Origin of the sequence: Streptomyces sp. NPDC053513 (assembly GCF_044544765.1) — a bacterium.
In the GTDB taxonomy this organism is placed as follows: Bacteria; Actinomycetota; Actinomycetes; order Streptomycetales; family Streptomycetaceae; genus Streptomyces; species Streptomyces litmocidini.
In genome coordinates this window covers 1-55,979 of record NZ_JBITXP010000009.1, presented here as the reverse complement: position 1 = coordinate 55,979, position 55,979 = coordinate 1, and the positions used below count along the sequence as shown (strand labels likewise).

51 protein-coding genes and 1 tRNA gene (1 of these 52 running past the window's edge) are annotated in these 55,979 nt (G+C 72.4%); 18 read left to right on the top strand and 34 right to left on the bottom strand.

Features of this window, described 5'->3' with window-relative positions:
- The 3 genes from ACIGW4_RS17470 to sigE form a co-directional block, all read right to left on the bottom strand.
- A protein-coding gene (locus ACIGW4_RS17470) for a trypsin-like peptidase domain-containing protein (RefSeq protein ID WP_399581348.1) crosses the window boundary here: on the bottom strand, nucleotides 1-1,111 show its 5' portion. 704 nt of this gene lie to the left of the window's left edge; the window shows 1,111 of its 1,815 coding nt (coding positions 1-1,111); it begins with the start codon at nucleotides 1,109-1,111; the stop codon falls past the left edge of the window.
- A 75-nt stretch (nucleotides 1,112-1,186) separates the two neighbouring features.
- Nucleotides 1,187-2,125 carry an anti-sigma factor gene (locus ACIGW4_RS17465; RefSeq protein WP_359588791.1) on the bottom strand — a complete coding sequence of 313 codons (939 nt, stop codon included), beginning with the start codon at nucleotides 2,123-2,125 and terminating at the stop codon, nucleotides 1,187-1,189.
- Nucleotides 2,122-2,880, bottom strand: a complete 759-nt coding sequence (sigE, locus tag ACIGW4_RS17460) for an RNA polymerase sigma factor SigE (RefSeq protein WP_093874217.1) — start codon at nucleotides 2,878-2,880, stop codon at nucleotides 2,122-2,124. The genes ACIGW4_RS17465 and sigE overlap by 4 nt, the downstream gene beginning before the upstream one ends.
- A 141-nt stretch (nucleotides 2,881-3,021) precedes the next feature.
- Here sigE and ACIGW4_RS17455 point away from each other — a divergent pair, with 141 nt between their 5' ends.
- A complete protein-coding gene (locus ACIGW4_RS17455; RefSeq protein WP_093874218.1) occupies nucleotides 3,022-3,687 on the top strand; it encodes an O-methyltransferase in 666 nt (221 codons plus the stop codon).
- 193 nt (nucleotides 3,688-3,880) lie between these two features.
- Here the strand turns inward: ACIGW4_RS17455 and ACIGW4_RS17450 are convergent, their stop codons facing one another.
- Nucleotides 3,881-4,048, bottom strand: coding sequence for a DUF3117 domain-containing protein (locus ACIGW4_RS17450; RefSeq protein WP_009997451.1), 168 nt, complete (start codon nucleotides 4,046-4,048; stop codon nucleotides 3,881-3,883).
- Nucleotides 4,049-4,360: 312 nt separating this feature from the next.
- On the opposite strand from ACIGW4_RS17450, the gene ACIGW4_RS17445 reads away from it, so the two are divergent.
- The 3 genes from ACIGW4_RS17445 to ACIGW4_RS17435 all read left to right on the top strand — a co-directional run bounded on the left by ACIGW4_RS17445 (nucleotide 4,361) and on the right by ACIGW4_RS17435 (nucleotide 7,767).
- Complete coding sequence (locus tag ACIGW4_RS17445) at nucleotides 4,361-5,164, top strand: enoyl-CoA hydratase/isomerase family protein (RefSeq protein ID WP_398707319.1); 804 nt, start codon at nucleotides 4,361-4,363, stop codon at nucleotides 5,162-5,164.
- A 159-nt stretch (nucleotides 5,165-5,323) separates the two neighbouring features.
- Nucleotides 5,324-6,511 carry an FG-GAP-like repeat-containing protein gene (locus ACIGW4_RS17440; RefSeq protein ID WP_260174483.1) on the top strand — a complete coding sequence of 396 codons (1,188 nt, stop codon included), beginning with the start codon at nucleotides 5,324-5,326 and terminating at the stop codon, nucleotides 6,509-6,511.
- 11 nt (nucleotides 6,512-6,522) lie between these two features.
- A complete protein-coding gene (locus ACIGW4_RS17435; protein ID WP_398707317.1) occupies nucleotides 6,523-7,767 on the top strand; it encodes an FG-GAP-like repeat-containing protein in 1,245 nt (414 codons plus the stop codon).
- Between the two features lie 22 nt (nucleotides 7,768-7,789).
- Here ACIGW4_RS17435 and ACIGW4_RS17430 read toward each other — a convergent pair whose 3' ends face one another.
- Nucleotides 7,790-8,374, bottom strand: a complete 585-nt coding sequence (locus tag ACIGW4_RS17430) for a DNA-3-methyladenine glycosylase I (RefSeq protein ID WP_399581345.1) — start codon at nucleotides 8,372-8,374, stop codon at nucleotides 7,790-7,792.
- Entirely contained in the window at nucleotides 8,371-8,703 is a 333-nt protein-coding gene (locus tag ACIGW4_RS17425; RefSeq protein ID WP_093874221.1) for a hypothetical protein, read from the bottom strand. The genes ACIGW4_RS17430 and ACIGW4_RS17425 overlap by 4 nt, the downstream gene beginning before the upstream one ends.
- A gap of 103 nt (nucleotides 8,704-8,806) precedes the next feature.
- Here ACIGW4_RS17425 and folP point away from each other — a divergent pair, with 103 nt between their 5' ends.
- Nucleotides 8,807-9,667: a dihydropteroate synthase gene (gene folP, locus ACIGW4_RS17420; RefSeq protein WP_398707313.1), complete on the top strand. Its 861-nt coding sequence runs from the start codon at nucleotides 8,807-8,809 to the stop codon at nucleotides 9,665-9,667.
- 132 nt (nucleotides 9,668-9,799) lie between these two features.
- Here the strand turns inward: folP and ACIGW4_RS17415 are convergent, their stop codons facing one another.
- The gene (locus ACIGW4_RS17415; protein WP_123455262.1) at nucleotides 9,800-10,549 is read right to left on the bottom strand and encodes a TIGR00730 family Rossman fold protein; all 750 of its coding nucleotides are present in this window, start codon (nucleotides 10,547-10,549) and stop codon (nucleotides 9,800-9,802) included.
- A gap of 75 nt (nucleotides 10,550-10,624) precedes the next feature.
- Nucleotides 10,625-11,728, bottom strand: a complete 1,104-nt coding sequence (gene dapE / locus ACIGW4_RS17410) for a succinyl-diaminopimelate desuccinylase (protein ID WP_123455261.1) — start codon at nucleotides 11,726-11,728, stop codon at nucleotides 10,625-10,627.
- Between the two features lie 37 nt (nucleotides 11,729-11,765).
- On the opposite strand from dapE, the gene ACIGW4_RS17405 reads away from it, so the two are divergent.
- Together ACIGW4_RS17405 and ACIGW4_RS17400 are read left to right on the top strand one after the other, a co-directional pair.
- Nucleotides 11,766-12,695 carry a hypothetical protein gene (locus tag ACIGW4_RS17405; protein ID WP_123455260.1) on the top strand — a complete coding sequence of 310 codons (930 nt, stop codon included), beginning with the start codon at nucleotides 11,766-11,768 and terminating at the stop codon, nucleotides 12,693-12,695.
- Between the two features lie 521 nt (nucleotides 12,696-13,216).
- Nucleotides 13,217-13,675, top strand: a complete 459-nt coding sequence (locus tag ACIGW4_RS17400) for an ATP-binding protein (RefSeq protein WP_123455259.1) — start codon at nucleotides 13,217-13,219, stop codon at nucleotides 13,673-13,675.
- A 74-nt stretch (nucleotides 13,676-13,749) separates the two neighbouring features.
- Here the strand turns inward: ACIGW4_RS17400 and dapC are convergent, their stop codons facing one another.
- Together dapC and fdxA are read right to left on the bottom strand one after the other, a co-directional pair.
- Nucleotides 13,750-14,847 carry a succinyldiaminopimelate transaminase gene (dapC, locus tag ACIGW4_RS17395; RefSeq protein ID WP_123455258.1) on the bottom strand — a complete coding sequence of 366 codons (1,098 nt, stop codon included), beginning with the start codon at nucleotides 14,845-14,847 and terminating at the stop codon, nucleotides 13,750-13,752.
- An 83-nt stretch (nucleotides 14,848-14,930) separates the two neighbouring features.
- Nucleotides 14,931-15,251, bottom strand: coding sequence for a ferredoxin (fdxA, locus tag ACIGW4_RS17390; protein WP_015035968.1), 321 nt, complete (start codon nucleotides 15,249-15,251; stop codon nucleotides 14,931-14,933).
- 112 nt (nucleotides 15,252-15,363) lie between these two features.
- Here fdxA and ACIGW4_RS17385 point away from each other — a divergent pair, with 112 nt between their 5' ends.
- Nucleotides 15,364-16,428 (top strand): GNAT family N-acetyltransferase, encoded by a 1,065-nt coding sequence (locus tag ACIGW4_RS17385; protein ID WP_123455257.1) that lies wholly within the window; start codon nucleotides 15,364-15,366, stop codon nucleotides 16,426-16,428.
- Nucleotides 16,413-17,270, top strand: a complete 858-nt coding sequence (locus tag ACIGW4_RS17380) for a transglutaminase-like domain-containing protein (RefSeq protein WP_123455256.1) — start codon at nucleotides 16,413-16,415, stop codon at nucleotides 17,268-17,270. Before ACIGW4_RS17385 ends, ACIGW4_RS17380 begins: the two co-directional genes overlap by 16 nt.
- A gap of 27 nt (nucleotides 17,271-17,297) precedes the next feature.
- Here ACIGW4_RS17380 and ACIGW4_RS17375 read toward each other — a convergent pair.
- From ACIGW4_RS17375 to ACIGW4_RS17355, 5 genes are all read right to left on the bottom strand, one after another.
- A tRNA-Leu gene (locus tag ACIGW4_RS17375) sits at nucleotides 17,298-17,372 on the bottom strand.
- Between the two features lie 139 nt (nucleotides 17,373-17,511).
- Nucleotides 17,512-19,713, bottom strand: a complete 2,202-nt coding sequence (locus ACIGW4_RS17370) for a hypothetical protein (protein WP_399581342.1) — start codon at nucleotides 19,711-19,713, stop codon at nucleotides 17,512-17,514.
- Between the two features lie 176 nt (nucleotides 19,714-19,889).
- Nucleotides 19,890-20,273: a DUF6113 family protein gene (locus tag ACIGW4_RS17365; protein ID WP_399581340.1), complete on the bottom strand. Its 384-nt coding sequence runs from the start codon at nucleotides 20,271-20,273 to the stop codon at nucleotides 19,890-19,892.
- The gene (gene mshB, locus ACIGW4_RS17360) at nucleotides 20,270-21,160 is read right to left on the bottom strand and encodes an N-acetyl-1-D-myo-inositol-2-amino-2-deoxy-alpha-D-glucopyranoside deacetylase (protein WP_398707305.1); all 891 of its coding nucleotides are present in this window, start codon (nucleotides 21,158-21,160) and stop codon (nucleotides 20,270-20,272) included. The genes ACIGW4_RS17365 and mshB overlap by 4 nt, the downstream gene beginning before the upstream one ends.
- 34 nt (nucleotides 21,161-21,194) lie before the next feature.
- The gene (locus ACIGW4_RS17355; protein WP_015035959.1) at nucleotides 21,195-21,389 is read right to left on the bottom strand and encodes a hypothetical protein; all 195 of its coding nucleotides are present in this window, start codon (nucleotides 21,387-21,389) and stop codon (nucleotides 21,195-21,197) included.
- A 177-nt stretch (nucleotides 21,390-21,566) separates the two neighbouring features.
- Between ACIGW4_RS17355 and ACIGW4_RS17350 the strand changes: the two genes are divergently transcribed.
- The gene (locus ACIGW4_RS17350) at nucleotides 21,567-23,735 is read left to right on the top strand and encodes an alpha/beta fold hydrolase (protein ID WP_399581338.1); all 2,169 of its coding nucleotides are present in this window, start codon (nucleotides 21,567-21,569) and stop codon (nucleotides 23,733-23,735) included.
- A gap of 1 nt (nucleotide 23,736) precedes the next feature.
- On the opposite strand, the gene ACIGW4_RS17345 is transcribed toward ACIGW4_RS17350, so the two are convergent.
- The 11 genes from ACIGW4_RS17345 to ACIGW4_RS17295 form a co-directional block, all read right to left on the bottom strand.
- Nucleotides 23,737-24,672, bottom strand: a complete 936-nt coding sequence (locus tag ACIGW4_RS17345; protein ID WP_399581336.1) for a hypothetical protein — start codon at nucleotides 24,670-24,672, stop codon at nucleotides 23,737-23,739.
- Nucleotides 24,673-24,965: 293 nt separating this feature from the next.
- Nucleotides 24,966-26,027, bottom strand: coding sequence for an ABC transporter ATP-binding protein (locus ACIGW4_RS17340; RefSeq protein ID WP_398707299.1), 1,062 nt, complete (start codon nucleotides 26,025-26,027; stop codon nucleotides 24,966-24,968).
- Nucleotides 26,020-27,003, bottom strand: a complete 984-nt coding sequence (locus ACIGW4_RS17335; RefSeq protein ID WP_123455250.1) for an ABC transporter ATP-binding protein — start codon at nucleotides 27,001-27,003, stop codon at nucleotides 26,020-26,022. The genes ACIGW4_RS17340 and ACIGW4_RS17335 overlap by 8 nt, the downstream gene beginning before the upstream one ends.
- Nucleotides 27,004-27,009: 6 nt before the next feature.
- Entirely contained in the window at nucleotides 27,010-28,005 is a 996-nt protein-coding gene (locus ACIGW4_RS17330; protein WP_123455249.1) for an ABC transporter permease, read from the bottom strand.
- Nucleotides 27,998-28,921 (bottom strand): ABC transporter permease, encoded by a 924-nt coding sequence (locus ACIGW4_RS17325; protein WP_359588807.1) that lies wholly within the window; start codon nucleotides 28,919-28,921, stop codon nucleotides 27,998-28,000. The genes ACIGW4_RS17330 and ACIGW4_RS17325 overlap by 8 nt, the downstream gene beginning before the upstream one ends.
- A 92-nt stretch (nucleotides 28,922-29,013) precedes the next feature.
- Nucleotides 29,014-30,645, bottom strand: coding sequence for an ABC transporter substrate-binding protein (locus tag ACIGW4_RS17320; RefSeq protein ID WP_398707296.1), 1,632 nt, complete (start codon nucleotides 30,643-30,645; stop codon nucleotides 29,014-29,016).
- A 266-nt stretch (nucleotides 30,646-30,911) separates the two neighbouring features.
- The gene (locus ACIGW4_RS17315) at nucleotides 30,912-32,030 is read right to left on the bottom strand and encodes an ABC transporter ATP-binding protein (protein WP_123455246.1); all 1,119 of its coding nucleotides are present in this window, start codon (nucleotides 32,028-32,030) and stop codon (nucleotides 30,912-30,914) included.
- Nucleotides 32,023-33,078: an ABC transporter ATP-binding protein gene (locus ACIGW4_RS17310; RefSeq protein ID WP_123455245.1), complete on the bottom strand. Its 1,056-nt coding sequence runs from the start codon at nucleotides 33,076-33,078 to the stop codon at nucleotides 32,023-32,025. Before ACIGW4_RS17310 ends, ACIGW4_RS17315 begins: the two co-directional genes overlap by 8 nt.
- Before the next feature lie 17 nt (nucleotides 33,079-33,095).
- Entirely contained in the window at nucleotides 33,096-34,019 is a 924-nt protein-coding gene (locus tag ACIGW4_RS17305; protein WP_123455244.1) for an ABC transporter permease, read from the bottom strand.
- A 31-nt stretch (nucleotides 34,020-34,050) separates the two neighbouring features.
- On the bottom strand, nucleotides 34,051-34,974 hold the full coding sequence (locus tag ACIGW4_RS17300; RefSeq protein WP_260174481.1) for an ABC transporter permease: 924 nt from the start codon (nucleotides 34,972-34,974) through the stop codon (nucleotides 34,051-34,053).
- A 182-nt stretch (nucleotides 34,975-35,156) separates the two neighbouring features.
- Nucleotides 35,157-36,803: a peptide ABC transporter substrate-binding protein gene (locus tag ACIGW4_RS17295; protein WP_359588837.1), complete on the bottom strand. Its 1,647-nt coding sequence runs from the start codon at nucleotides 36,801-36,803 to the stop codon at nucleotides 35,157-35,159.
- A 534-nt stretch (nucleotides 36,804-37,337) separates the two neighbouring features.
- Between ACIGW4_RS17295 and ACIGW4_RS17290 the strand changes: the two genes are divergently transcribed.
- Entirely contained in the window at nucleotides 37,338-37,922 is a 585-nt protein-coding gene (locus ACIGW4_RS17290) for a hypothetical protein (protein WP_359588838.1), read from the top strand.
- Nucleotides 37,923-38,010: 88 nt separating this feature from the next.
- On the opposite strand, the gene typA is transcribed toward ACIGW4_RS17290, so the two are convergent.
- Together typA and ACIGW4_RS17280 are read right to left on the bottom strand one after the other, a co-directional pair.
- The gene (gene typA, locus ACIGW4_RS17285; protein ID WP_123455241.1) at nucleotides 38,011-39,912 is read right to left on the bottom strand and encodes a translational GTPase TypA; all 1,902 of its coding nucleotides are present in this window, start codon (nucleotides 39,910-39,912) and stop codon (nucleotides 38,011-38,013) included.
- Nucleotides 39,913-40,193: 281 nt separating this feature from the next.
- Nucleotides 40,194-42,560 (bottom strand): ABC transporter family substrate-binding protein, encoded by a 2,367-nt coding sequence (locus ACIGW4_RS17280; RefSeq protein ID WP_399581328.1) that lies wholly within the window; start codon nucleotides 42,558-42,560, stop codon nucleotides 40,194-40,196.
- Nucleotides 42,561-42,760: 200 nt separating this feature from the next.
- Here ACIGW4_RS17280 and ACIGW4_RS17275 point away from each other — a divergent pair, with 200 nt between their 5' ends.
- The 4 genes from ACIGW4_RS17275 to ACIGW4_RS17260 are packed head-to-tail and all read left to right on the top strand — an operon-like array spanning nucleotide 42,761 to nucleotide 46,496.
- A complete protein-coding gene (locus ACIGW4_RS17275) occupies nucleotides 42,761-42,988 on the top strand; it encodes a hypothetical protein (protein WP_123455239.1) in 228 nt (75 codons plus the stop codon).
- A gap of 16 nt (nucleotides 42,989-43,004) precedes the next feature.
- The gene (locus tag ACIGW4_RS17270) at nucleotides 43,005-43,835 is read left to right on the top strand and encodes a hypothetical protein (protein WP_123455238.1); all 831 of its coding nucleotides are present in this window, start codon (nucleotides 43,005-43,007) and stop codon (nucleotides 43,833-43,835) included.
- Between the two features lie 10 nt (nucleotides 43,836-43,845).
- Entirely contained in the window at nucleotides 43,846-45,723 is a 1,878-nt protein-coding gene (locus tag ACIGW4_RS17265; RefSeq protein WP_399581629.1) for a fumarate reductase/succinate dehydrogenase flavoprotein subunit, read from the top strand.
- The gene (locus ACIGW4_RS17260; RefSeq protein ID WP_359588841.1) at nucleotides 45,720-46,496 is read left to right on the top strand and encodes a succinate dehydrogenase/fumarate reductase iron-sulfur subunit; all 777 of its coding nucleotides are present in this window, start codon (nucleotides 45,720-45,722) and stop codon (nucleotides 46,494-46,496) included. Before ACIGW4_RS17265 ends, ACIGW4_RS17260 begins: the two co-directional genes overlap by 4 nt.
- Here ACIGW4_RS17260 and ACIGW4_RS17255 read toward each other — a convergent pair.
- Complete coding sequence (locus ACIGW4_RS17255; protein ID WP_359588843.1) at nucleotides 46,493-47,254, bottom strand: transglutaminase domain-containing protein; 762 nt, start codon at nucleotides 47,252-47,254, stop codon at nucleotides 46,493-46,495. The genes ACIGW4_RS17260 and ACIGW4_RS17255 overlap by 4 nt on opposite strands.
- 91 nt (nucleotides 47,255-47,345) lie before the next feature.
- Nucleotides 47,346-48,365, bottom strand: a complete 1,020-nt coding sequence (locus ACIGW4_RS17250) for a hypothetical protein (RefSeq protein WP_399581325.1) — start codon at nucleotides 48,363-48,365, stop codon at nucleotides 47,346-47,348.
- Nucleotides 48,366-48,485: 120 nt separating this feature from the next.
- Here ACIGW4_RS17250 and ACIGW4_RS17245 point away from each other — a divergent pair, with 120 nt between their 5' ends.
- Nucleotides 48,486-50,585 (top strand): TPM domain-containing protein, encoded by a 2,100-nt coding sequence (locus ACIGW4_RS17245; RefSeq protein ID WP_399581322.1) that lies wholly within the window; start codon nucleotides 48,486-48,488, stop codon nucleotides 50,583-50,585.
- 29 nt (nucleotides 50,586-50,614) lie between these two features.
- Nucleotides 50,615-51,325: a PspA/IM30 family protein gene (locus ACIGW4_RS17240; RefSeq protein WP_399581320.1), complete on the top strand. Its 711-nt coding sequence runs from the start codon at nucleotides 50,615-50,617 to the stop codon at nucleotides 51,323-51,325.
- Nucleotides 51,326-51,464: 139 nt separating this feature from the next.
- Here the strand turns inward: ACIGW4_RS17240 and ACIGW4_RS17235 are convergent, their stop codons facing one another.
- The 4 genes from ACIGW4_RS17235 to ACIGW4_RS17220 form a co-directional block, all read right to left on the bottom strand.
- A complete protein-coding gene (locus ACIGW4_RS17235; protein WP_398707285.1) occupies nucleotides 51,465-54,032 on the bottom strand; it encodes a SpoIIE family protein phosphatase in 2,568 nt (855 codons plus the stop codon).
- 144 nt (nucleotides 54,033-54,176) lie between these two features.
- Nucleotides 54,177-54,599, bottom strand: coding sequence for an ATP-binding protein (locus ACIGW4_RS17230; protein WP_399581318.1), 423 nt, complete (start codon nucleotides 54,597-54,599; stop codon nucleotides 54,177-54,179).
- Between the two features lie 143 nt (nucleotides 54,600-54,742).
- A complete protein-coding gene (locus tag ACIGW4_RS17225; RefSeq protein ID WP_398707283.1) occupies nucleotides 54,743-55,228 on the bottom strand; it encodes a (deoxy)nucleoside triphosphate pyrophosphohydrolase in 486 nt (161 codons plus the stop codon).
- A 40-nt stretch (nucleotides 55,229-55,268) separates the two neighbouring features.
- Complete coding sequence (locus ACIGW4_RS17220) at nucleotides 55,269-55,448, bottom strand: SPOR domain-containing protein (protein WP_093874257.1); 180 nt, start codon at nucleotides 55,446-55,448, stop codon at nucleotides 55,269-55,271.
- A 331-nt stretch (nucleotides 55,449-55,779) separates the two neighbouring features.
- Between ACIGW4_RS17220 and ACIGW4_RS17215 the strand changes: the two genes are divergently transcribed.
- Nucleotides 55,780-55,979, top strand: a 200-nt coding sequence (locus ACIGW4_RS17215; RefSeq protein ID WP_399581314.1) for an ankyrin repeat domain-containing protein, incomplete at its 3' end; no start/stop codon positions are given.

Sequence of the window (55,979 nt, the reverse complement as noted above, 5' to 3'; positions counted from 1 at the left end):
CGGAGACGCCGGTGACCTGGACGACGGCGAGGTCGTAGCCGGTGTCCTTGCCGATGAGCTTGGCGCGGGCCGTCTCGCCGCTGGAGAAGGTCACCGAGATGTCCTCGGAGGACGCGGCCCCATCGACGACGTGGTTGTTGGTGAGGATGTGGCCCTTGGTGTCCAGGACGAATCCGGTGCCGGTGCCGGAGGAGCCGTTGCCCCGGACGTGCAGGGTGACCACGCCGGGCAGGGCGCTGGCGGCGATCCCGGCGACGCTGTCGGGGGCGCGGCCGGTGTCCCCGGCCTCGGCCTGCGGCAGCTCGACGGTGGTGATTCCGCCGTTCCGCTCGACGTACGCGCCGATTCCGCCGCCGATGACGCCGGTGACCAGGGCGAAGGCGAGCGCGGCCGCGATCGCGAGCCCCTTCCGGGACTTCTTCCGGGGCAGCGGCGGGGCGCCGGTGCCGGGGGCGCTCCAGGGGTCGTACTGCACCCAGGGCGCGGCCCCGCCCTGCGGCTGGGGCTGCGGGTGGGCGTGCGCCTGCGGCTGGGAATGGGGCTGGGGGTGCGGGTGGGCCTGCGGCGGTACGGCGGCGGGCGGGCGCTGTACGGGCGGCGCGGGCGCCCACGGGCCCGGCTCGCCGTAGGGCGGCGTGCGGTACTCGTCGGGCGTGTGCAGGGGCTGCCGCGCCTGCGGCGCGGGGGCGTACGCCTCGGCGTCGGCGGGCGCGGGAGGCGTCGGCTCCGCCGGGGGTGCGGCGGCGGGCTCGGTCGCGGGCCCGGTCTTCGTCGGCTCGGTCGCGGGCCCGGTCTTCGTCAGCTCGACGGCGGGCTCCGGCGCGGCCTTCGTCAGCTCGACCGCCGGCGCGGCCTCCGGTGCCGGGGGCTCCGCCGCCGGACCGGCATCGGCCGCCACGGGCTCCAGGGGCTCCGCGGGCGGTTCGGCCGCCGGGGGCCCGGGGGCGGGCGCCGGGTCCGTCAGGTCGGCCGGCTCCTGCCCGGGAGCGGGCCGGGGCGCGGGCAGGGGGAAGTCACCGTCGCCCTCGTCGGCCGGGGACGGCGTGGGTATCCGCGCCGCCTCCGGTGTGCTCGAAGGGCGGCTCCACCAGTTCGGCTTCCCGTTGTTCATGCTCTCCCCGCAACAGCTGACCCGACCGCGCCCTGGGTCGGGCGCCCCTGTCCCTGGATTCAACCAGGTCGCGGGTCAGCGGTGGGAGCCGAGCGGTCCGGTGGTCGGGCTCGCCATCGGGCTGGGGCCGGGGGCGAAGGCCAGCTGGAGGGCCGGGGTCGTCGGCCGTACGAAGGGCGAGAGGGCGAGGAGAGACTGCGGGACCGCGCTCTGGGCCACGGCCACGACCGGCCCCTGGGAGGCCGTCCCCCGGGCCGGCGCCACGACCGGCTCCGGCGGGACCGCGGCCATCGCGGCGCGCGGCTCGGCAGCACCGATGGACGAGTCGCCCGGGCGCTCGCCGGAGCGCGTGCCGCGCCCGACGCCGGTCCCGGTGCTCGCGCCGCCGATGGCGGTGGTGCTCGTGCCGCCGGTGGCGGTCCCGGTGCTCGGGCCGCCCGTGGCGGTGGCGCGCAGCGGGGTGACGGCGCTGCCGGTGCCCTGGCCGCCGCGTGCGCTCGCGCTCACCGAGGCTTCGAGGGGCAGGGTGCCGCCGAGGGCGATCGCGGCGAACGAGACGGCGCTGGCCGCCGCGAAGGCGAAGCGCCGGCCCCGTCCGGAGGTCCCGGAGGGCCGGTGGCCGACGGCGTGGATGCGGAAGCCCGCGCCGGGGGCGCCGGGGTGCGGGGTGACGACGGCGGTGGCGAAGCCGTCCGACTTCACTCCGCCCGCGTCGAGGAACCCTTCGAGGGGGCCGCGCGGTCCGCCGGGCCCTCCCGGCTCGCCGGGTCCCCCGGGGAGCCCCTGGAGGCGGGCGAGGAAGCCCTCCGAGGGCGGCGGAGGGGCCGCCGAGGCGAAGACGCTCTTCACCGTGCGCTGGGCGTCCGCCTCGGCCTTGCAGCGGGCGCAGGTCGCGAGGTGGGCGAGGACCCGCTCGCGGGCGTCGTGGCCGAGCTCGCCGTCGACGAGCGCGGCCAGCCGGTCCCCGAGGTGGTGCTCCGCGGGGGTCGGCGACGTGGGACGTGTGCCGCTCACGCTGTCGCTGCCTCCCATCCGACGGAGGCGAGCGCACGCTCCGCCCGGGCCTCGGGCGAGCGGTGCTTGAGCGCCTTGCGGAGGTGGGAGCGGCCGCGGTGGATGCGGCTGCGGACGGTGCCGAGCTTCACGCCGAGGGTCGCGGCGATCTCCTCGTACGAGAGTCCCTCGATGTCGCAGAGGACGACGGCCGCGCGGAACTCGGGCGCGAGGGTGTCGAGGGCCTGCTGCACGTCGGCGTCGAAGTGCGTGTCGTTGAACGCCTGCTGCGGCGAGGGCTCGCGGCTGGGCAGCCGCTCGGCCGCGTCGTCGGCGAGCGCGTCGAAACGGATGCGCTGCTTGCGGCGGACCATGTCGAGGAAGAGGTTGGTGGTGATGCGGTGCAGCCAGCCCTCGAAGGTGCCCGGGGTGTACGTCGACAGCGAGCGGAAGACGCGGACGAAGACCTCCTGGGTCAGGTCCTCGGCGTCGTGCTGGTTGCCCGTCAGGCGGTAGGCGAGGCGGTAGACCCGGCCACTGTGGGTGCTGACGATCTCCTCCCAGGTGGGAGGGGTCCACGCCTGCGATTCCGCATCCGATGCGAAGGTCGCGGTGGTGGGAGCGGAGTCGGTGGTGCGGAAACGGTCAGCGGTGTCGGTCACGGATTTCGGCTCACCCGCCGACCTGAGAAGACGCCGAAGCACTCCTCCCCGATCCACAGGCGCAGCCGCACCTCCCCTGTCGGCTCTGGTGGTGTCCAGTGGAGCCCCTACCATAGCCACCTCGCCCGTTAGCTCCGGATAAGAATCTTTACGCGAATTTGGAACCGGCTCGCCCGGCTGCCTCGTTCGCGTCCTTACCCAGGTGAACGCACGGTCCCATCTGCGGGTTCCCGCTGACAGCGGATACAGTCACCGTTGCGTCAACTACGGGGACAGGAGAGGGCCATTACCGCCAACCGGCAGACGAGCTGGTCGTTCGCCGACGCCTTCGTCGCCGAGGACGAAGCTCTGCGCTGGGCCCGTGAGCGGGCCCGGGAGGCAGGGCTGCCCTCGGTGTCGCCGGGCACCGGCGGGGCGCTGCGCCTGCTCGCCGCGACGGCGGACGCCAAGGCGGTGGCGGAGATCGGGACCGGCACGGGCGTGTCCGGAATCTATCTGCTGCTCGGGATGCGGCCGGACGGCGTCCTGACGACGGTGGACCTCCAGCCGGAGCGGCAGCAGCTCGCCAAGACGGCGTTCCGGGCGGCCGGCTTCGCGGGCAACCGGGCCCGTTTCATCCCCGGCCGCGCCCTGGACGTGCTGCCCCGGCTCGCGGACGGCGGGTACGACCTCGTGTTCTGCGACGGCGACCGGCTGGAGTACCTGGACTATCTCGCTGAATCGTTGCGCCTGCTGCGACCGGGGGGTCTCGTCTGCTTCGAGGGAGTCTTCGCCGACGGCCGCACGGTCGATTCGGGGGCCCAGCCGGCGGAGGTCCAGCGGGTCCGCGAGCTGCTGCGCGCGGTGCGGGAGAGCCAGGAGCTCGTCCCCTCCCTGCTGCCGGTGGGCGACGGCCTGCTCTGCGCGGTGCGGCGCGGCTGACCGCCCGCCCGGGGCCCTGACCGCCCGCCCGGACCCGGCAGCTCGCCCGGCCCTGACCGCCCGCCCGTCCGGCCCCGGCAGCCCGTCCGGCCCCGGCCGCTCGCCCGGTCGAAACGCCCAGCCGCCGGAGACGCCGCTGCCCCGGCACGGCGGACCGTACCGGGGCAGCGCTCAGGAATCGTGGAGAAGAGGGTCAGCCGACGACCTTCTTGAGGGCGTCGCCCAGCGCCTCGGCCTCGTCCGGGGTCAGCTCGACGACAAGCCGACCGCCGCCTTCGAGCGGAACGCGCATGACGATGCCCCGCCCCTCCTTGGTCACCTCGAGCGGGCCATCACCCGTCCGCGGCTTCATGGCCGCCATGCTTGTTCCCCTTCCTGAAACCAGCTCATCGTCAGCCGGGCAGCTCCTTGGTGCGGAGCACGCGTCACCGGCTTCGAACACATTGCTTCCAGGTCATTATCCCGCATGGCAGGACCCGATGACCAACATCGCTCGGCATCGCTTGCGCAACGCGCTCTCTCAAAACCCCACATTTCGGGGATCGGCCTGCGATACTTCGCCGCTCGGCGTCGGAGCGGCTCCTTCCCGTCTTTGACGCACCTCACATGGGCGACACGGGTGATCTCCGCCATGCTGTGCTGGTCAACCACGCAATGAGGCGAAGGGATCCCTATGGCCGACACGGTGCTGTACGAGGTGAGCGACGGGCTCGCCACCATCACGCTCAACCGGCCCGAGGCCATGAACGCGATGAACGTGGCGACCAAGGTCGCCCTCCGGGACGCCGCGGAGACGGCCGCGACCGACCCCGCCGTACGGGCGGTGCTGCTCACGGCGGCCGGCGACCGAGCGTTCTGCGTGGGCCAGGACCTGAAGGAGCACGTCGGGCTGCTCATGGCGGACCAGGAGTCCGGCACGAGCGAGACCATGAACACGGTCCGTGACCACTACAACCCGATCGTGCGGGCGCTCACCGGCATGCGCAAGCCGGTCGTCGCCGGCGTGAACGGCGTCGCGGCCGGGGCGGGCTTCGGCTTCGCGCTCGCGGCGGACTACCGGGTGGTCGCGGACACGGCCTCCTTCAACACCTCCTTCGCGGGCGTGGCCCTCACCGCCGACTCGGGCGTGTCGTGGACGCTGCCCCGGCTGATCGGTGCGAGCCGGGCCTCCGACCTGCTGCTCTTCCCGCGCTCGATCAGCGCCCGGGAGGCGTACGAGCTGGGCATCGTGAACCGGCTGGTCCCGGCCGCCGACCTGGCCGCCGAGGCGGAGAAGGTCGCCCGCACCCTCGCGGAGGGCCCGACGGTGGCGTACGCGGCCCTGAAGGAGTCCCTCGCCTTCGGCGCCGACCACTCCCTCACGGAGGCCCTCGACAAGGAGGAGGAGCTCCAGACCCTGGCGGGCGCCTCGGAGGACCACACGATCGCGGTCCGCGCGTTCATCGCCAAGGAGAAGCCGAAGTACCTGGGCCGCTGAGCGGTGCCGGACCGCTGAGCAGCGGCGGAACCCGTTCGTACGGGGGGTGGGCGGATCTATAGGATCCGCTCACCACTCGTACGCACACACCTGGGGGGTTCCGTGCGTCCTTCTCCTTCCGCGCGCCTTCTTCGCGGCGCGCTCACGGCGGGCACGGCCTTGGGCCTGTCCGCCACCGTCCTGTCATCGCCGGCCCTGGCGGCGGACGGCTGGGACAGGTGTCCCGACAACGCCGTCTGCGGCTTCAGCCAGCCGCAGTACCAGGGCGACATGATCGTGATCCGGAAGCCCATGGCGTCCCTCGGCGCCTGGGACAACCGCATCCGGTCCTTCATCGTGCGGCTTCCCGGGTTCTCCGACGCGGCCTGCTTCTTCCCGCGGCCGGGGCTCGACCCCGAGGGCTCCACGCACTTCTACACGTCGGAGTCCTTCGACGAGAGCGCCTTCCCGGAGCTCGACCGGGCGGTCAGCTCCGTGGACGTCGGCCCCGAGGCGGACGACTTCTGCGGCTCCGAGAGCCGCTTCCCGGTCCTCTACGACAACCCGCGTCCGCGTCCCGCCGCGCTCCCGGCCTCCGGCGCCTTCGGCGACCTGAACCACGACGGGTACGCCGACGTCGCCGCGCGCAACCTGATCGGCCAGCTGTGGACGTCCCACGCCTACACGAGCCCCGGGCGGAACCTGCTCGTCGGCGGCGGCTGGGACGGCATGACCAAGCTGACCCGGCACGGCGACTACGACGGCGACGGCAACGAGGACGTCCTCGCCCGCGACAGGGCCGGCGCCCTCTGGCTCTACCCCGGCAACGGCCAGGGCTGGTTCAAGCCCCGCGTCAGGATCGGCGGCGGCTGGAACGCCATGCGGGACCTCGCCGCGGCCGGTGACCTCACCGGCGACGGCAAGGCCGACCTGCTCGCCTCCGACGGCGACGGCGTCCTGTGGACGTACCCGGGCAACGGGCGCGGCTGGTTCGGCGCCCGCAAGAAGGTCGGCGGCGGCTGGAAGGCGGTCAACGAGCTGGTCGGCGCGGGGGACATGAACTCCGACAGGAAGGCCGACCTGGTCGCCCGCGACACCGCGGGCAGGCTCTGGCTCTACCCGGGCAACGGCCGCGGCTGGTTCACCACGCGCAAGCTCATCGGCACCGGCGGCTGGAACGGCCACGCCGAGCTGGCCGGCCTCGGCGACGTCACCGGCGACGGCCGCCCCGACGTGGTGGCGCACGCCCGCGGCAGGGAGTCCTACGAGGGCCGGGTCCGGCTCCTCGTCTACCCCGGCACCGCCGACGGACGCCTCCTGGCGCCCCGGGACCTCGGCACCATCCGGACCGCCGGCTTCGCCTTCTGACCCTCCTCTTCGTGAACGGACTCCGATCCATGATCCGCAGCAACCGGGGCCGTCGCGCCCTGGCCGCCGCCGTCACCACGGCGGCGTCCCTCGCGACCCTGATGACCACCGCTCCCCCGGCCTCCGCCGGCGAGGAGCGCTGCCCGTCCGGGCGGCTGTGCGTCTTCCAGTACCGCGACTACAAGGGCGAGATGAAGATCGTCTCGTCCAGCCAGGCCACTCTCGGCACCTGGGACAACACGATCTCGAGCGTCGTCAACAACTCCGCGCTGCACGCCGTGCTCAGCGTCGACGCGAACTACCGGGGCGGCGACTCCCTGGTCATGGACCCGCACAACGGCGGGGTCAGCTTCGACGGCTCGATCATGGGCCAGCTCGACAACCGGATCAGCTCGATCCGCGTGGCGACCACCGCCTGGGAGGCCGGCAGCGGCGTCGCGTGGATGGACTGGTGGCCGCAGGAGAAGCGCCCCGCCGGCCTTCCCGCCGCCGCGCAGTTCGGCGACCTGAACAACGACTCCCGGCCCGACCTCCTGGAGCGGGCCGACGACGGCCGGCTGTGGTACCTCCACGGCTACTCGGCCCGCTGGGACGTCGCGCCCAAGGGCGTGCTGATCGGCGGCGGCTGGAACGCCATGACGCAGATCGTCCGGCACGGCGACTACGACGGCGACCGCAACGAGGACGTCTTCGCGCGCGACCGGTCCGGCGTCCTGTGGTTCTACCCGGGCAACGGCCGCGGCTACTTCAAGCCCCGCGTGAAGATCGGTGGCGGCTGGAACGCCATGAAGGAGCTCAAGGCGGTCGGCGACATCACCGGTGACGGCCGCCGCGACCTGGTCGCCCGGGACACCGCCGGTGTCCTGTGGACGTACCCGGGCAACGGCCACGGCTGGTTCGGCGCCCGCAAGAGGGTCGGCGGCGGCTGGAACGCCATGAACCGGCTCGTGGCGCCCGGCGACATGACCGGCGACGGCAAGTCCGACCTGGTCGCCCGGGACGGCTCGCGCGGGCTGTGGCTCTACCCGGGCAACGGCCGCGGCGCGTTCGGCGCCCGCACCAAGCTGCCGTACGCCTGGCCGTCGGACGCCCCCGTCTTCTCGGTCGGCGACGTGACGGGCGACGGCACGTCGGACCTGATGCGGCCGATCGACTGGAACCAGCTCTACGTCTACCCCGGCAACGGCCGCGGCGGCATCGGAGGCCCCCAGGCCGACATGGGCTGGGACACCGCCGAGCGCGTCCACGTCTTCTGACGGACGCGCGCCCGGGGCGGCCCTACTCCCCGCCCCGGGCCACACAGCCCTTCAGGTGGTCGTCGACCAGCCCGCACGCCTGCATCAGGGCGTAGGCCGTGGTGGGGCCGATGAAGCGGAGGCCGCGCTTCTTGAGGGCCTTGGAGAGGGCCGTCGACTCGTCGGTGACCGCCGGGACCTCGGCGAGCGTGCGCGGGGCGGAGCGGGTCGCCCGGTCGGGGGCGTGGGACCAGATCAGCGCGTCGAGCTCGCCCGTGGACCACGTGGCGAGCAGCTTGGCGTTGGCCAGGGTCGCGTCGACCTTGGCGCGGTTGCGGATGATGCCCTCGTCGGCGAGGAGCCGCTCGCGGTCGGCCTCGGTGAAGCGGGCCACGTCGGCGATCCGGAAGCCGGAGAAGGCCTTCCGGAAGCCCTCGCGGCGGCGCAGGATCGTGATCCACGACAGGCCCGATTGGAAGGCCTCCAGGCAGAGCCGCTCGAAGAGCGCGTCGTCGCCGTGGACCGGGCGCCCCCACTCCTCGTCGTGGTACGCGACGTAGTCCTCGGTCGACAGGCCCCAGGGGCAGCGCAGCAGCCCGTCGGACCCGGGGATCGCCTCGCCCGTCACTTCTCGCCGCCCTCCGCCCCGGCGTCACCGGCGCCGCCCGCGCCCGCGAGCGCCTCCTCCAGCTCGGCGATCCGGGCGTCGCGCTCGGCGAGTTCGGCGCCGAGGCGCACGAGGACGTCGTCCACGTCGGCCATCCGGTAGCCGCGGGGGGCGACGGGGAGGCGGAGCGCCTCGACGTCGGCGCGGTCCACCGGTCGGGCGACCGGAAGCGGGTCGACGAGCTGCTCGGGCGCCACCTCGGGCAGCACCTCGCTGTCGCCTCCGCCGACCACGGCGAGGGTCACCGCGGCCACGACCACGACCATCGTGATGAGCAGAAACCAGAACACCTGCGCGCCTCTCCCCGGAGTGGAAAACGTCCCGTGCCGATCGTGCCATGCGCCACCGACGGTTAGGGTCACAGGCGAACGGACGCGAGGGAGGACAAAAGGGATGCTGCGCTTGGGACGGCGTGAATTCGGGCCGCACGAGCCGGTGATCATGGCGATCGTGAACCGGACCCCGGACTCCTTCTACGACCAGGGCGCGACCTTCCGGGACGAGCCCGCACTCGCCCGGGTCGAGCAGGCCGTGGCGGAGGGGGCGGCGATCATCGACATCGGCGGGGTGAAGGCGGGCCCCGGCGAGGAGGTGACGGCCGAGGAGGAGGCGCGGCGCACGGTCGGTTTCGTCGCCGAGGTCCGCAGGCGCCATCCCGACGTGGTGATCAGCGTCGACACCTGGCGGGCGGACGTCGGCGAGGCGGTCTGCGAGGCCGGGGCGGACGTCCTCAACGACGCGTGGGGCGGGGTCGACCCGCGGCTCGCGGAGGTCGCCGCGAAGTACGGGGCGGGGCTCGTCTGCACGCACGCGGGCGGCGCGGAACCGCGGACCCGGCCGCACCGGGTGGAGTACGAGGACGTGATGGCCGACATCCTGCGGGTCACGGTGGGCCTCGCGGAGCGCGCGGTCTCGCTCGGCGTGCGGCGGGACGGGATCATGATCGACCCCGGTCACGACTTCGGGAAGAACACCCGGCACAGCCTGGAGGCGACGCGCCGGCTCGGCGAGATGACCGGGACGGGGTGGCCGGTGCTGGTGTCCCTGTCCAACAAGGACTTCGTGGGCGAGACGCTCGACCGGCCGGTCAAGGAGCGGGTCCTCGGGACGCTGGCGACGACGGCGGTCTCGGCGTGGCTCGGGGCGCAGGTGTACCGCGTGCACGAGGTCGCGGAGACGCGGCAGGTACTGGACATGGTGGCGTCCATCGCCGGTCACCGTCCGCCGGCGGTCGCCCGGCGCGGGCTGGCGTAGGCCCGCGCCGGCGGTCCGGCGGCCGGTTGTGCCCGCCCTCCCTGACGGGGTACGGCCCGCAACCGGCCGGCGCCGGCCGAGCGGGCCGGACCTGACGGGAAGCGGAGCCAGGCGGGACTTTCCGGACAGGCCCTAGCGGCCGACCTCCTTCGTCACCAGGGTCACCGCCTCCTCCACGTCGTCCGTGACGTGGAAGAGGAGGAGGTCGTGCTCCGAGGCCTTGCCGCCGGCGACGACCGAGTCGCGCAGCCAGTCGACGAGGCCCTTCCAGTACTCCGTGCCGAAGAGCACGATCGGGAAGCGGGTGACCTTCCGGGTCTGGACCAGGGTCAGCGCCTCGAAGAGCTCGTCGAGGGTGCCGAGGCCGCCGGGCAGGACGACGAACCCCTGCGCGTACTTCACGAACATCGTCTTTCTGACGAAGAAGTAGCGGAAGTTCACGCCGATGTCGACGTGCGGGTTGAGCCCCTGCTCGAAGGGGAGCTCGATGCCGAGGCCCACCGAGACTCCCCTGGCCTCCCTGGCCCCCTTGTTGGCCGCCTCCATGGCGCCCGGCCCGCCGCCGGTGATGACGGCGAACCCGGCCTCGACGAGCGCCCGGCCGATCCGTACGCCCGCCTCGTACTCCGGCGAGTCCGGCCTCGTGCGGGCCGAGCCGAAGACGCTGATCGCGCTCGGCAGTTCGGCGAGGGCGCCGAAGCCCTCGACGAACTCGGACTGGATGCGCATGACCCGCCAGGGGTCGGTGTGCACCCACTCCGAGTCGCCCTCGGTGTCGAGCAGCCGCTGGTCCGTGGTGCCCGGCTGGACCTGGTCCCTGCGCCTGAGCACCGGCCCGAGCCGCTGCTCCTCCGGCTTCGTCTCCCCCTCGGGGACACCCATGGCCTGCTCCCTCCGTCGAACCGACGATCTTCTGGTGGGGTCAGCGTAGGACCACAGAGGTGACGAAATGCGAAATTAGGGGAGACGGGCGGTCAGCCAGTCGCGGAGCCGGGCCTCGCAGTGGTGGATCCTGTCGACGTGGATGTGCTCGTCGCGCTTGTGCGCGTACAGCGCGTCACCGGGGCCGTAGTTGACGGCGGGCACGCCGAGGGCGCTGAAGCGGGCGACGTCGGTCCAGCCGAACTTGGGCTGGGCGCTGCCGCCGACGGCCTTCATGAAGGCCTCGGCCGCGGGGTGGGAGAGGCCGGGCAGGGCGCCGGGGCTCTCGTCGTCGACGACGAACTCGGCGATGTCGCAGCCCTCGAAGAACTCGCGGACGTACGCCAGGGCCTCGGCCGGGGAGCGGTCGGGGGCGTACCGGTAGTTGACGGTGACGGCGCAGGCGTCGGGGATGACGTTGGTGGCGACGCCGCCCTCGATCCGGACGGCGTTGAGGCCCTCGTGGTACTGGAGGCCGTCGATGACCGGCTTGCGCGGTTCGTAGGCGGCGAGGCGGGCGAGGATCGGCGCGGCGGTGTGGATGGCGTTGGAGCCCATCCACGCGCGCGCGGAGTGGGCGCGCTCGCCGGCGGTGCGCAGGATGACGCGCAGGGTGCCCTGGCAGCCGCCCTCGACCTGGCCGTCGGAGGGCTCCAGGAGGACGGCGAAGTCGCCTTCCAGCCAGTCGGGGTGCGCGGCGGCGACCTTGCCGAGGCCGTTGAGGTCGGCGGCGACCTCCTCGTTGTCGTAGAAGACGAAGGTGAGGTCGCGGTTGGGCTCGGGGACGGTGGCGGCGACGCGCAGCTGGACCGCGACCCCGGACTTCATGTCGGAGGTGCCGCAGCCCCACAGGATGCCGTCCTCGTCGAGCCGCGAGGGCACGTTGTCGGCGATCGGCACGGTGTCGATGTGGCCGGCGAGGACGACGCGCTCGGCGCGGCCGAGGTTCGTCCGGGCGACGACGTTGTTGCCGTACCGGTCGACGGTGAGGTGCGGCAGGAGGCGCAGGGCTCCCTCGATCGCGTCGGCGAGCGGCTTCTCGGTCCCGCTGACGGAGGGGAAGTCGACGAGGGCGGCGGTGAGCGCCGCCCCGTCCAGGGAGAGGTCGAGGGGGGTGCCGGGCGGGGTGATGTCAGCCATGTGCCGACCCTAACGCGGCCTCCAGTACGGTGGGCCCGTGTCCGAGTCCACCCGCCCCCGCCGTCGCGGCCGCCGCGCCCGTCACGCGGCCGCCTTCACCGTGCTCCTCGGCCTCTCCGCCTACGTGGCCGTCCACCAGATGACGGGGAGCACGGGGGCGCCCCGGTGCAGTGTGGGCAGCGGGGACAACCGCTACGAGTTCACCCCGGAGCAGGCGTCCAACGCGGCGATGATCGCGGCGGTGGGCACCACCCGGGGGCTGCCGGAGCGGGCCGTGACGATCGCGCTCGCGACCTCGCTGCAGGAGTCCGCGCTGCGGAACATCGAGCACGGTGACCGGGACTCGCTGGGGCTCTTCCAGCAGCGGCCCTCGCAGGGCTGGGGGACGCCGGAGCAGATCATGGACCCGGTGTACTCGGCGGGGAAGTTCTACGAGGGCCTGGAGAAGGTCCCGGGGTACTCGCGGCTGCCGCTGACGGTGGCGGCGCAGAAGGTGCAGCGGAGCGGTTTCCCGCAGGCGTACGCGAAGCACGAGCCGGACGCCGCGCTGCTGTCGGCGGCGCTCACGGGCCGGTCGCCTGCGGCGCTGATCTGTACGGCGAGCGCGGCGAAGGGGCGGCCGGGCGACCCGGAGCAGGTGCGCCGGGAGCTGGTGCGGTCGTTCGGCGAGAAGGCGGCGCCGCGGGCGGTGACGGGCGGCCCGAGCGCGGGCCGCTCGGCCTCGGAGCCGCCGGTGCTCGTGGTGCCGGTCCGGGGGGCGACGGGCGCGGGGAGCGCGCCGGGGGCCGGCTCGGACGAGCGGCGCGGCTGGGAGCTGGCGCAGTGGGCGGTGGCGAGGGCGGACGCGCTGCGCATCACGGAGGTCTCGTTCGGCGACCGCGTCTGGCGCGCGGGCGAGGCGGCCGGCGGCTGGACGAAGTCCTCACCCGCCACCGACACGTCGGTCCGCATGCGCCTGGCGCAGTAGCCCGGGGCGGCGCGCCGACCGCCGTCAGGGCGGTGGTACGCGTACGGGCGCACGCGGCAGGCGCGGGGCGGCACGCCCGTCCGCGCGCGGCGGCGGAGCCGGCCGTGTGCGATCCGCCCGGTGGCCGTGCGGCGCGCGTGTACGGGCGGCGGCGCGGGGGCCGTGCGGCAGCGTCGCGTCCAGCCCGCCCGCGCCGGAGGCGTCCACGGGAGCGGCCCGTCGTCCCCGGTTCGTCTCGTGTCGCGCACCCGTGCGGGAGGTCGCTCGGGCGTGGCACGGGGCGGGGAGCGGGCGGGAGGGATTCCCGGGGGTTTCCCAGGCGTCACCCCTTCCCCTCGTACCCCTTGGCGCACAAGGGAAGTGACGGTTCGGCAGGGGTCTGCGCAATGACACGTTCGTCCGTTTTCCTCCCCACCCGACAATACGACGCATTGCCAACTCTTTACCTTCGACCTCCGCAACCTCCCCCGCCCCAGAGCCGGTTGTCACCGCGTAATCGTCCTCTTCGTCGAAGGAGCACCATGTCCCTCTCCCTGACCCGCCGGATCGCCCGCGCCGCCCTCATCGTCGCGGCCGGAGCAGCCCCCGTGGTCGGTGCGGCCGGCTCCGCGAGCGCTCTGGACAACAGCCTCGCGCCGGCCGGCGCCCTCGGCGGCGTGACCGCCCTGGACGCCGCCGGGGCGGGCAGCGCCGTCGACAGCGCCTCGCAGACCGCGACCGGCGTGGTCGGCGAGACCGGCAGCAAGGCCGTCGGCACGGCCGTCCCGGCCGCGGGCAAGACCCTCGGCACGGCCGGCAAGACCGCCACCCCCGCCGCCCAGGAGGTCGTCGGCAAGACGGCCGGCAGCACGGGCGAGGTCGTCGGCCAGACCGCCGGCGCCGCCGCCGAGAGCGCCGAGGGCCCCACCGGTGGCGCCCTGGGCGGTGGCCTCGGCGGCCTGCCGACCGGCCAGACCCTCGGCGGCCTGCCGATCGGCTGACCCGGCCGGCCCGCGCCGGAACGCACGGAGGGCCCGGGGAGCACCTGCTCCCCGGGCCCTCCGGCGCGTGTCCGTCAGCCCAGGCGCTTGACCGCGGCCTCGACCCGCTCGTCCGTCGCCGTGAACGCCACCCGCACGAACCGCTCCCCGGCCTCGCCGTAGAAGTCGCCGGGCGCCACCAGGATGCCCTTCTCCGCCAGGTACGCCACCGTCTCCCAGCACGGCTCGTCCCGGGTCGCCCACAGGTACAGGCTCGCCTCGCTGTGCTCGATCCGGAAGCCGTGCGCCTCCAGGGCTCCCTTGAGGGCCGCGCGGCGGGCCGCGTACCGCTCCCGCTGCTCGGCCACGTGCGCGTCGTCGCCGAGCGCCGCGACCGTCGCCGCCTGCACCGGGGCGGCGGTCATCATGCCGCCGTGCTTGCGGATCTGGAGCAGCTCGCCCAGGACCGCCGCGTCGCCCGCGATGAACGCCGCCCGGTAGCCCGCCAGGTTGGAGCGCTTGGAGAGCGAGTGGACCGCGACGATCCCCTCGTACGAACCGCCGCAGACGTCCGGGTGCAGGACCGAGACCGGGTCGGCCTCCCAGCCCAGCTCCAGGTAGCACTCGTCGGAGAAGACGAGGATCCCGTGCTCGCGCGCCCAGGCCACGATCCGGGTCAGCTCGTCCTCGGCGAGGACCTTGCCGGTCGGGTTGGACGGGGAGTTGAGCCAGAGCAGCCTCACCGCGGCCGGGTCGAGGTCGGCGACGGGGTCGTCGTAGACGACGGGCGTCGCGCCGCAGAGCCGCGCCCCCACCTCGTACGTCGGGTACGCGAGCCGCGGGTAGGCGACCACGTCGCCCGCGCCGAGCCCCAGCTGCGTCGGCAGCCAGGCCACGAGTTCCTTGGAGCCGACCACCGGGAGCACGTTCTCGTGGGCGAAGCCCACCGCGCCCAGGCGCCGCTCGCACCAGCCGGTGAGCGCGTCCCGCAGTTCCTTCGTGCCCCACACCGTGGGATAGCCCGGCGAGTCCGCGGCCGCGACCAGGGCCTCCTGGATCAGCGCGGGGACCGGGTCCACGGGCGTGCCGACGGACAGGTCCACGATTCCGTCCGGGTGGGTCAGGGCCGTCTTCTTGTACGGCTCCAGCTTGTCCCAGGGGAAGACGGGAAGGCGCGAAGAGACTGCGCTCACGGGTTGGCTCACTTCCTCGTACGTACGCGATACGCGTCGGTCCCGTACAGCGCAGACGCCGTACGGGACCGAGAGCGGAATGATCAGCCGTTCTGCGGCGGCAGGGCGGCGATGAAGGGGTGGTCGCGCTCGATCTCGCCGAGCTTGGAGGCACCACCGGGCGAACCGAGCTCGTCGAAGAACTCGACGTTCGCCTTGTAGTAGTCCTTCCACTCCTCCGGGGTGTCGTCCTCGTAGAAGATCGCCTCGACCGGGCAGACCGGCTCACAGGCCCCGCAGTCGACGCATTCGTCCGGGTGGATGTACAAGGAGCGCTTGCCCTCGTAGATGCAGTCGACGGGGCACTCCTCGATGCACGCCTTGTCCTTGACGTCGACACAAGGCTGCGCGATGACGTAGGTCACGCTGTCGTTCCTCCTCGATAGGGCTGGTCTGCGCGGGAGCGCGGCGTCGTCGATGCCCGCACCTAGTATCTCCGTTCTTGAGGGCGATCCGAACAGGAGGGGCGGAGAAGCTGTGGAAATCACCGGAGGCGGACGTCTTGAGGTGCGAATTACCAGCGCTGACGTGGGAAAACGTGTCTCCGTTCGGTACGTGACGGACCCGGCGGAACCGGGTGAGAAGTTCACCGACGCGGTCGGCGTTCTCACATCGTGGGAATCCGGTGTGCTGCTGATCACACAAAAGAGCGGCGAGAGCGTCCGCATCCCGGAATCCGCGCTGGCCGCGGGCAAGGTCGTCCCGGCCGCCCCGGCCCGCCGCCGCGGCCCCTCCGCCACCTTCGCGGAGCTCGCCCGCGCCACCGCGCGCGCGTGGCAGCCCGTCGAGAGCGAGCCCCTGGGCGAGTGGGTCTTGCGGGCCTCGTTCTACGAGGTGCCGCCCGAAGGGCGTCCCGGAGGGGCGGCGGCCGGGCGACGGGTGGGCTTCACCCGCCGCGCCAACTCCGTCCTCGCGCTCGGCGATCCGGGGGTGCCGGTCGCCGACGCGCTGACGCACGCGCGCGCGTGGTACGCGGCCCGGGGGCTTCCCGCGTACGTCCAGGCCGCCACCGGTGCCGAGGGCACCCAGGAGCTGCTGTGCGCCGCCCTCGACCGGCACGGCTGGCGGCGCGAGGTCTCCGCCGAGGTGCGGATCGGGGCGCTGGCCCCGATCGGCGACCTGGACGCCGACGTCTCCGCCGTACGCCTCTCCCGGACGCTCGACGAGGCCTGGCTGCGCCGCTACCGGCGCTCCCCCGGTGACGAGGAGGCGAGCCCGGCCGTCCGGTCCGTCCTCGCGTCCGGTCCGAGCGTGTGGTTCGCCTCCGTGCCGGGCACGGGAGGGGTACCGGCGGCGATCGGACGCTGTGTGGTCGACGGCCGCTGGGCCGGCTTCATGGCGGTCGAGGTCGACCCCGACCGGCGCCGCCTCGGCCTGGCGACGTCGGTCATGACGGCGCTCGCCCGGCAGGCGCTCGACGAGGGCGCGTCGGCGGCCTGGCTCCAGGTGGAGGCGGACAACGACGCCGCGCGGGCGCTGTACGACGGGATGGGCTTCGCGCCCCACCACCACTACCACCACTACCGATGGGCCGAGGCGTGACGGAGGACGTACCACCGGTCGACGCGGCCGACTGGCGGCGGGAGTTCGCCGAGGAGGCCCGCGCCGAGCGGCCCGACCTCGCCCGGCTCTGCCTGCTGATCGGCGCGGTGGCCGACCCCTCCGTGACCCGGCGCGTCCTCGACGAGGCCGAGATCGAACTCGACCGGCTCGCCGGGCTCGTCCCATACGCGACCCGGCTCACCGGCGACTGGGCCGCCGAGCTCGCCGCGCTCCTCGGCCGCCACGAGGGCTTCGAGGGCGTGCCGGCCGACTACCAGCGCCTGGAGTCCTCGCTGCTGCACGAGGTGCTCCGGCGCCGCCGGGGCCTTCCCATCCTGCTCTCCGTGGTCTGGATGGAGGTGGCCCGCCGGGCCGGTGCCCCGGTGTACGGGCTCGGGCTGCCCGGCCACTTCGTCGTCGGCTTCGGCGACCCGGCCGACCTGGACCTCGCCGATCCGTTCGCGGGCGGCCGGGCGATGACGGGCGCGGACGCCGAGCTCCTGGTGGCGAGCGCGACGGGCGAGCCGCTCGACCGCTCGATGCTGCGTCCCGCCGAGCCCGGCGCGATCGTCCTGCGGATCCTCAACAACATCCGCGCCTGGGCGGCCCCCCGCCCCGAGCGCTCCGACGTGGCCCTGTGGGCCGTGGAACTCGCCTTGCTGCTCCCCTCCCACCCGGCGAGGCTCCGCTACGAGCGGGCCGAGCTGCTCGTCCAGCGCGGGGAGTTCCTCACGGGGGCGGCGGAGATGGAGGCGTACGCCCAGGTGATGGACGCGGTGGACCCGGAGTCCGCGACGACGATCCGCCGCCGGGCCCAGGCGGCGCGGGCGCTGCTCAACTAGGGGATGTTCGCCGGAGGGCGAGAAGGGGGCGGGGCGGCCGGATTCGAACCGGCGTCCTCCGAGATGCTGTCGCGGCGCACTACCTCTGTGCTACGGCCCCGCCCTTGCGCGGGACCCTACGCGAGGGTGGGCGGGGGTGGCGACCCCTTTTCGGCGCCCCGGCGCGGCCGCGCCCCGGCACGGCCGCGAGCCCCCGTCCCTGGGCGGGGCGGGGGCTCGCGGGCGGCGGAGAGGAGGTCGGTCAGCCCTCGCCGCTGAGGTCGATCGTCTTCGTGCGCTCCGCGAGGGTCTTGCCCCTCAGCGCGTCGCGCATCGCGAAGGCCACGTCGTCGGCGGAGACCTGGTGCTTGCTGCCGTCGCCCTTGGTGATCATGACGCCGTCGAAGGCTCCGTCGAGGAGCCGCTCGATCGCCTTCTTGTCGTAGACCTCGACCAGATGGCCGTCGACGGCCTTCATCGAGAGGATCTGCGGCAGCGACCGCGCCGGGCCGAAGTCGATGTGCCTGCCGCCCGCCTGGATCCTGATCAGGCCGGACATGGCGGGCGTCGCGAACTCCTTCATCGCCCGGTCCAGCTCGGCCTTGGTGATGGTCGGACGGCGGGTGGTGACCGGCAGCTCGACCAGCTTGTTCTGGCCGGTCTCGACCTGGGCGCGGAAGGCGTCCTGGACGGAGATCATCGAGCGCTGGACGTCCAGGCCCTGGCCGGGCCTGCCCTCGACCGGGGTCACCTTGTTCGGGGCGAAGAGGATCGTGCCCTCGGTCGCCGACGCGGAGGTGCCTGCCAGGTCCGTCAGGGCGACGGCGAGCTTCTCCTTGTCGACGGGGAACACCGGCTGCGCGTCCCGCTCCCCGCCGAAGAGGGAGCCGATCACCGAGACCGGGTTGTAGTCGCTGCCGGCCGCCGCGCGGACGGTCTCCTGGCTGTCGAGCGCCAGGCCCGCCTTGTCCGGGGCCAGCTGGACCCTCTTGCCGCCGACGCCGAGCTGGAGCGGGGTGGTGGCCCGCTTGCCGAAGACCGCGTCCAGCTTGTCGACGGCCTCCTCCTTCGTGCCGCCGCCGATGTCCACGCCGAGCACCGTGGTGCCCTTGGGGACGTCGGAGTGGTTGAGGAGCAGTCCGGCGCCGTAGGCGACGCCGGCGATGCCCAGGACTCCGGCGGCGGCGAGGACCAGCTTGGAGCGGCCCTTCTTCGCCGGGGCGCGGTCGGCCGCCGGTGCCTGGCGCGGTGCGGGGGCCGGGGTCGCGTGCTCCTCGATGCGCGGGGTCAGGTTCGGGCGGGCCGCCGTCGGCGGGACCACGGGGATGCCGCTGGTGAGCGTGTCCCCGGAGATGTGGGCGCCGTTGTCGCCCGGCGCGCCCGGTCCGGACCTGGGCGCCGGGGCGGGCTGCTGGGGCGTCAGGATCGCGGTGTCGTCGGACATGCGGGGCGCGCCGCCGGCGAACGGGGAGCCCGCGCCCTGGCCGCCGCCGAAGGGGCGGGGGCCGGTGGCGGTGCCGCCGAGGGAGGCGGTGCCGGTGACCGGTCCCGTGGTGGGGCCGGTGGGCGCCGCCGGGGCGCCGTGACCGCCCGGGCGGCCCGGCCCGCGGTGGGCGGGCGTGCCGGCGGGCGGGGTGCCGTCGTACAGGGGCGTGCCCGCGGCGGGCGTGCCGTCGTACATCGGGGTGCCGCCCGCCGGGGTCCCGTCGTACATCGGGGTGCCGTCGGCTGGGGTCCCGTCGTACATCGGGGTGCCGTCGGCGGGGGTGCCGTCGTACAGGGGCGTGCCCGCGGCGGGCGTGCCGTCGTACATCGGGGTGCCGCCCGCCGGGGTGCCGCTCTCGTACAGCGGGTTGCCCGGCGGAGTCGGGGCGGGCGCGGTGACCGGGCGGCTCGACGGGGTGGTGCCGACCGTCGGGACGCCGGAGGTCGCCGAGCCCGCGAAGCCCGTGCCCGGGGCGTCCGGTCCGGCCGGCGCCGGGGCGGGCTTGGCCATCGGCGCGGGCGCGGGCGCGGGGGCGGGAGCGGGAGCCGGGCTGGGGGCCGCCGCCTTGCGGGGGGCGAACCAGTCGCTCGTCTCCTTCGCCTTCGGTGCCTGCGGGGCCTCCTCGGCCGCCCGCGGGGGCTCCGGGGCGGGGGCCGCCGGCTCGGGCTCCGGTTCCGGCTGCGCGACGGGCTCGGAGTCCGGGGCGGACGTCTCGTTGACCGTCTTGCGGACCACGACCGGCGGGATCGGACGCGAACCCGGGATGTTGATCCGGATCCGGGTCGTCAGCGTCGTCTCGGTCTTGGGCTCCTCCGGCGGTGCGGACGCGGCGGTCTCCTCCGGCGCGTCCTGCGTGGGGTGGAGCGACGGATACTGGCGGGATCCGTACGGCGGGGTACCCGAGGGGTACGCGGCTCCCCCGCGCGCCTGGGCGCCGGAGGACGAACTGTCAGTCTCTCGACCAGTTTCACGACTCAAAGCAGGATCTCCCGGTTGGCTCCACCGCCCGCTCTTGCTGATGCTCGTGTTGACCCGGGCGGTTCGGCGGCGCGCACCACCATACTGAACGCCGCCGACTCATACCCGACCCCTGGGCGGATGACGACGGGCAATCCGGCCGAAGTCAGGGCGACCCCGACCTCAAGTCGTCCTGCTCACGGGGCCGGTCGCGGCAACCGGGGCAGAGTGGCGCACATCACAGCGAGCGCCATGCCTCCGAAGAGGAAGATCAGCTCGCCGGCGCCTCCGCCGAACGCGCCGTCGCCCTCGGGGCGTCCGAGGCTGAGCAGGATGACGGCGACGAGCCAGCCGGCGGCGGCGGCGGCGACACCGACCTGGGTGCCGGTGGCGCGGAGCCCCCCGTAGAAGAGGCCGGCGGTCGCGAGGAGCGCGAGGAGCAAGCCGCCGGGGAACCAGGCGGCTTGGACGAGGGATCCGGCTGCCCCGACGAGGGCGCCGAGGACGAGCAGGACGCCGTACGAGGCGTACCGGACGCCCGGGGAGGGCAGCGGGGAGGGCGCGGGGGCGGTGGGGCTCACGTGGTCACTCCCGCGAAGAGGTCCGTCTCGCGCTCGCCCTCGGGGGCGCCCGACGTGCCCTGGACCAGTTCGTAGTACTCGGTGGTGAAGATCGGCTGGGCGAGGTCGTTGGAGAGGGCGAAGAAGGGGCCGTCGACGGCGACTTGGGTGGCGTGGGCGGCCATCGCGGCGGTCTTGCGGGCGGTGTACGCGGGGTCGGCGGCGATCTCGGCGGTGATCCGGTCCTCGTCGACGACGCCGGGGACGTCGTCGACGGCGGCGACGGCCGGGAAGACGGAGCCCTCGGCGCGGAGCCGGGCGAAGGCGGCCTCGGCGACGGGGCGCGGGACGCGGTTCCAGTAGATCTTGGCGATCGTGTGGGCCGGTCCGAGTTCGGGGCGGTAGTCCGGGTCGGCGGCGAGTTCGGCGGCGCGGGTGGCGACCCGGTGGGCCTGGATGTGGTCGGGGTGGCCGTAGCCGCCGTCGGGGTCGTAGGTGACGAGGACCTGCGGGCGGGTCTCGCGGATCACCTCGACGAGGTGGGGCGCGGCGGTGTCGACGTCGGTGTTCCAGAAGGCGTTGGCACGCTTGTTCTGCTCGGCGCCCATCATCCCGGAGTCGCGGAAGCGGCCGGGACCGCCGAGGAAGCGGTGGTCGGTGACGCCCAGCTCGGTCATCGCGGCGGCGAGTTCGCCCACGCGGTGCGGGCCGAGCCGGTCCTCCCGGTCGGGGGCCAGGTGGGCGAGGTCGGGCGGGATGACCTCGCCCTCCTCTCCGAGCGTGCAGGTGACGAGGGTGACGAGGGCGCCCTCGGCCGCGTACCTGGCCATGGTGGCGCCGTTGTTGATCGACTCGTCGTCCGGGTGCGCGTGCACGAGCAGCAGACGGCGGGCGGGGAGATCGGACATGCCCCCACCCTACGAGGTCGGGCAGGTCACCAGGTCAGAACTTGAGGCCGCCGATCATGCCCGCCACGTTGGTGGTGAGGGTGCTGATGGACGGGGCGATGGAGGAGCTCGCCAGGTAGAAGCCCAGGAGCGCGCAGACCGCCGCATGTCCAGCCTTCAGCCCGGATTTCCGGATCAGCAGGAAGACGACGATCGCCAGCAGCACCACCACGGAGATCGAGAGTGCCACGGCGGTTCACCTCCACCTTCGGTCGGATATTCGAGCGGTTCGGTCGATCAGCATGTGCCAGAGGGCATGCCGGTCCGATGCATACCCACCTAGCGCTACGGATCATAACTATCCGTGCGGCCGCATCGATCGGCGGACGGAGGCACGAGGGGGGCGCACGGCGCTAGTTTCAGCCGCATGACCTTGTCTTCGCAGCAGCCGGCCACACCCTCGGCCGGTCTCTCCTTCCCCCGCCAGCACGCCCGGACCCAGCGGTTCACCCTGGGGGTCCCGCGCGGCTTCTCGGTCTCCCCGGACGGGGAGCGCGTGGTGTTCGTCAGATCCGGTTCCGGGACGGACCGTTCGCACCGGCTCTGGGTGCTGGACCTGCCCCGGGACGGCGCGCCCGGGGAGCGGGTCGCCGCCGACCCGGTGACGCTGCTCGCGGGCGCGGAGGAGGAGTTGTCGCCGCAGGAGCGGGCGCGCCGGGAGCGGAGCCGGGAGGGCTCGGCGGGGATCGTGGCGTACGCGGTGGACGCGGCCGTGGAGTTGGCGGCGTTCGCGCTGTCGGGGCGGCTGTTCACGGCGGAGCTGCGGGCGGGGACGGCGCGGGAGCTGCCGGTGCCGGGGCCGGTGATCGACCCCCGTCCCTCGCCGGACGGGCGGTTCGTGGCGTACGTGGCGGAGGGCGCGCTGCGGGTGGTGGGCGCGGACGGTGCGGGCGACCGGGCGCTGGCCGTCCCGGAGGGCGAGCACGCCTCCTACGGATTGGCCGAATTCATCGCCTCGGAGGAGATGGGGCGGGAGCGCGGCCACTGGTGGTCGCCCGCCTCGGACCGGCTGCTCGTGGCGCGGGCGGACGACCGGGCGGTGCGCCGCTGGTGGATCGCGGACCCGGCGCACCCGGAGCGGGAGCCGCAGCGGGTGGGGTACCCGGCGGCGGGGACGGCCAACGCGGAGGTGCGGCTGTTCCTGATCGGCCTCGACGGGTCCCGTACGGAGGTGGTGTGGGACCGGGAGCGGTATCCGTACCTGGCGCGGGTGCACTGGTCGGCGGCCGGGGCGCCGCTGCTGCTCGTGCAGACGCGGGACCAGCGGGAGCAGCTGTTCCTGACGGTGGGCCCGGAGTCGGGCAGGACGGCGACCGTGCGGACGGAGACGGACCCGGCGTGGCTGGAGCTGCACCACGGGGTGCCGGCGTGGGGTCCGGGCGGAGGGCTCGTCCGGGTCACCGACGAGGGCGGGGCGAGGGCCCTGGCCGTCGGGGAGGAGACGTGGACGGACGCGGGGCTGCACGTCCGGGCGGTGCTCGACGTGGGGGCGGACGACGTCCTCGTGTCGGCCTCCGCGGGTGAGGCGGCGGCGGAGCCGGAGACCGGCGAGATCCATGTGTACCGGGTGACCGGGCGGGGTGCGGAGTGCCTGACGCGACTGTCGGAGGGCACCGGCGTGCACGGGGCGGTGCGTTCGGGGGCCGTGACCGTCCTGGTGTCGGCGCGGCCGGAGGAGCCGGGGAGCACGGCCCGGGTGCTGCGGGACGGCGAGCAGGTCGCGGTGGTGGCCTCGTACGCCCAGCGGCCGGTGATCTCCGCCCGGGTGCGGCTGACGGAGGCGGGGGCGCGGCGGATCCCGTGCGCGGTGCTGCTGCCCTCGGGGTACGCGGAGGGGGACGGGCCGCTGCCGGTCCTGATGGACCCGTACGGCGGTCCGCACGGGCAGCGGGTGCTCGCGGCGCACAATCCGCACCTGACCTCGCAGTGGTTCGCCGACCAGGGCTTCGCGGTGGTCGTGGCGGACGGGCGGGGCGTGCCGGGCCGCTCCCCGGCCTGGGAGAAGTCGATCGTGCGGGACTTCGGGGCGACGCTCGACGACCAGGTGGAGGCGCTGCGGGCGCTGGCCGGGAGCCTCCCGCTCGATCTGGACCGGGTGGCGATCCGCGGCTGGTCGTACGGCGGCTATCTGGCGGCCCGGGCGGTGCTGCAGAGGCCCGACGTCTTCCACGCGGCCGTGGTCGGGGCGCCGGTGACGGACTGGCGGCTGTACGACACGCACTACACGGAGCGGTACCTCGGCACCCCGCAGGACGATCCGGAGGTGTACGCGGCGCAGTCGCTGCTGACCGACGACGGTCTGACGGCGCCGGAGGAGCCGGCCCGGCCGATGATGGTCGTGCACGGTCTCGCCGACGACAACGTGGTGGTGGGGCACGCGCTGCGGCTGTCGTCGGCGCTGCTCGCGGCGGGCCGGCCGCACGAGGTGCTGCCGCTGTCCGGGGTGACGCACATGACGCCGCAGGAGCAGGTGGCGGAGAACCTGCTGCTGCTCCAGGTCGACTTCCTGAAGCGGTCGCTGGGCATCACGGGCTGAGTCACCAGCCGGGCGGCGTCGGGTGGGGCGGGGCCGGGGGCCGCGCCCCGGCCGCCGGGTGCGGTCCGGGCGCGACGGCGGGGGCGTCGCGCCCGGCCAGGAGGAGGAGCACCGCGAGGCCGGCGAGGAGCTCGAAGACGGAGGTGAGGACGTCCGCCGCGTCCGGGGCGGCGAGGTCGCCGAGGCGGGTGAGGGTCTCGTACCGGACGGCGCGGGCGACCCCGCCGAGGCCGTCCGCCGTCAGGAGCGCGGCGGCGAGGAGCCCGAAGGCCCGGGCGTGGCGGGCCCGTAAGAGGCAGGAGACGGCGGCCGTGCCGTACAGCCCGGCGGCGATCGCCGACAGCCAGCCGGGCGGGGGCGCGAGGGCGGGGGCGACGACGGAGCGGCCGCCGGTGAACCGGTCGACGGTGGCTTCGAGGGGCAGGGCGCCGGCCCGGTACAGCTCCCCCAGAGCGAGGAGGAGCGCGGCGGCCGCGAGGAGGATCCCGGCGGTGACGGCGGGGCCGGTCCGGGGCCGGGCGGGCCGCGGCTCGTGCGGGGCGTCCGCCGGGCGGCCGACGGCGGCGGTGAGGAGGAGTCCGGCGGCGAGGGCCAGTTCGAGGAGGGCGGTGACGAGGGTGCCGTTCCCGGCCGCCCAGAGGCCGGGGAGGCGCAGGGCGAGGGTGGCCGTCCCGGCGGCGGCGAGGGCGGAGGCCGCGTGCGGGGAGCGGAGCGCGGCGACGGCGGTGGCGGCGTAGGCGGCGAGGAGCACGGGGTCGAGCGGGGAGGTGGCGGACCGTCCCCGGGTCGGGAAGCGGTGGTCCCCGGCCCAGTACCGGGCGAGGTCGACGGGCGAGCCGAGCACGGCGAGGTCCTGGAGGATCCACACGGCGACGGTGAGGGCGAGCGCGGCGCAGAGCGCGGCGCCGGTGAGACGTGCCGGTCGTGTCACAGTCACGGTCCCGATACTCACCGTCGCGACCGACCGGGACAAGCGGTTCGGCATGAACGGCGGATGGCGGCCGGGCGGGCGGGCGTGGACCGCGGGCGCTGGCCGGGACGGGCGGGCCGGCGTGGACCGGCGTGAAAGGGGGGCGCGACTGGGACGGGCGGGCCGGCGTGGACCGTGGATGGCGGCCGGCCGGGGCGGCATGGTGCGCCCCGGCCGGCTCACGGCACCCGCACGGGCCGTACGCAGACGACCCTGCCCTGTCCGTATATCGGATCCGTTTCCGTGGAGTTGCCTGCCGGTCAAGGCATTTCGGGCGGCCCCGGCGTCTCCGGCGTCTCCGGCGGGACGACCTGCTTCTCCTCGGCGAAGTGGCAGGCGGAGTCGTGTCGCGCGGGGCTGTCCGTGAGGCGGAAGGCGGCCGGGACGGCGAGGAGCGGGACCTCCAGGGCGCAGCGCTCCTGGGCCTTCCAGCAGCGGGTGCGGAAGCGGCAGCCGGAGGGGATGTTGGCCGGGGAGGGCACGTCGCCGGTGAGGAGGATGCGCTCACGGTGCTCGCGCGCCTCCGGGTCCGGCACGGGCACGGCGGAGAGCAGCGCCTGGGTGTAGGGGTGGGTGGGGTGGTCGTAGATCTCGGCGTCGGTGCCGATCTCGACGATCCGGCCGAGGTACATCACGCCGACGCGGTCGGAGATGTGCCGGACGATCGAGAGGTCGTGGGCGATGAAGACGTACGACAGGGAGAACTCGGTCTGCAGGTTGTCGAGGAGGTTGACGACCTGCGCCTGGACGGAGACGTCGAGCGCGGAGACGGGCTCGTCCGCGACGATGATCTCGGGCTGGAGGGCGAGGCCGCGGGCGATGCCGATGCGCTGGCGCTGGCCGCCGGAGAACTGGTGCGGATAGCGGTTGATGTACTCGGGGTTGAGGCCGACGACGTCCAGGAGGTCCTGGACCTTGCGGCGCCGGTCGCCCTTGGGGGCGACCTCGGGGTGGATCTCGTACGGCTCGCCGATGATGTCGCCGACGGTCATGCGCGGGTTGAGCGAGGTGTACGGGTCCTGGAAGACCATCTGGATGTTGCGGCGGACGGCCTTCAGGGCGCGCGGGGAGAGCTTGGTGATGTCCTCGCCCTTGTAGCGGATGGTTCCCGAGGTCGGTTTCTCCAGGTTGACCAGCATCTTCGCGACGGTGGACTTGCCGCAGCCGGATTCGCCGACGATGCCGAGGGTCTCGCCGGCGACGAGGTCGAAGTCGACCCCGTCGACGGCCTTGACGGCGCCGACCTGCTTCTTGAAGAGGACGCCCCGGGTCAGCGGGTAGTGCTTGTGGAGGTCCCGGACTTCGAGAATCGCCTCAGCCATGGAGGCACTCCTTCCAGAAGTGGCAGGCGCTGGAGCGCGGCACCGGGGACTCGGTCACGTCGTACAGCGGGGGCACGTCGGTGCGGCAGCGGTCCCGGGCGAGCGGGCAGCGCGGGTTGAAGGAGCAGCCGGGCGGGATGGCGAGGAGGTTGGGCGGGAGGCCCTTGATCGCGTAGAGCTGCTGGCCCTTCTGGTCGAGGCGCGGGATGGAGTCGAGGAGGCCCCGGGTGTAGGGGTGGGCGGGGGCCTTGTAGATCTCGTGGACGGGTGCCTGTTCGACGATCTTCCCCGCGTACATGACGGCGATCTTGTCGGCGACGTCGGCGACGACGCCGAGGTCGTGGGTGATGAGGATGAGGCCCATGTTGAGCTCGCGCTGGAGCTCGGCGAGGAGGTCCATGACCTGGGCCTGGACGGTGACGTCGAGGGCGGTGGTGGGCTCGTCGGCGATGATCAGTTCGGGTTCGAGGGCGAGCGCCATCGCGATCATGATGCGCTGACGCATGCCGCCGGAGAACTGGTGGGGGTACTGGCCGACGCGTTCCTTGGCGGCGGGGATGCGGACCCGGTCCATCAGCTCGACGGCCTTGGCCCGGGAGTCCTTGCGGGACATCCCCCGGTGGACCCGGAACATCTCGCCGAGCTGGTCGCCGACGCTGATGACGGGGTTGAGGGAGGACAGCGCGTCCTGGAAGATCATCGCCATCTTGGCGCCGCGGACCTTGCGCCGCTCCTCCTCCTTGAGCTTCAGCAGGTCCTGGCCCTGGAAGAGGATCTCGCCGCCGCTGATCTTCCCCGGCGGGATGTCGAGGATGCCCATGACGGCCTGGGCGGTGACGGACTTGCCGGAGCCGGACTCGCCGAGGACGGCGAGGGTCTCCCCCGCGTCGACCGAGTAGTTGACGCCGTTGACCGCCTTCGCCACCCCGTCCCGGGTGTGGAACTCCACGTGCAGGTCGCGCACTTCGAGCAGCATGGGTCCCTACCTCAGCTTCGGGTCGAGGGCGTCGCGCACCGCGTCGCCGAGCATGATGAACGCGAGCACGGTGATGGCGAGCGCGCCGGCGGGCCAGAGCAGCATGTGGGGCGCGTTGCGGATGTACTGCGACGCCGAGGAGATGTCGATGCCCCAGGAGACGGTCGGCGGCTTCAGGCCGACGCCGAGGTACGACAGGGTCGCCTCGAGCGCGATGTACGTGCCGAGGGCGATGGTGGCGACGACGATCACGGGGGCGATGGCGTTCGGTGTGATGTGCCGGAGCATCATCCGGGAGTTGGAGGCTCCGAGCGCGCGGGCGGCCTGGACGTAGTCGTTCTGTTTGGCGGTGATGACGGAGCCGCGTGCGATGCGGGAGATCTGCGGCCAGCCGAGCAGCACCATGAAGCCGATGACGGGCCAGACGGTGGAGCTGGTCACGACCGAGAGGAGCACCAGGCCGCCGAGGACGACGGGGATGGCGAAGAAGACGTCGGTGATCCGGGAGAGGAAGCCGTCCCAGGCGCCGCCGAAGAAGCCGGCGAGGCCGCCGAGGATGCCGCCGAGGATCGCGACGCCGAGGGTGGCGCAGACGCCGACGGTGACGGAGGTGCGGGCGCCGTAGACGACCCGGGTGTAGACGTCGCAGCCCTGGCCGTTGAAGCCGAAGGGGTGGCCGGGCTGGGAGCCCTCCTGGGCCTTGGACAGGTCGCAGTCGAGGGGGTCCCCGGAGGCGATCAGCGAGGGCCAGATGGAGATGACGACCAGGAAGAGGATGACGAGCGCGGAGATGATGAAGATGGGGTTGCGGCGCAGGTCGTGCCAGGCGTCGGACCAGAGGGAGCGGGGCTTCTTGTCGGCACCGGTGCCCTCGGGGCCGCCCGGTGTCCTCTCCAGCGTCTCCGCCTCCGCCGTGCCGAGGTCGGAGGCGCCGCCGGCGCCGGTGGAGGCGATGGCACGCCCTTCGTCGTAGGACTCAAGGGGTTCGAGCGGCTCAGGCATAGCGGATCCTCGGGTCAAGGACGGCGTACAGGAGGTCGACCAGGAGGTTGGCCAGCAGGAACACCAGGACGAGGATGGTCACGAAGCCGACGACCGTCTGGGTGTTCTGGCGGACGATGCCCTGGTAGAGCTGGTAGCCGACGCCGTGGATGTTGAAGATCCGTTCGGTGACGATGGCGCCGCCCATGAGGGCGCCGATGTCGGCGCCGATGAAGGTCACCACGGGGATGAGGCTGTTGCGCAGCAGGTGCCGGGTGACGACCCGGCGGCGCGGAAGGCCCTTGGCGACGGCCGTGCGGACGTAGTCGGCGCGCTTGTTCTCGGCGATGGAGGTCCGGGTGAGACGCGTGACGTACGCGAGCGAGACGGACGCGAGGACGAGGCCGGGGACGATCAGCTCGTTGAAGGGCGCCTCGGGTGAGACGGCGGGTTTGATCCAGCCCCATTCGACGCCGAGGAGCAGCTGGAGCAGCAGACCGGTGACGAAGGTCGGGACGGAGAGGACGACCAGGGTCAGCAGCAGCACCGAGGTGTCGACGGGGTGGCCGCGCTTGAGTCCGGTGACGACGCCGAGGGTAATGCCGATGACGATCTCGAAGAGGATCGCGACGATGGTGAGCCGGATGGTGACCGGGAAGGCGTTGGCCATCAGCTCGGTGACCTCCTGGCCGTTGAAGGCGGTGCCGAAGTCCCCGGTGAAGACGTTGCCCATGTAGGTCAGGTATTGCTGCCAGACCGGCTTGTCGAGGCCGAACTCCTTCTCCAGCTGGGCGGCGGTGGCCGGGTCGCAGGCGCGGTCGCCGCACAGCCCGGCGACGGGGTCGCCCATCACGTTCACCATCAGGAAGATCAGCAGCGTGGCGCCGAAGAAGACCGGGATCATCTGCAGCAGCCGCCGGATCACGTATCGACCCACGGAGGCCTCCAGGAAGGGCGGGTTGCGGGACGGCGTACGGCCCGGTGCGGAGGTCCGCGGTCCGGGCCGTACGCCGTCTGACTGCTACGGCGTCACTTGACCTTGATCTGGTCGTAGACCGGGACGCTGAAGGGGTTCAGGGACACGTTCTCGACGCGGTCCGAGTAGCCGGCGCTGCCGTTCTGGTACCAGAGCGGGATGGCCCCCATGTCGTTCTTCAGGACCCCTTCCGCCTGCTGGAAGATCCCGACGGCCTTGGAGGCGTCGGTCTCGGCGTTGGCCTGGTTGACCAGCTTGTCGAACTGGGGGTTCGAGTACTTGCCGTCATTGGAGGAGGCGTTGGTGTAGTACAGCGGCTGGAGGAAGTTCTGGATGAGCGGGTAGTCCATCTGCCAGCCGGCGCGGAACGGGCCCTTCATCTTCTGGGTGCTGACCTGGCTGCGGAAGTCGGCGAAGGTGCCGATCGGGTTGCCGACGCAGGCCTTGTTGTTGCCGAGCGCGTTGTTGATGGAGTTGCAGACCGCGTCCACCCACTCCTTGTGGGAGCCGGTGTCGGCGTTGTACGAGATCGTCATCGTGCCGCCGGGGATGCCGCCGCCCTCGGCGACCAGCTTCTTGGCCTCGGTGGGGTTGTACTTGCAGGCGTCGCCGCAGATGTCCTTGAAGCCGCCGGCCTCGCCGAGGACCGGGGAGGTCCAGTCCTTGGCGGGGGTGCGGGTCTTCTGGAAGATCGTCTGGGTGATCTGGTCCCGGTCGATCGCCATGGAGAGGCCCGTGCGGAGCTTCTCCTGACCGGGCTTGTTCCAGGCCGGGTCGTAGAACGGGAAGGAGAGCGTCTGGATGATGCCGGCGGGGGTGTTGATGTACCGGTCGCCGAGGTCGGCGGAGACGTTCTTGAGCTGCGCGGCGGGGACGTCGTCGACGAGGTCGAGGTTGCCGGCCGTCAGGTCCGTGTAGGCGGTGTTGTTGTCGGTGTAGACCTTGAGGGTGATGCCGCCGTTCTGGGCCTTGTCGGGACCGGGGTAGGCGTCCCACTTCTTGAGGGCCATCTGGGAGCCCTTGGAGTAGGAGTCGACCGTGTACGGGCCGTTGCCGATCGGCTTGCTGAGCCAACCGGTGTGATCGGTGAAGAAGGCCTGGGGCAGCGGGGCGAAGGCCGCGTAGCCGAGGGTGTCGGGGAAGGTCGAGAACTTCTGGGTCAGCTTGACCGTGAAGGTCCGCTCCCCGGTGACCTTGAGCCCGGACAGGGTCGTGGCCGTCGGCGCGCCCTTGTCGGGGTGGACCTTGTCGTACCCCTCGATGTAGCCGAAGAAGTAGGCGCCCTTCTGGTTGTTCTTCAGGTTCGCGCCGTAGTTCCAGGCGTCGACGAAGGACTTCGCGGTGACCTTCTCGCCGTTGGAGAAGGTCCAGCCGTCCTTGACCGTGATGGTGAAGTTCGTCGAGTCGGTGGTCTCGATCTTCTCGGCGAGCATGTCCTTGGCCTCGCCGGTCTTCGGGTCGTACTGCTTGAGCCCGCGGAAGATCATGGACAGGACCTTGCCGCCCTGGACCTCGTTGGTGTTGGCGGGCTCCAGCGGGTTCTGCGGGTCGCCCCACGAGGAACTCACGATGCCGTCGGCCCCTCCGCCACCGCCGCCGCTGTCGCCGCCACCACCACAGGCCGTCGCCGCGAGGGCGACGGCGGTGGCCAGTGCGGCCCACTTGGCGTGCGTGGCTCCGCGCATGGAGTGCCTCCCGTTGTCTTGCCGAGACTTAGGCCCCCATACCACCGCAACCCGGACAGGGTCGCATCTCGGCGACGCCTGTCCGGGTTGCGGCCGGGGGATCGGCCGGGGAAGGCCGCGCTCCGGGCGGCGGATCGGCCGGGGAAGGCCGCGTTCCGGCGGCCGCTCCCGCGGGACGCCCCGGGGCGACGGAAAGGCCCCCGGCGCCCTTGCGGGTGCCGGGGGCCTTTCGGACTCCGGTGCGGATCAGACGGCGTGCCGGTGCGTCAGTGCACCGGGACGATCTGCTTCTCCTCGGCGAAGTGGCACGCCGAGAAGTGGGCGGCCGGGGTGTCCTGGCCCTTGAAGCGCTCCGGGACCGCGAGGATCGGGGCCTCCTGCGAGCACTTCTCCTGCGCCTTCCAGCAGCGGGTGCGGAAGCTGCAGCCCGACGGCGGGTTGGCCGGCGAGGGGACGTCACCGGTGAGGATGATCCGCTCGCGGTTCTCGCGGGCCGCCGGGTCCGGCACCGGCACCGCGGAGAGCAGCGCCTGGGTGTACGGGTGCGTCGGGTGCTCGTAGATCTGCTCGTCCGTACCGATCTCGGCCATCTTGCCGAGGTACATGACGCCGACGCGGTCGGAGATGTGCCGGACGATCGACAGGTCGTGCGCGATGAAGATGTAGGAGAGGTTGAACTCGTCCTGCAGCTTCCCCATCAGGTTGATGACCTGCGCCTGGACGGAGACGTCCAGGGCCGAGACCGGCTCGTCGCAGATGATGATCTCCGGGTTGAGCGCGAGGCCGCGGGCGATGCCGATGCGCTGGCGCTGACCGCCGGAGAACTGGTGCGGGTACCGGTTGATGTACTCCGGGTTCAGGCCGACGACGTCGAGCAGCTCCTGCACCTTGCGGCGCCGGTCGCCCTTCGGGGCCACCTCGGGGTGGATGTCGAAGGGCTCGCCGATGATGTCGCCGACCGTCATGCGCGGGTTCAGCGAGGTGTACGGGTCCTGGAAGACCATCTGGATGTTGCGGCGGACGGCCTTCAGCGCGCGCCCGGACAGCTTGGTGATGTCCTGGCCCTTGTAGAAGACCTCGCCCGCGGTGGCGGTCTCCAGCAGCATCAGCAGCTTGGCGACGGTGGACTTGCCACAGCCGGACTCGCCGACGATGCCCAGGGTCTCGCCCTGGTGCAGGTCGAAGGAGACGCCGTCGACGGCCTTGACCGCGCCGACCTGCTTCTTGAAGAGGATGCCCTGGGTCAGCGGGAAGTGCTTGACCAGGTTGCGGACCTGGAGGATCGGCTCCCCCTTGTCGACCTTCCGGTCGATGGCGGCCTCGACCGCGGCCACGTCCCCGGCGCCGTCCACGGCGGCCTCGTCCTTCTTGATGGGCTCAGCCATGGATCTGCTCCTTCCAGAAATGGCAGGCGCTGACACGGCCGACCAGCTCGGTGCCGTCCTGCTCGCTCACCGGCACGAGGGGCGGCAGCTCGGTACGGCAGATGTCCTGCGCCTTGGGGCAGCGCGGGCTGAAGGCGCAGCCCGTCGGCGGCTTCAGCAGGTTGGGCGGCAGACCCTTGATCGCGTAGAGCTCCTGGCCCTTCTGGTCCAGGCGCGGGATCGAGTCCAGCAGACCGCGGGTGTACGGGTGCGCCGGGCGCTTGTACAGCTCGTGGACCGGGGCCTGCTCGACGATCCGGCCCGCGTACATGACCGCGATCTTGTCCGCGACGTCGGCGACCACGCCGAGGTCGTGGGTGATCAGGATCAGGCCCATGTGGTACTCGGCCTGAAGCTCCGCCAGCAGGTCCATGACCTGCGCCTGGACGGTCACGTCGAGGGCGGTGGTGGGCTCGTCCGCGATGATCAGGTCCGGCTCCAGGGCCAGCGCCATCGCGATCATGATGCGCTGGCGCATACCGCCGGAGAACTGGTGCGGGTAGTCGCCGACCCTGCTCTTGGCGGCCGGGATCTTCACCCGGTCCATCAGCTCGATGGCCTTGGCCTTGGCGTCCTTCTTGGACATGCCCTGGTGGACGCGGAACATCTCGCCGAGCTGGTTGCCGACGGAGAAGACCGGGTTCAGCGCGGAGAGCGCGTCCTGGAAGATCATCGCCATCTTGGGGCCGCGCAGCTTGCGCCGCTCGGCCTCCGGGAGCTGGAGGATGTCCTGCCCCTTGAAGAGGATCTCGCCCTTGGCGACCCGCCCGGGGGGCGAGTCGAGGATGCCCATGATCGCCTGGGCGGTCACGGACTTGCCGGAGCCGGACTCGCCGAGGACGGCGAGGGTCTCGCCGGCCTTGACGCTGTAGTTGACGCCGTTGACCGCCTTGACGATGCCTTCGCGGGTCTTGAACTCGACGTGCAGGTCACGCACTTCGAGCACGGGCGTCTCGTCGTCCGCGCCGCGCTGTGCGGGCACGTCGGCGGTGACGTGGGAAGTAGTCATGGTGTGGTGCCGCCCTCTCAGCGCAGCTTCGGGTCAAGGGCGTCGCGCAGCCCGTCACCGACGAAAACGAAACCAAGGACCGTCAGGACGATCGCGATGGACGGGTAGACCCACAGGTAGTCCTTGACCCCGAGGAAGTCGCGGCCGGCGGAGAGCATGTTGCCCCACTCGGCGACCTCCGGGCTGACGCCGACGCCCAGGAAGGACAGGGCGGCCTCGGCCACGATCGCGCTGCCGACGCTGAAGGCGGCGTAGGCCATGACGGCGGCGATCGAGTTGGGGATGATGTGCCGGACGATGATCCGGGTGGTGCCGGCGCCGAGGGCACGGGCCGCCAGCACGTAGTCCGCCTCACGGACCGACAGGATCGAGCTGCGCAGCAGCCGGGAGACCGTCGGCCAGGAGAAGACCGCCAGCGAGATGACCACCGGGGCGACGCCTCGGCCCATCACGATGATGATGACGATGGCACCGATCAGCAGCGGGAAGGCGAAGAACACGTCGGCGACGCGCATCAGCACCGAGTCGATGGCCTTGCCGAAGTAACCGGCCAGGGCGCCGATGACGACACCGATCAGGCACGCCAGGAAGATCGAGGCGAGACCGATGATGACGGCGATGCGGGCGCCGAAGATGATGCGGGACAGCTGGTCGCGCCCGAGCGCGTCGGTGCCCAGCAGGTGGTCCCCGCCCGGGGCGGCGAGCGTGTTCGCGAGGTCCTGGTGGAGCGGGTCGTACGGAGCGAGCAGCGGCGCGAACGCGGCCGCGAAGAGGAGCAGGCCGACGATGATCAGGCCGACGACCGCCAGCCTGTTGGCCATGAAGCGGTGGCGGATCTCGCCCCACTGCGTGATCCGCTTGATCGCGGGCTCGGCCTCGGCAGGCACGGCCGCCGTTTGAGCGGTCCCCGCCCCCGCGTCGCTCTTGGTGAGCTCGGTCATGGGTGTGACTCCTAGAAGGGGCTGCCTGGGATCAGGCGAGACGGATACGCGGGTCGAGAACCGCGTACAACAGGTCGACGATCAGGTTGAGCAGCACGAACACGGCGACGCCGAAGGTCACCACGCCGATGATGATCGGGTTGTTCTGCTGCTGGACCGCCTGGACAAGGGCGAGGCCGATGCCGTCCCAGTTGAAGATCGCCTCGGTGATCAGGGCGCCGCCCAGGAGCGTGCCGAAGGAGATACCCAGGTACGTGACCACAGGGATGATCGAGTTGCGCATGACGTGCTTGAGGAGCACGGTCCGGCGGGGCAGCCCCTTGGCGACCGCCGTCTTGACGTAGTCGGCCCGCAGCACTTCGAGCATGGTGCCGCGCATGAGCCTGGCGACCAGGGCCGCGTCGAGGATGGCCAGCGTGAAGGCGGGCAGGATCATGGAGTTGAGCGTGCCGTCGGAGATCAGCGGGAACAGGCCCAGGTCCACGACGAAGAACTTCTGCAGCACCATGCCGATGACGAACGACGGGAAGCCGACCGCGAACGTGGTGAGCAGTGTGATCAACACGTCCCAGAACGAGTAGCGGAACAGCGCCGCGATCAGGCCGGCCAGCACACCGATCACGATGTCGATGAGGATGGCGGCGATGGCGAGCTTGGCGGTGTTCGCCAGCTTCGGCTGGAGGATCTCCGTCACCGGACGGCGCTGGGTGAAGTCCTCACCGAGGTCGCCCTGTGCCAGGTTCTTGACGAAGTTCCCGTACTGGACCGGGAGCGGGTCGTTCAGGCCGTAGCGCTCTCTGAGCTCTGCCACCACGGCCGGGTCGCGGGCCTTGTCGCCACCGAGGGAACCCACAGGGTCGCCGGGCAGGATGAACAGGGTAGCGAAGAGAACGATGGTCGCACCGAAGAGGACGACGATCATCTGCCCGAGTCGGCGGATCACATATCTGCCCACGATGCCTCCTTCACATACTGAGCGTGGGGGTGGGCGGCCGCGTCATCCGATCGGGAGAGCGGCCGCATCCGGGCGCCGGAGAAAACGAAGACAGGGGCGCGCCCGGGACTCGGCGAAGGCCGTGGGGGGAGAAGAAGTGACTCCGCCCCCACGGCCTTCGCCTACCTGCCAAGAGGAGGCTCTTACTTCTTGAGCGAGATCTCCGCGAGGGTCGGGTCCTCGAAGAAGTCCATCTTGATGCCGTCGAACTTCTTGGTGTTCACCAGGCGGTACTGCGTGCGCTGCCACAGCGGGACGACGGCCTGGTCGGTGTCGATCGCCAGCTTCTCGGCCTGCTTGTAGAGCTCGGCGCGCTTGGCGGCGTCCTTCTCCTGGCGGGCCTGGTCGAGCAGCTCGTCGAACTTCGGGTTCGAGTAGCGGCTGCGGTTGTCGCCCTGCGCCTTGCCGGTCGCCGGGTCCTCACCGATGCCCGCGGTGCTCAGCAGCGGGGCGAGGAAGTTGTCCGCGGTCGGGTAGTCGGCGGTCCACGCCGAACGCCACAGACCGGAGGTCTTCTTCTCCTGCTGGGTGGCCAGGGCCTCCTTGAACGGCTTGCCGTCCAGCTTGACCTCGACGCCCAGGACGTCCTTCAGCTGCTGCGCGACGGCCTGGACCCACTCCTCGTGGCCCGCACCGGTGTTGTAGCCGAAGTTGACGACGGTGCCCGGCTTCAGGCCGCCCTTGGCCGCGAACTCCTTGGCCTTGGCCTTGTCCTGCTTGACACAGGTGGAGCAGACGCCCGCCTGGTACTCGGCGGAGAAGGACGGCGGCAGGAAGGCCGTGGCCGGCTTCTGCATGCCCTGGAAGACGGACTTGGCGATGGCCTCGCGGTCGATCGCGTAGGAGATCGCCTTGCGCGCGTCCGGGTTGTTGAACGGCGCGTTCTGGTTGAAGACGACCAGGTAGTTGATGCCGGAGAAGTCGGCCGAGTACCACTCGCCCTGCGGCTCGAACTTGGCCTTGGCCACCGGCAGCTGCGGCGTGGGCATACGGGCGTAGTCGAACTCGCCCGACTGGAAGCCGGTGTACTCCAGCTGGGAACCGTTGGCCGGGTTCAGGATCTTGAACTCGACGCCGTCCAGCTTGGCCTTCTCCAGGCCGTAGTCGTCGTTGCGGACGAGGCTGATCGACTGGTTGTGGTTCCAGCTGCCCTTCATCTTGAAGGCGCCGTTGCCGATCGGGGCGTCGTTGAACTTCTTGTTGTCACCGGCGCCGGCGACCTTCGGGACCGGGCTGAAGGCCGCGTGGGCGGTCTTCTTGTCGAACTCGAAGTCGGCCTTGTCCAGCTCGACCTTGAGGGTGTTGGCGTCCGGGGCCGACAGACCGGCGAACTTGTCGGACTTGCCGCCCTTCAGGGCGTCGTAGCCCTTGATGCCGGCCATGTGGTACGAGACGTCGGAGGCGGAGGCCTTGGCGGCGACACGGGTCCAGCCGCGGATGAACGCCTCGGCGTCGACGACCTCACCGTTGGTGAACTTGGTGCCGGCCTTGATCTTGAAGATCCAGGTCTTGCCGTCCGTGGACGTGCCGGACTCGGCGAGCTTCGGGATGAGCTTGCCGTCGACGGAGACGTCGTAGAGCTGGGTGAACAGGGCGCGGGCGATGACCATGCCCTCGGACTCCTGGGCGTTCACCGGGTCGATGGCGGTGGGCTCGGTGATGCCCATGCGGAACACGCCGCCGCCCTTGGCATCGCTGCCCTTGTTGTCGTTGCCCCCGCCACAGGCGGTCGCTGCCAGGGCGACGACGATCGCGCCCACTACCCACTTGGCGCTCTTGGCACCGCGCATGGGTTCCTCCTCATGAGTCCACTTGTCACTACAAGAGGGGCACTTCAAGAGGTTCACCGGCACCCCTGCCGGCGATGACTCACGTACCCCGAGTGTGCTCGTGAGTCGACACTCCCCACAGTGCGTGACCCATTGACCCGAGCTCAATGGAGCCAACTATTAAGTACGTACGAGCTGTAAACCACAGTTAAGTGGTCTCGTTTTGACAACATCAAGAGGGCCGCCGCGACCGAAATCCGGACAAAGCGATCCCAGACAGACACCCCCGAAACGGACCGTTAACGCACACTCCGGAGAGCGACGTCCGGAAATCGGACATCTCGCAGAGATAAGAGCTTGACTCGGCCGGATCCGCGGTACAGCCAGCCCGGACGGCCCCGGGAAGCGGAGCCTCCCCCTCAACTCCCCCGCCATGCTCAGAAGTTACTCAAATCCCTTCTCCCCCGCAGCCGGGCTCGGCAAGACTCCCGGTCGACCCGTTGACCGCGGGTCACGTTCGCCACACCGACCATGTGGCACCACGGAGGGGAACCCATGCGCAACAAGATCACGGCGGGACTCATGACCACCTGCCTCTCGGCGGCCACTCTGGCGCTGCTGCCCGCCGGCAACGCCCAGGCCGCGGAGATGATGTGCAACCCGGGGTCCGTGAAGTACACCTGGTCCACGGTGAGCAAGACCCCGACCATCACTCACCGCAGGGCCATCGAGCACTACACCGGCGGCACGATCACCAAGACCGTCAGCGCGCAGGTCGTCACCACCCTCACGGCCTCCGTCACCGCCACCGCGGGCGCCGAGGTCAGCGGCAACGTCGCCCTCGTCAGCCTCGGCGGGAAGGTGGGCCTGGAGCTCAAGGCCGAGGGCTCGCGGACCAACACCCGGACCGAGTCCATCACCCACCGTCTGACCCAGCGCGGCAAGTACGTCCTGTACGCGGGCACGACCAAGACCCAGGGCTACTACACCCAGTTCCGCTGCGACCGCGGCACCCGCTGGGTGAACACCGGCAACTACGGCAAGGCCGTCAGCTTCACCGTCACCACCGAGGGCGGTCTGCGCTGCGGCACCTCCGTCCCGGCCGGCAGCCTCGCCTCGTACGCCAAGCGGTACTGCTGACCCGGCCGACCCCGGGGACGCGCACCGTCCACAACGCCGCACGCCCGGCCGGGAGACCCCGGTCGGGCGTGCGGTGCGTTCGGCAGGCTCAGCCGTTCTTGGCGCGGGAGGCGGTACGACCGCGCTCCTTCTGGTCCAGGACGACCTTGCGGATGCGCACGGCCTCCGGGGTGACCTCGACGCACTCGTCGTCGCGGCAGAACTCCAGCGACTGCTCCAGCGAGAGCTTGCGCGGCGGGACGATCGCCTCGAAGGAGTCGGCGGAGGAGGAGCGCATGTTGGTGAGCTTCTTCTCCTTGGTGATGTTCACGTCCATGTCGTCGGAGCGGGAGTTCTCACCGACGATCATGCCCTCGTAGACCTCGGTGCCCGGGTCCACGAAGAGGACGCCGCGCTCCTGGAGGTTGGTCATCGCGAAGGCGGTGACCGCACCGGCGCGGTCGGCGACCAGGGAGCCGTTGTTACGGGTCTGCAGCGGGCCGAACCACGGCTCGTGGCCCTCGTGGATCGAGTGGGCGATGCCCGTGCCGCGGGTGTTGGTGAGGAACTCCGTACGGAAGCCGATGAGGCCACGGGACGGAACGACGAACTCCATGCGGACCCAGCCGGAGCCGTGGTTCGACATGTTGTCCATGCGGCCCTTGCGGACGCCCATGAGCTGCGTGACCGCGCCCATGTGCTCCTCGGGGACGTCGACCGTGAGGCGCTCGACGGGCTCGTGGATCTTGCCGTCGACCTCCTTGGTGACGACCTGCGGCTTGCCGATGGTGAGCTCGAAGCCCTCGCGGCGCATCTGCTCGACCAGGATGGCGAGCGCGAGCTCACCACGGCCCTGGACCTCCCAGGCGTCGGGACGCTCGGTGTCGAGGACGCGGAGCGAGACGTTGCCGACGAGCTCGCGGTCCAGGCGGTCCTTCACCTGGCGGGCGGTGACCTTGCGGTCCTTGACCGCGGCCTTGGCGTCCGCGCCCTTGCCGGTGCCGCCACGGCCGACGAGCGGCGAGGTGTTGGTGCCGATGACCATGGAGATGGCGGGCTGGTCGACCGTGATCAGCGGCAGCGCGATCGGGTTCTCCGGGTCGGCCAGGGTCTCGCCGATCATGATGTCCGGGATGCCGGCGACGGCGCAGATGTCACCGGGGCCGGCGACCTCGGCCGGCTTGCGGGTGAGCGCCTCGGTCATCATCAGCTCGGTGATGCGGACGTTGGAGATCGTGCCGTCCCGCTTGATCCACGCGACCGTCTGGCCCTTGCGCAGCTCGCCCTGCTCGACGCGGAGCAGCGCGATGCGGCCGAGGAAGTTGTCGGCGTCGAGGTTGGTGACGTGGGCCTGGAGCGGCGCCTCCTCGTCGTACGACGGGGCCGGGACGTGCTCCAGGATGGTGGAGAAGAAGGGCTCCAGGTTGTCGGAGTCCTGCGGGACCGTGCCGTCCGCCGGCTTGGTCAGCGAGGCGATGCCGTCGCGGCCGCAGGCGTAGACGATCGGGAACTCGATCTGGTCCTCGTCCGCGTCCAGGTCGAGGAAGAGGTCGTAGGTCTCGTTGACGACCTCGTCGATCCGGGAGTCCGGGCGGTCCGTCTTGTTGATGCAGAGGATGACGGGCTTGCGCTGCTGGAGGGCCTTGCGCAGCACGAAGCGGGTCTGCGGGAGCGGACCCTCGGAGGCGTCCACCAGGAGGACGACGGCGTCGACCATCGACAGACCGCGCTCGACCTCGCCACCGAAGTCGGCGTGGCCGGGGGTGTCGATGATGTTGATCGTGATCGGGGCCCCGCCGTCCTTGGGGTGGTACTTCACCGCCGTGTTCTTGGCGAGGATCGTGATGCCCTTCTCACGCTCCAGGTCGTTCGAGTCCATCATGCGGTCGTCGAGCTGCTGGTGGGCGGCGAAGGCACCGGCCTGCTTGAGCATGGCGTCGACGATGGTCGTCTTGCCATGGTCGACGTGGGCGACGATGGCGACGTTACGGATGTCGTGGCGCGTGGGCATGGGTGCTTGCGCTTCTCTCGGATCGTGGGATGCGGCGTCAGTTCCTCGTACGCCCGCCGGGCGGACGCGCCACGGCTATGTCCTATGGTACGGGGCTGCCGTGCAAGGGGCTTCCCCGGCCAAGATCCGAGTGGTAGTCCTGAGGGTTTTCAAGGGTGTGGGGGGTCGTGCGGGGGTGGTGCGACCGGGTCAAGGGGTCGACGCGATCCTGCCCGCCGGGATCACCGGCGGGCAAGGAACTTGAGCAGCTTCTGAGATTGTGACCAGCGGTTTCGGAGGTTTCAGCGGTTTCGTTCGGCGCCGCCGGAGGACGCGGGCTTCTTGAAGCCGATGTCCTGGTAGCGGGGGGTGGCGAGGCCCCAGGCACCGGCGTTCACGAGATCGGCCCTGGCGGCGACGAGCTGCGGGCGCTGGTAGAGGGGGATGGATCCGGCCGCGGCCCAGATCCGGGCGTCGGCCTGGCGCACCAGCTCGCGGGCCTCCTCCTCGTCGAGCGTCCCCGCCGCCTGGTCGAACAGCTGGTCGATGCGGTCGGTGCCGACCCGGGAGTAGTTCTGCTCGACGAGGAGCGAGCCGTCCGAGGCCGGCTCGGGCTTGGCGAAGATCGGGCGGGCGTCGGTCGCCGGGAAGGCGGAGGCCGGCCAGGAGTAGAGGGCCAGGTCGTAGTCGCCCGAGGCCACGTGGTCCTTGAAGAAGCTCTCGTCGGAGACCTTGACGACCTCGGTGCGGATCCCGACCGCGTCGAGCATCCGGACGATGCGGTCCCCGACCGCCCGCAGCGCCTCGGAGCCGGGCCCGGACGGCAGGACGAAGCGGAGGCTGAGGGCCTTGCCGTCCTTGCCGAGGGCCTTGGCGGCGTCGGGGACGGTCACGGGGGCGGCGGTGCCGCGCGGGGCGTAGGCGCCGGCCATCCCGTGGTCCGGCCCGGCGGCGCGCGCGCCGGCGCCGGTCCCGGTGTCGAGGGCCTCGGCGCGGGCGAGGAGCGCGGCGCTCCGGTGGGCGGCGTCGGCGGTCGGGGCGGGGGTGCCGTTCCCGGGGCCGTTCGCGCCGACGGCGGGGGCGGCGGGGCGGTCGCCGGGCTTGTCGTCGCCGACGATGTAGAGGCCCTCGTCGGAGGCGGCGTCGTCGTTCCTCTTCTTGGCGTCGGTGGAGCCCTCGTCCTTCTTCCCGGCCTCCTTCTTCTCCTTCTTCCCGGACTCCTCCTTCTCCGACTCGCTGCCCGCCTTGGTGCCGGCGGGCTTCCGGAGCGCGCCGCCCGGGACCCAGCCGGCGTCGGCGAGGAGCGCCTGGGCCTCCTTGGTGTCCTGCTCGCCGAGCGCGTCGCTGCTGTCCGCGTACGCCGCCTGGCCCGCGAGGGCGAGGTGGCTGCCGGGGGGCTTGGCGGGGAGGCCGAGGGGCTTCAGTACGGATTCGGCCAGTTCCTGGCGGTTGATGGCGCGGGCCACCGCGCGCCGGACCCGCTCGTCGGCCAGCGGGCCGGACTCGCCGTTGAGCGAGAGCTGGGTGTAGGCGGGCTCCAGGGACTTGCGGACCACGTACTTCGCCAGGGCGTCCTGGGCGCGCGCGTACCGGTCGACCGCCTCCTGGTTCTTCTTGCGGGCGGCCTTGACCTCCGCCGCCTTCTCGTCGTCGGAGCCGTGGGCGAGGGCCCAGGACCGCAGGGCCTTGGCGGGGGTGATCGCGGCGCCGGGGCCGTGGGCGAGGGCGGCCTGGGCGCCGTTCCGGCCGGCGCGGGCGTCCCGGAGGGCGAGGGCGATCCGATCGGCGGTGGACCGGTCGATCTCGGCCAGGTCGAGGCTGCCCGCGGCGAGCGCGTCGGCCCGTTCGGCGCGGGGGACGGCCTTGAGGACGAGGGTGTCGAGCTTGGACTGCTGCCCCCACCAGCGGGGGTTGCGGGTGAGGGTGACGTCGCCGCTCTTCCGGTCGATCCCCTTGAGCAGGAACGGTCCTGCGGTGGCCTTGAGGGTGGTGCGCGCCCCGTCGTTGAAGGAGTTCGGGGAGCCCATCACCTGCTTGGGGTAGAGGGGCGTGAAGAGGGACTGCCAGTCGGCGTAGGGCTTGGCGAAGGTGACCCGCACCTCCAGGTCGTTCTTGCCCCGCTCGATCTTCTCGATCCGCTCGTAGCCGGAGTTGCGGGCGGTCCAGTACGCGGTGTCGCGGCCGCTCAGCGCGCGCCACTGGGCCACGAAGTCCGGGGCGCCGATCTCGCGGCCGTCGCTCCACACCGCCTGCTGGTTGAGCTTGTAGAGGACGACCTGCTTGGGCTCGGTCTCGATGACCTGCGCGGACTCCAGGTAGTCGGGGTCGATCCGCGGGCGGCCGCGCTCGTCGAGCGTGTAGAGGGAGGGGAGCACGGCTCCGGCGATGCGCGAGGTGGTGCCGTCGGCGTCGGCCTGGAAGGCGTTGAGCGTGGTGGGCAGGGCGTCGACGGCCCAGCGGAGGGTGCCGCCGTCGGCGACCCGGTCGCGTGCCGCGGGCGCGTTGTCCTGGGCCGCGACGGGCGCCTCGTCGGCCTCGTCGCCGGAGCTGCAGCCGGCGAGGACGGTGACGGCGAGGACCGCGCTGGTCAGGGTCGCGACGGAGCGGAGCGTGCGGGAGCGGGGGCTCCTGGAGCATGTCCTCCCGCGTGGGGCGCCGATCTGGGACATGACTTGTACCCCTTCGTCCAGATTTATTCCATTTGGAGATGATCAGACCTATTGCTCATACACTGAAAAGGACGGACCGGATTCGGCCACGGCGACACGGCGGTCCGACCGGCAAACCCCACTCGTGCGGCCCAACCACCCGCGCACACGGCTTCCCAAGCGGGATGTGACGCGCGACACTCACGAAGGTGAGGGCAACCATGTCCGTTCAGGACGATCTGGCGGCCGTCAGGCGCCGCCTGCAGGACCTGGAACACACGGTCGAAGAGCTGGAACGCCGCGTCGGGACGGGGCAGACCGCGCCTCCCGCGCCCGCCTCCGGCCGCGCCGCGAGCATGGTGACCATCCCCGACGCCCCGTACGACGCCGGGCAGTGGACCGACGTCGACGACGAGGGCCTGGGAGCACGCGACCGCCACGCGCCGTAGAGCCGAGGAGGCCCTGTTGGCCACAGGTACGGAACCCCCGAGGAGCCACGGAGCCGCGACGGGGGTGCGCTCCCCGGGGCGCGCCGCCATCGCGGCCCGCCATCTGCGCACCGACCGCTGGTGGCTCTCCCCCGCCGCCACCGCGGTCGGCCTGCTCGCCTTCGTCGCGTACTCGACGTGGCGGGCGTTCGCGAACGCCGACTACTACTCCGCCCCCTACGTCTCCCCGTTCTACTCGCCCTGCCTCGCGGAGAACTGCGTCCCCATGCGCGGCGGGCCGAACTGGGAGGTCTTCGGCAGCTGGTGGGGGCTCTCCCCCGCCCTGCTGATCCTCGTCTTCCCGCTGGGCTTCCGGCTGACCTGCTACTACTACCGCAAGGCGTACTACCGGGGGTTCTGGGCGGCTCCCCCGGCCTGCGCGGTCGCCGAACCCCACCGCGCGTACACCGGCGAGACCCGCTTCCCGCTGCTCCTGCAGAACCTCCACCGGTACTTCTTCTACGCGGCGCTGCCGGTGGCCGGAATCCTCACGTACGACACCGCGCTGACCTTCCGGGACACCGACTACGCATGGGGCCACGCCGGGCTCGGAACGCTGGTCTTCCTCGTCAACATCGTCCTCATCTGGGCGTACACCCTCTCCTGCCACTCCTGCCGGCACATCGTCGGCGGCCGTCTGAAGCACTTCTCGAAGCACCCCGTCCGCTACCGGCTGTGGACCTGGGTGGGGCGCCTGAACCGGCGTCACATGCAACTCGCCTGGGCGTCGCTGATCAGCGTCGCCGTCTGCGACCTGTACGTGTACCTGCTCGCCACTGGCGCCTTCGACGACCCGAGGTTCTTCTGACATGAGTCCTGTGAGCTCCGTGGAACGGCAGCGGTGGGACGTGGTCGTGGTCGGCGCGGGCGGCGCCGGACTGCGGGCCGCGATCGAGGCGCGCCGGGCCGGCGCGCGCACCGCCGTCATCTGCAAGTCCCTCTTCGGCAAGGCGCACACGGTGATGGCCGAGGGCGGCATCGCCGCCTCCATGGCGAACGCCAACGAGCACGACGACTGGAAGACGCACTTCCGGGACACCATGCGCGGCGGGAAGTTCCTCAACCAGTGGCGGATGGCCGAGCTGCACGCCCAGGAGGCCCCCGAGCGGGTCTGGGAGCTGGAGACCTGGGGCGCGCTCTTCGACCGGACCCCGGACGGCCGGATCTCGCAGCGCAACTTCGGCGGCCACGAGTACCCCCGGCTCGCGCACGTCGGCGACCGCACCGGTCTCGAACTGCTGCGGACCCTCCAGCAGAAGGTGGTCGCACTCCAGCAGGAGGACCACCGGGAGACCGGTGACCACGAGGCGCGCCTGAAGGTCTTCCAGGAGTTCACCGTCACCCGGATCCTCAAGGACGGCTCGGGCAACGTCGCCGGGGTCTTCTGCTACGAGCGGGAGAGCGGGCGCTTCCTCGTCCTGGAGGCGCCCGCGGTCGTCCTCGCGACCGGCGGCATCGGCAAGTCCTTCAAGGTGACCTCGAACTCCTGGGAGTACACGGGCGACGGCCACGCGCTGGCCCTGCTCGCGGGGGCGCCCCTGGTGAACATGGAGTTCGTGCAGTTCCATCCGACCGGCATGGTCTGGCCGCCGTCGGTGAAGGGGATCCTGGTCACCGAGTCCGTGCGCGGCGACGGCGGGGTGCTGCGGAACTCCGAGGGCCGGCGCTTCATGTTCGACTACGTCCCCGACGTCTTCAAGGAGAAGTACGCCGAGTCGGAGGAGGAGGGCGACCGCTGGTACGACGACCCCGACCACAACCGGCGCCCGCCCGAGCTGCTGCCGCGCGACGAGGTGGCGCGGGCCATCAACGCCGAGGTGAAGGCGGGCCGGGGCTCCCCGCACGGCGGGGTCTTCCTGGACGTGTCGACCCGGATGCCGGCGGAGACGATCCGGCGCCGGCTGCCCTCGATGTACCACCAGTTCAAGGAGCTGGCGGACGTCGACATCACGGCCGAGGCGATGGAGGTCGGGCCGACCTGCCACTACGTGATGGGCGGCGTCGCCGTCGACTCCGAGACGGCCGCCGCCCCCGGGGTGCCCGGGCTCTTCGCGGCCGGCGAGGTCGCGGGCGGGATGCACGGCTCCAACCGGCTCGGCGGGAACTCCCTCTCCGACCTGCTGGTCTTCGGCCGCCGGGCCGGGCTGCACGCGGCGGAGTACGCGATGTCGGGGGCCGGCGGCGGAGTCGTCGAGGACGACGTGGCCGCCGCGCGGGCGGAGGCGCTGGCCCCGTTCCGCGACGGGCCCTCCGAGAACCCGTACACGCTCCACCAGGAGCTCCAGCAGACGATGAACGACCTCGTCGGGATCATCCGGCGGGAGGGCGAGATGGCCGAGGCCCTGGAGCGGATCGCCGCGCTGCGGGAGCGGGCCGGGCGGATCGCGGTCGAGGGGCACCGGCAGTTCAACCCCGGCTGGCACCTCGCCCTCGACCTGCGGAACATGCTGCTGGTCGGCGAGTGCGTCGCCCGGGCCGCCCTGGAGCGCACCGAGTCCCGGGGCGGGCACACCCGCGAGGACCGGCCCGTGATGGAGCGGTCCTGGCGCCCGGTGAACCTGCTCTGCCGGGCTTCCGGAGGGGGCGGGATCGAGCTGGAGCGGGTGCGCACCGAGCCCATCCGGCCCGATCTGCTGGCCCTCTTCGAGAAGGAGGAGCTGGCGAAGTACCTGGCGGAGGAGGAGCTGGACGCATGAGCACGTATCAGGCCCGCTTCCGGATCTGGCGCGGCGACGCCGACGGCGGGGAACTCACCGACTACACCGTCGAGGTGCACGACGGCGAGGTGGTCCTCGACATCGTGCACCGGCTCCAGGCCACCCAGACCCCCGACCTGGCCGTCCGCTGGAACTGCAAGGCGGGCAAGTGCGGGTCGTGCTCGGCCGAGATCAACGGCCGGCCCCGGCTGATGTGCATGACCCGGATGTCGGTCTTCACGCGGGACGAGGTGGTCACCGTCACCCCGATGCGGGCCTTCCCCGTCGTCCGCGACCTGGTCACCGACGTCTCCTTCAACTACGCGAAGGCCCGGGAGGTCCCGGCGTTCGTCCCGCCCGCCGGGCTCGGCCCCGGCGAGTACCGGATGAAGCAGGAGGACGTCGAGCGCTCGCAGGAGTTCCGGAAGTGCATCGAGTGCTTCCTGTGCCAGGACACCTGTCATGTGGTGCGGGACCACGAGGAGAACAAGGAGGCCTTCGCCGGGCCCCGCTTCCTCATGCGGGTCGCGGAGCTCGACATGCACCCCCTGGACGCGGCGGCGGAGGCCGGGCTCGACCGGCGGCGCACCGCGCAGGAGGAGCACGGCCTCGGCTACTGCAACATCACCAAGTGCTGCACCGAGGTCTGCCCGGAGTCCATCCGGATCACCGACAACGCCCTGATCCCGCTGAAGGAGCGGGTCGTGGACCGGAAGTACGACCCGCTGGTCTGGCTCGGGAAGACGATCGGGCGGCGGAAACCGGGGGCCTAGGCGGCCGTGCCCGCGCCCGCGCTCCAGCGGCCGAGGACCGGCTCGGCGAGGGTGCGGGCGGGGCGGCACAGGGTCTGCCCGTGGAGGTCGAAGAGCTCGTCGCGCGAGGAGAAGCGGCCGAGGTCCGTCCGGAGGTGGGCGGAGAGGTCGCAGGGGGCGGAGCCGGCGCAGGCGGCCGGCGCGTCCCAGTCGACGGTGGTCCGGGCGACGGCCTCGAAGAGCGTCTCCGCCCCGGCGTTGGTGAACCCGCCGCCGTGCCCGTCCGGCGCGAGACCGGTGAACAGCTCGGCGATCGGCACCCAGGTGTCGTCGAGGCGGAACTCCGGCCAGGCGAGGAGGACCTCCTCGGGCACGAAGGCGCGCAGCCTCGGGAACCTCGGGTACCAGAAGGTGCCGTCCACGAGCAGGCCGCGCACCCGGGTCTCCACGCCGAGGGACCGGGCCACCGCCTCCAGGACCGCCATCCGCTGGCTGCACGAGCCGCGCCCGAGCCGCAGCGTGCGCGACACCCGGCGCCGGTCCTCCACGGAGTACACCGGTCGCACGGCGGTGACGAGGATGCCGTGGGCCACCTGGAGCCGGGCGCGGTCGGTGACCGCTCCCCGCGCCTCGGCCTCCCGCAGCACCCGGGCCACGAGCGCGGTCACGAGCGGATGCTCCAGGTCCAGGATCGGGGTGGGCCGGGCGGACCCGGGCACCTCCCGCACCGGTGTGCGCTCGTCACGGGTGCGGACCGGCATCAGCAGACGGCTGGTCATGGCGTACTCCCCCTCGCCCGGCGGCCCGCCCCCGGGGCCGCACGGCACCATCCTCCTCCGCCCGGCCCGGCCCCGGCACGCGGGGTCCCGCTCAGAGCCAGCCCGCGCGGTAGGCCGCCCAGTCCCCCTCCCGCGCCGCGAAGTCGACGTACAGGGCGAGGCCGAACCGCTCGCGGCCGGGGTCGGTGCGGGCGAGGCCGAGTCTCGCGCCCTTGACGGCCGCGGCGACCGTCTCCGCGTTCTCGTGGTGGCCGAGGTCGTCCTCGTGGAAGAAGGGGAGGCCCATCAGCAGGTCGGTCGTCTCGGGGGTCGCCTCCAGGGCGAGGGCCGTCTGCTGGGCGACGTACCCGCCGTAGAGGCTCTCCAGCGGCATCCAGGTGTCGTACGACATGACGGCGATCTGGTCGACGCGCCGGGCGACCTCGCCGAAGAACTCCTGCGACCACCACTTCTCGCTCCCGCTGAGCGCGCCGTTCACCGAGTGCAGGCCCGGCAGCGGGTCGATCTGGTGGGCGGCGACCGAGAGCGGGACCTTGCGGGACCCGGTCAGTCTTCCGAGGTCGTCGAGGAGGGAGAGGTAGTGGCGGTCGTCGGAGTGCAGCGGCTCCAGGTCGAAGTGGACCCCGTCGAAGCCCGCGTCGAGGATCTGCCGGGCCGAGCCCACCACGGCGCGGCGCGCGCCGGCGTCCTCCAGGCGCAGCCCCACGGGCCCTTCGGTGGCCAGGACGTCGCCCAGCCAGGCCTGCACCCGTATCCCGGGCATCGCGCGGTGCAGCCCGTCGACCAGCCAGGCGGCGCGGGGGTACTTCGCCGCCCGCAGGGTGCCGTCGTGCTCCAGGGGCCCGGCGTGCACGTACAGGTCGCGGATCCCGCTGTCCTTCAGCCGCGCGGCGAGGGCCGCGAGGTCGGCGTCCTTCTTCCGTCCGTCGACCCAGGCGTGCCCGATCCAGAAGGCGTCCTTGCCGCGGGTCCTCGTGCCCTCCCCGAGGTCGCCCGTGTAGCTGACGCGCAGGGCCAGGGCCCCGAAGAGCGGGGGCACCACGAGCAGCAGGACGAGACCGAGGACGAACCACCGCCCCCGCCTCCACACACGCCTCAGCCGTCCGTCCATCCGAGCCCCCCGAGAGCCGTCGCGTCACTGGAACCACCGTAGCGGCGGCTACTGACAGTGAGGACGCCGCCCCGGTCGCGAGCTGACATACACGGACATAACCTCCCCCTTGTGACACGAATGGCCACCCGAGCCCTTGTCGCGGTGCTGGTGGCGGCGTGGTGGCTCCTCGTGCCCGCCGTAGGCGCCGCCCACGCCGACGACCCCGTCACCCTGTCCCGGGACGGGCAGATCACCGACCGGGTCGGCGCCCTCGGCGACCGTCGCGCCTCCGTGGTCCAGGCCCTCGACCGGCTCTACGACGCCCGGCGCGTCCAGCTCTTCGTCGTCTACGTACGGGACTTCTCCGGCCGCTCGGGCCAGGACTGGGCCGACGCCACCGCGGAGCGCAACGCGCTCGGCCTCGACGACGTCCTGCTCGCCGTCGCCACCCACGACCGGCGGTACGGCTACTCGGCCGACCCCGGCTCCCGCTTCACCCAGGCCCAGCTCGACGAGGTCGCGCGGACCGCGATCGAACCGGCCCTGCGGCGGAACGACTGGGCCGGCGCCGCCGTCGGCGCGGCGAACGGCTACGCCGCCGTCCTCGCCGGCCGGCCCGTCCCCGCTCCGACGCTCACGCCCGGCCCCGCCGACCCCGGCGCCGCGACCGACGACGGCACCTCGGCGACCGACCTCGTCCTGCCCGTGGTCCTCGTCGGCGGCGCCGGAGCCGTGGCGGCCTACGCGTACGCCAAGCGGCGGCGGCGCGCCGAGACCCGCACCACGCCGCAGGGCGGGCAGGGCTGGGGGCCTCCGAAGGCGCCCGCGCCGCCGTCCCTGGACGAGCTGGACGGGGAGGCCCGCCGGACGCTGGTCGCCACCGACGACGCCGTCCGCACCAGCCAGGAGGAACTCGGCTTCGCCTCCGCCCAGTTCGGCGAGGAGGCGGTGCGCCCCTTCACCGAGGCCGTCGACTTCGCCGAGGAGCAGCTGACGGCCTCGTTCCGGCTGCGGCAGAAGCTCGACGACTCCTTCCCCGAGGACGACCCGACCCGCCGGGCCATGCTGGACGAGATCCTCCGCCGCTGCGCCGAGGCGAACGCGCGCCTCGACGCCGAGACGGAGGACTTCGACCGGCTCCGGGCCCTGGAGCGCACGGCCCCCGAGGCGCTGGCCGCGGTGGAGGCGGCCTTCCGCGAGCAGACCGGGCGGATCGGGGCGGCCGAGGCGGCGCTGACCGCGATGCGCGAGCGGTACGCCGGGACGGCGGCCGCGCCCGTCGCCGGCGGCGTCGAGCAGGCGAAGGACCGGCTCGTGTTCGCGACGACCCACGTCAACCAGGCCCGCCAGCGGATCGACGCCGGTGACAACGGCGGGGCCGCCGTGCACATCCGGGCCGCCGAGGGCGCCGTGGACCAGGCGGCCCGGCTGATCGAGGCGGTGGACCGGCGGGCGCGGGACCTGGACGAGGCCGCGGGGAGGCTGACGCGCGCGCTCGCGGAGACGGACGCGGACCTCGCGGAGGCCCGCGGGCTGTTGAAGGGGACCGCCGAGGAGGTGCCCACGGCCGGCCTCCAGGGCCGGATCGCCCGTGCCGAGACGGTGGCCGCCGAGGTGCGGCGCGGGGTGGACGCCGGGCGGTACGACCCGATCGACGCCCTGCGGCGGGTCGAGGAGGCCGACGCGGCGCTCGACGAGGCGCTGGAGGGCGCGCGGGAGCGGGAGTCGGGGGCGCGACGCGCGCGCGTGCTCCTCGACCAGGTGATGCTGACGGCCCGTTCGGCGATCGGGGCGGCGTCCGACTACATCACCACGCACCGGGGCGCGGTGGGCAGCGAGGCCCGTACGCGCCTGGCCGAGGCACGGCGCCGCTGGGAGAAGGCGCGGTCGCTCGCCGACGCCGACGAGCCGCAGACGGCCCTCGTGGAGGCGCAGCAGGCGGACGATCTGGCCCGGCGCGCCCAGGACCTCGCCGAGCAGGACGTCCGCACGTACGGGAATCCGAACGGCCTGGGCGGTGCGACGGGGGTGGACGGAAGCGGTGGCGGCGGCCTCGGCGGCGCGGTGCTCGGCGGCATCGTCCTCGGCGGGCTGCTCGGCGGCGGGTCCGGCAGGGGAAGGGGTGGCGGGAGCGGCGGGAGCGGCGGGGGCTTCGGGGGCGGAGGTTTCGGCGGCGGGCCCGGCAGCTTCGGCGGCAGCGGCACGCGCGGCCGACTGGGCGGCGGAGGCCGTTTCTGAGTTCCACCGGATCCCCAAGGAGCAGCGCCATGGGCAGCAAGCAGACCGTTCTCGGCCGGGTCACCCAGCTGGCGAAGGCCAACATCAACGCCCTCCTCGACCAGGCGGAGGACCCGCAGAAGATGCTGGACCAGCTGATCCGCGACTACGCGGACAACATCGCGGAGGCGGAGGAGGCGGTGGCCGCGACCATCGGCGACCTCCGGCTGATGGAGCAGGACCACCAGGAGGACGTGGCCGCGGCGAAGGAGTGGGGCGACAAGGCGCTCGCCGCGAGCCGCAAGGCGGACGAACTGCGGGCCGGCGGGCAGACGGCGGAGGCGGACCGCTTCGACAACCTGGCGAAGGTGGCCCTCGGCCGCCAGCTGCAGTCGGAGAAGGAGGCGAAGACCGCCGAGCCGACGATCGCGGCGCAGACCGAGGTGGTGGCGAAGCTCAAGTCCGGCCTGGACCGGATGAAGGTCAGACTCGGCGAGCTGGGGGCCAGGCGCGACGAGCTGGTCGCCCGCGCGAAGTCGGCCCGGGCGCAGAGCCGCATGACGGACGCCGTGCGGAGCGTCGACGTGCTCGACCCGACGAGCGAGCTGAGCCGCTTCGAGGACAAGGTGCGCCGCGAGGAGGCCCGGGTCCTGGGCGAGCAGGAGCTCGCCGCCTCCTCGCTGGACGCCCAGTTCGAGCAGTTGGACGCGCTCGGCGACAGTGCCGAGATCGAGGCCCGGCTGGCCGCGCTCAAGGCCTGATCCCGTACGCGCTCATGGCGTGATCCCGTATCCGCTCAAGTCTGATCCCGGACGTGCTCGGGCCTGATCCCGTATCCGCTCAAGCCTGATCCCGTATCCGCTCAGGCCTGATCCCGTACGCGGGAACGTCTCAGAACGCTCAGAACATGCTGAGGAGCTGCTCCACCGTGGGCTCCGCCGCTCCCTCGCCGTCCGGCAGGGCCAGTTCGAACCAGACGGTCTTGCCCCGCGGGGTGCGGCGGGAGCCCCAGGAGGCGGAGAGCAGCCCGACGAGCTGGAGGCCGCGGCCGCCCTCGTCGGTGTCCCGGGCCCTGCGGCGGCGCGGCTGGACCAGGCCGGAGTCCCAGACCTCGCAGACGAGGGTACGGTCGCGCAGCAGGCGCAGCCGGATCTCGCCCTCGCCGTAGCGCAGGGCGTTGGTGACGAGTTCGCTGACGAGGAGCTCGACGGTGTCGACGAGCGGTTCGAGGTCCCAGGCCGCGAGCTGGGCGCGGGCGAGTTCGCGGGCCCGGCCGACCGAACGGGGTTCCCTGGGCAGCCGCCAGTCGCCGACCGCCTCGCTGGGCAGCCCCTGGATCCTGGCCATGAGGAGGGCGATGTCGTCCTCGCCGTGACCGGTGTCCAGGCTGGTGAGGACCCGGTCGCAGACGTCCTCCAGGGGGCGGGCCGGGTCGGTGAGGGCGCGCCGGAAGGCCTGGAGGCCCTCGTCGAGGGGGTGCTCGCGGGACTCGACGAGTCCGTCGGTGTAGAGGGCAAGGAGGGCGCCCTCGGGCAGTTCGACCTCGACCTCCTCGAAGGGCTCCCCGCCGACGCCGAGCGGCATGCCGGGGGGTACGTCGAGGAGCATGGCCTCCTCGCCGGGTTCGACGAGGACCGGCGGGAGGTGCCCGGCGTTGGCGAAGGTGCAGCGGCGGGTGACCGGGTCGTAGACGGCGTAGACGCAGGTGGCCAGGTAGACCTCGGAGAGCTCGGGTCCCCGGTTCTTGTGGGCGCGGGACTGCTGGGCGCCGATGGGGGCGCCCAGACCGCGGGCGATCTCGTCGAGGTGGGAGAGGACTTCGGCGGGCTCCAGGTCGAGCTGGGCGAGGGTGCGGACGGCGGTGCGGAGCTCGCCCATGGCGACGGCGGCGCGCAGGCCGCGGCCCATGACGTCGCCGATGACGAGGGCGGTGCGGTGGCCGGGGAGTTCGATGACGTCGAACCAGTCGCCGCCGACCTCGGTGGCGGTGGTGCCGGGGAGGTAGCGGCAGGCGATGTCGAGCCCCGCGGCCTCGGGGTCGCCGGGCGGGAGCAGGCTGCGCTGGAGGATGAGGGCCCGCTCGTGCTCGCGGCGGTAGAGGCGCGCGTTGTCGATGCAGACGGCGGCGCGGGCGGCGAGTTCGACGGCGAGGGCCCGGTCGCGCTCCCCGAAGGGCTCGCTGCCCTTGGCGCGGGAGAACTGGACGAGGCCGACGACGGTGTCGTGGGCGGTCATCGGGACGACCAGGGTGGACTGGACGAAGTCCCCGTCGGAGCCCGGGACCGTCCGGATGCGTCCGGTGCGCAGGGCTCCGGCACAGGGCGAGTTGAAGGGGTAGCGGTGGACGGCGCCGACCTCGATGGGTACGGGTCCGCAACAGCCGCCGTCCTGCCCGTGTCCCTCGTCGGTCCTGAGGGGGGTGTCGGAGACGGCGCTGGCGAAGGCGACCCTGCGGAGTTCGGCGCTGCCCGCGCCGTAGCCGACGTCGTGGGAGTTCCCCCAGCGGCCGGGCGGTGCCTCGTCTCCGGTGAGGAGGCCCTGGTAGAGGTCGACGGAGGCGAAGTCGCAGAAGCCGGGGACGGCGACGTCGAGGAGCTCGCGGGCGGTGGCCTCCAGGTCGAGGGAGTTGCCGATGCGGGAGCCGGCCTCGTTGAGCAGGGCGAGGTTGCGGCGGGCGCTGGCGGCCTCCCTGGCGGCGTTGTGCCGGCGGGTGACGTCGATGCCGAGTCCGGCGACCCCGATCGGGCGGCCGGAGCCGCTGTGCACGCGGTAGAGGTTAATGGACCAGTGCCGGCGGTCCCTGGCGCCGGGGGCGGCGCCGACGATCTGGAAGTCGGTGACGGACTCGCCGGTCTCCAGGACCTTCCGGAGGGCGGCGGTCATCCGGTCGGCCTCGGCGCGGCCCAGGTAGTCGTGGACGGTCCGGCCCCGGTGGTCGTCGGCCTCGCCGCCGAAGACGGTGGCGAAGCGCCGGTTGGCCCGCTTCACGGTGAGGTCCGTACCGAAGAGGAGGAAGCCGAAGGGGGATTGGCCGAATATCGCCTGGGAGGCGGCGAGGTCGGTCTCGATGCGGCGCAGGGCGCGCACGTCGACGACGATGCACAGCGCGGCCCGTTCCCCGGTCTGGGTCTCGCTCGGCATGACGTACATCTCGGCGATGCCCCGGGGCCGGTCCTCGCCGGGCATGCGGAAGGGGACGAGGCCCGTCCACTCCTTGCCGTCGAGGATCTCCTTGACCCGGCGGTGGCCGCGCTCCCGCAGGTCGGCGGGCATGAAGGCCTCGACGGGGTCCTTGCCCCTGGCCTCCTCCGCGGTGACCCCGAAGAGGTCCACGGCCCTCCGGCTCCACTGCTCGACGAGGCCGTCGGGCCCGATCGAGAAGGACGCCACCCGGATGTAGTCATAGATGGAGCCGGGCGGGCTGCTCTGCCACACGACGCCGCTCGCCGTCTCAGGTATCTCGCTCACGCGACCGTCCCCTCCAGCTCACCGCACCGGACCGGCCATGCCCGCAGTATTCAATACGGCAGGCCCCGACGGCACGACGTTCACGATCACAGGGTGGTCTCGTTCATCCCTGGTCGAGTACCGGTGATCGTTGTCCCACCCTGTTTACTCACCAGGGAGAGCCAGCTCGAACCATACGGTTTTGCCCGCCCTTCCTCTACGGGTTCCCCAGCGGCGAGCGGAACAGGCAACGAGCGCGAGGCCCCGGCCCCCCTCGTCGTCGGGCCCCGGGATCCGCTCGGTCGGCGGATCCGGAAGCGGATCGGAGACCTCCACCAGGAGCGCCGGCGACTGCGCCGGGTCGGCGCCGCCGTCGTGGGGACGGACGAGCCGGACGCCGATGGGGCCGGAGGCGTACCGCAGCGAGTTGGTCACCAGCTCGCTGACCAGCAGGACGGTCAGATCACCGAGGGTCTTGTCGAGCTCCCAGGCACGCAGGGTCTCGCGCACCGCGTGGCGGGCCGTACGCACGGCGTTCGCCTCCGCCGGGAAGTTCCACTCCGCGCGGTCGCCGTCGGTGTCGATCACACCCGATCACTTCCCCAGCCGTGCGTCAGCGGGAAGGTCCCTACCCCCTCCCAAGGGGTCATTCTGGACATACCCGCTATTTGGGACGGGATATCCCGCCGGGGGCGCCAGCAGGCGCACGGTGGCACGAACGGCGTAGGGACTCAGTCGCGCGCTCCGTCGACGGGGGCCGCCGGCAGTCTCCGCGCGGCCTCGGCGACGGCGGGGCGGTCCTGGTCGAGCCAGTCGACCGAGTCCAGCTCGGCCCGCGCGAGCCAGCGCAGCTCGTCGTGGTCCTCCAGGGGGCGCGGTTCACCGGAGAGCAGCCGGGCGGTCCACACCCGCAGGACGTATCCGGGCTTCAGCGGCCACTCGCCGGGGAGCCGTTCGCCCGGCTCGACCTCGACACCGAGCTCCTCGCGGAGTTCGCGGACCAGGGCCTCTTCCGGGCTCTCGCCCGGTTCGAGCTTGCCGCCGGGCAGTTCCCAGCGGCCGGCGAGCTCGACGGGGGCGCTGCGGCGCGCGGCGAGCAGCCGCCCCCGGTCGTACAGGGCGCCCGCGACGACGACCACGACGCCGGCTCCCTGGCCGGGGCCGGCGTCGCGGTGCTGCTCGTGGGGCGTGGCGGGTTCGGTGGTGCGTTCCGTCATGGGCGCGAGCGTAGCCCGGCCCGGTCGGCGCCCGCCGGGGTCAGAGGGCGGGGCTGCCGATGCGCTCGACCCAGTAGAGCTGCTTGTGGCCGCGGTCGTCGAGACTGTCCGCGATCTTCTGGGCTTCGTCCTTGGTGGCGTACCGCCCCACCCGGTAGCGGTTGCCGTTGTCGTCCTGCCGTATGACGAGCCAGGGAAGGACGGGGCCGCTGTCGGTCATCAGGCTTCTCCCTCCGCCGGTCCGGGTGTCGCTGAGGATCTCCGGGAAACCGCAATCCGCATATGCCGGAGCTTACGCCTGACCTTCACACAGCGGATACGGGTTTTCACAAAGAGGCATGGATCGGCCGGGAACCGACGAAGCGAGGCCGAAGGCCGCACCCCGGACGCCACGACGGGGACGGCCGTCCCCGACATCAGGACGGCCGTCCCCGGCATCGGGACGGAGGGCGTCGCGCCTGCGCCGGGCGCCTCCGCACAGGCGCGAGGGCGGCGCCGGGTACGGGGGGGTGCCCCTATCTCCTTCGTCAAGCTCGGAGAGGATGGGCGTCATGGTGGATGTGGGTCAGGGGCTGGACTTGATGGGTCGCTCGGCGGTGCATTACTGCGCCGTGCAGGGAGACGTTGCTGGCCTGCGGGAGGCGCTGGCGGGCGGTGCGGATCCGGACCTGGCAGACAAGGCAGGCATGACGCCGCTGCATTTCGCCGCGCAGTCCCAGAGCGCGCCCGCGGCTGAGTTGCTGCTGGCGGC

Bases quoted from the DNA above. Each gene is read 5' to 3' on its own strand.
- sigE (WP_093874217.1), bottom strand. From the start codon at position 2,880: ATGGTAGGGGCTCCACTGGACACCACCAGAGCCGACAGGGGAGGTGCG.
- ACIGW4_RS17450 (WP_009997451.1), bottom strand. From the start codon at position 4,048: ATGGCGGCCATGAAGCCGCGGACGGGTGATGGCCCGCTCGAGGTGACC.
- ACIGW4_RS17445 (WP_398707319.1), top strand. From the start codon at position 4,361: ATGGCCGACACGGTGCTGTACGAGGTGAGCGACGGGCTCGCCACCATC.
- folP (WP_398707313.1), top strand. From the start codon at position 8,807: ATGCTGCGCTTGGGACGGCGTGAATTCGGGCCGCACGAGCCGGTGATC.
- ACIGW4_RS17415 (WP_123455262.1), bottom strand. From the start codon at position 10,549: ATGGGTGTCCCCGAGGGGGAGACGAAGCCGGAGGAGCAGCGGCTCGGG.
- dapE (WP_123455261.1), bottom strand. From the start codon at position 11,728: ATGGCTGACATCACCCCGCCCGGCACCCCCCTCGACCTCTCCCTGGAC.
- ACIGW4_RS17400 (WP_123455259.1), top strand. From the start codon at position 13,217: ATGTCCCTCTCCCTGACCCGCCGGATCGCCCGCGCCGCCCTCATCGTC.
- ACIGW4_RS17380 (WP_123455256.1), top strand. From the start codon at position 16,413: ATGGGCCGAGGCGTGACGGAGGACGTACCACCGGTCGACGCGGCCGAC.
- mshB (WP_398707305.1), bottom strand. From the start codon at position 21,160: ATGTCCGATCTCCCCGCCCGCCGTCTGCTGCTCGTGCACGCGCACCCG.
- ACIGW4_RS17350 (WP_399581338.1), top strand. From the start codon at position 21,567: ATGACCTTGTCTTCGCAGCAGCCGGCCACACCCTCGGCCGGTCTCTCC.
- ACIGW4_RS17340 (WP_398707299.1), bottom strand. From the start codon at position 26,027: ATGGCTGAGGCGATTCTCGAAGTCCGGGACCTCCACAAGCACTACCCG.
- ACIGW4_RS17335 (WP_123455250.1), bottom strand. From the start codon at position 27,003: ATGCTGCTCGAAGTGCGCGACCTGCACGTGGAGTTCCACACCCGGGAC.
- ACIGW4_RS17330 (WP_123455249.1), bottom strand. From the start codon at position 28,005: ATGCCTGAGCCGCTCGAACCCCTTGAGTCCTACGACGAAGGGCGTGCC.
- ACIGW4_RS17320 (WP_398707296.1), bottom strand. From the start codon at position 30,645: ATGCGCGGAGCCACGCACGCCAAGTGGGCCGCACTGGCCACCGCCGTC.
- ACIGW4_RS17315 (WP_123455246.1), bottom strand. From the start codon at position 32,030: ATGGCTGAGCCCATCAAGAAGGACGAGGCCGCCGTGGACGGCGCCGGG.
- ACIGW4_RS17310 (WP_123455245.1), bottom strand. From the start codon at position 33,078: ATGACTACTTCCCACGTCACCGCCGACGTGCCCGCACAGCGCGGCGCG.
- ACIGW4_RS17305 (WP_123455244.1), bottom strand. From the start codon at position 34,019: ATGACCGAGCTCACCAAGAGCGACGCGGGGGCGGGGACCGCTCAAACG.
- ACIGW4_RS17295 (WP_359588837.1), bottom strand. From the start codon at position 36,803: ATGCGCGGTGCCAAGAGCGCCAAGTGGGTAGTGGGCGCGATCGTCGTC.
- ACIGW4_RS17290 (WP_359588838.1), top strand. From the start codon at position 37,338: ATGCGCAACAAGATCACGGCGGGACTCATGACCACCTGCCTCTCGGCG.
- typA (WP_123455241.1), bottom strand. From the start codon at position 39,912: ATGCCCACGCGCCACGACATCCGTAACGTCGCCATCGTCGCCCACGTC.
- ACIGW4_RS17280 (WP_399581328.1), bottom strand. From the start codon at position 42,560: ATGTCCCAGATCGGCGCCCCACGCGGGAGGACATGCTCCAGGAGCCCC.
- ACIGW4_RS17275 (WP_123455239.1), top strand. From the start codon at position 42,761: ATGTCCGTTCAGGACGATCTGGCGGCCGTCAGGCGCCGCCTGCAGGAC.
- ACIGW4_RS17260 (WP_359588841.1), top strand. From the start codon at position 45,720: ATGAGCACGTATCAGGCCCGCTTCCGGATCTGGCGCGGCGACGCCGAC.
- ACIGW4_RS17255 (WP_359588843.1), bottom strand. From the start codon at position 47,254: ATGACCAGCCGTCTGCTGATGCCGGTCCGCACCCGTGACGAGCGCACA.
- ACIGW4_RS17250 (WP_399581325.1), bottom strand. From the start codon at position 48,365: ATGGACGGACGGCTGAGGCGTGTGTGGAGGCGGGGGCGGTGGTTCGTC.
- ACIGW4_RS17245 (WP_399581322.1), top strand. From the start codon at position 48,486: ATGGCCACCCGAGCCCTTGTCGCGGTGCTGGTGGCGGCGTGGTGGCTC.
- ACIGW4_RS17240 (WP_399581320.1), top strand. From the start codon at position 50,615: ATGGGCAGCAAGCAGACCGTTCTCGGCCGGGTCACCCAGCTGGCGAAG.
- ACIGW4_RS17225 (WP_398707283.1), bottom strand. From the start codon at position 55,228: ATGACGGAACGCACCACCGAACCCGCCACGCCCCACGAGCAGCACCGC.
- ACIGW4_RS17220 (WP_093874257.1), bottom strand. From the start codon at position 55,448: ATGACCGACAGCGGCCCCGTCCTTCCCTGGCTCGTCATACGGCAGGAC.